Origin of the sequence: Selenobaculum gibii (genome assembly GCF_030273445.1) — a bacterium.
GTDB lineage: Bacteria > Bacillota > Negativicutes > ICN-92133 > ICN-92133 > Selenobaculum > Selenobaculum gibii.
The window spans coordinates 87,501-145,171 of record NZ_CP120678.1; the positions used below are offsets into that span (position 1 = coordinate 87,501).

Annotated in this window: 47 protein-coding genes, 2 rRNA genes and 1 riboswitch (2 of these 50 cut by a window edge); of the genes, 39 read left to right on the top strand and 10 right to left on the bottom strand. The window is 36.5% G+C overall.

Annotated features, from left to right (window positions below):
- Nucleotides 1-1,772: ribosomal RNA gene (locus P3F81_RS00395) — 23S ribosomal RNA — on the top strand (it extends 1,153 nt beyond the left edge of the window).
- A 207-nt stretch (nucleotides 1,773-1,979) separates the two neighbouring features.
- A 5S ribosomal RNA gene (gene rrf, locus P3F81_RS00400) occupies nucleotides 1,980-2,096 on the top strand.
- A gap of 82 nt (nucleotides 2,097-2,178) precedes the next feature.
- On the opposite strand, the gene P3F81_RS00405 is transcribed toward rrf, so the two are convergent.
- Nucleotides 2,179-2,421: a hypothetical protein gene (locus tag P3F81_RS00405; protein WP_147667431.1), complete on the bottom strand. Its 243-nt coding sequence runs from the start codon at nucleotides 2,419-2,421 to the stop codon at nucleotides 2,179-2,181.
- Nucleotides 2,422-2,674: 253 nt separating this feature from the next.
- Between P3F81_RS00405 and mqnE the strand changes: the two genes are divergently transcribed.
- On the top strand, nucleotides 2,675-3,760 hold the full coding sequence (gene mqnE / locus P3F81_RS00410; protein ID WP_147667429.1) for an aminofutalosine synthase MqnE: 1,086 nt from the start codon (nucleotides 2,675-2,677) through the stop codon (nucleotides 3,758-3,760).
- A gap of 227 nt (nucleotides 3,761-3,987) precedes the next feature.
- Nucleotides 3,988-6,090 carry a heavy metal translocating P-type ATPase gene (locus P3F81_RS00415; protein ID WP_147667427.1) on the top strand — a complete coding sequence of 701 codons (2,103 nt, stop codon included), beginning with the start codon at nucleotides 3,988-3,990 and terminating at the stop codon, nucleotides 6,088-6,090.
- Nucleotides 6,091-6,102: 12 nt separating this feature from the next.
- On the opposite strand, the gene P3F81_RS00420 is transcribed toward P3F81_RS00415, so the two are convergent.
- The gene (locus P3F81_RS00420) at nucleotides 6,103-6,858 is read right to left on the bottom strand and encodes a C40 family peptidase (RefSeq protein ID WP_147667425.1); all 756 of its coding nucleotides are present in this window, start codon (nucleotides 6,856-6,858) and stop codon (nucleotides 6,103-6,105) included.
- Between the two features lie 19 nt (nucleotides 6,859-6,877).
- Entirely contained in the window at nucleotides 6,878-7,198 is a 321-nt protein-coding gene (locus P3F81_RS00425) for an ArsR/SmtB family transcription factor (RefSeq protein ID WP_309320768.1), read from the bottom strand.
- A 509-nt stretch (nucleotides 7,199-7,707) separates the two neighbouring features.
- On the opposite strand from P3F81_RS00425, the gene P3F81_RS00430 reads away from it, so the two are divergent.
- Complete coding sequence (locus P3F81_RS00430; protein ID WP_147667421.1) at nucleotides 7,708-8,955, top strand: hypothetical protein; 1,248 nt, start codon at nucleotides 7,708-7,710, stop codon at nucleotides 8,953-8,955.
- Nucleotides 8,956-9,276: 321 nt separating this feature from the next.
- Here P3F81_RS00430 and P3F81_RS00435 read toward each other — a convergent pair whose 3' ends face one another.
- The gene (locus P3F81_RS00435) at nucleotides 9,277-10,119 is read right to left on the bottom strand and encodes a TIGR00266 family protein (protein ID WP_309320518.1); all 843 of its coding nucleotides are present in this window, start codon (nucleotides 10,117-10,119) and stop codon (nucleotides 9,277-9,279) included.
- 122 nt (nucleotides 10,120-10,241) lie between these two features.
- Between P3F81_RS00435 and P3F81_RS00440 the strand changes: the two genes are divergently transcribed.
- Nucleotides 10,242-11,081 carry a Rossmann-like and DUF2520 domain-containing protein gene (locus P3F81_RS00440; RefSeq protein ID WP_147667416.1) on the top strand — a complete coding sequence of 280 codons (840 nt, stop codon included), beginning with the start codon at nucleotides 10,242-10,244 and terminating at the stop codon, nucleotides 11,079-11,081.
- Nucleotides 11,082-11,239: 158 nt separating this feature from the next.
- Entirely contained in the window at nucleotides 11,240-13,213 is a 1,974-nt protein-coding gene (locus tag P3F81_RS00445; protein WP_147667414.1) for a methyl-accepting chemotaxis protein, read from the top strand.
- A gap of 66 nt (nucleotides 13,214-13,279) precedes the next feature.
- Here P3F81_RS00445 and ilvA read toward each other — a convergent pair whose 3' ends face one another.
- A complete protein-coding gene (gene ilvA / locus P3F81_RS00450; RefSeq protein WP_147667412.1) occupies nucleotides 13,280-14,521 on the bottom strand; it encodes a threonine ammonia-lyase in 1,242 nt (413 codons plus the stop codon).
- A gap of 371 nt (nucleotides 14,522-14,892) precedes the next feature.
- Here ilvA and P3F81_RS00455 point away from each other — a divergent pair, with 371 nt between their 5' ends.
- The 3 genes from P3F81_RS00455 to P3F81_RS00465 all read left to right on the top strand — a co-directional run bounded on the left by P3F81_RS00455 (nucleotide 14,893) and on the right by P3F81_RS00465 (nucleotide 16,602).
- Nucleotides 14,893-15,351 carry a universal stress protein gene (locus tag P3F81_RS00455; RefSeq protein WP_309320519.1) on the top strand — a complete coding sequence of 153 codons (459 nt, stop codon included), beginning with the start codon at nucleotides 14,893-14,895 and terminating at the stop codon, nucleotides 15,349-15,351.
- Between the two features lie 21 nt (nucleotides 15,352-15,372).
- Nucleotides 15,373-15,798 carry a universal stress protein gene (locus tag P3F81_RS00460; RefSeq protein ID WP_147667408.1) on the top strand — a complete coding sequence of 142 codons (426 nt, stop codon included), beginning with the start codon at nucleotides 15,373-15,375 and terminating at the stop codon, nucleotides 15,796-15,798.
- Between the two features lie 357 nt (nucleotides 15,799-16,155).
- Complete coding sequence (locus P3F81_RS00465) at nucleotides 16,156-16,602, top strand: desulfoferrodoxin family protein (protein ID WP_147667406.1); 447 nt, start codon at nucleotides 16,156-16,158, stop codon at nucleotides 16,600-16,602.
- 143 nt (nucleotides 16,603-16,745) lie between these two features.
- Here the strand turns inward: P3F81_RS00465 and P3F81_RS00470 are convergent, their stop codons facing one another.
- Nucleotides 16,746-17,801 (bottom strand): mechanosensitive ion channel family protein, encoded by a 1,056-nt coding sequence (locus P3F81_RS00470; protein ID WP_147667404.1) that lies wholly within the window; start codon nucleotides 17,799-17,801, stop codon nucleotides 16,746-16,748.
- A 432-nt stretch (nucleotides 17,802-18,233) separates the two neighbouring features.
- Here P3F81_RS00470 and P3F81_RS00475 point away from each other — a divergent pair, with 432 nt between their 5' ends.
- The 11 genes from P3F81_RS00475 (at nucleotide 18,234) to P3F81_RS00525 (ending at nucleotide 36,034) form a co-directional block, all read left to right on the top strand.
- On the top strand, nucleotides 18,234-18,743 hold the full coding sequence (locus P3F81_RS00475; RefSeq protein WP_147667402.1) for a GNAT family N-acetyltransferase: 510 nt from the start codon (nucleotides 18,234-18,236) through the stop codon (nucleotides 18,741-18,743).
- Entirely contained in the window at nucleotides 18,727-19,356 is a 630-nt protein-coding gene (locus P3F81_RS00480; RefSeq protein ID WP_147667400.1) for a CYTH domain-containing protein, read from the top strand. The genes P3F81_RS00475 and P3F81_RS00480 overlap by 17 nt, the downstream gene beginning before the upstream one ends.
- 150 nt (nucleotides 19,357-19,506) lie before the next feature.
- Nucleotides 19,507-20,538, top strand: coding sequence for a M48 family metallopeptidase (locus tag P3F81_RS00485; protein ID WP_309320521.1), 1,032 nt, complete (start codon nucleotides 19,507-19,509; stop codon nucleotides 20,536-20,538).
- A gap of 383 nt (nucleotides 20,539-20,921) precedes the next feature.
- Nucleotides 20,922-22,076: a glucose-1-phosphate adenylyltransferase gene (locus P3F81_RS00490; RefSeq protein WP_147667396.1), complete on the top strand. Its 1,155-nt coding sequence runs from the start codon at nucleotides 20,922-20,924 to the stop codon at nucleotides 22,074-22,076.
- Between the two features lie 36 nt (nucleotides 22,077-22,112).
- Nucleotides 22,113-23,222, top strand: a complete 1,110-nt coding sequence (glgD, locus tag P3F81_RS00495; RefSeq protein WP_147667394.1) for a glucose-1-phosphate adenylyltransferase subunit GlgD — start codon at nucleotides 22,113-22,115, stop codon at nucleotides 23,220-23,222.
- 164 nt (nucleotides 23,223-23,386) lie between these two features.
- Entirely contained in the window at nucleotides 23,387-25,810 is a 2,424-nt protein-coding gene (locus tag P3F81_RS00500) for a glycogen/starch/alpha-glucan phosphorylase (protein WP_147667392.1), read from the top strand.
- Between the two features lie 197 nt (nucleotides 25,811-26,007).
- Nucleotides 26,008-27,918, top strand: a complete 1,911-nt coding sequence (glgB, locus tag P3F81_RS00505) for a 1,4-alpha-glucan branching protein GlgB (protein WP_147667390.1) — start codon at nucleotides 26,008-26,010, stop codon at nucleotides 27,916-27,918.
- Between the two features lie 6 nt (nucleotides 27,919-27,924).
- Nucleotides 27,925-29,364, top strand: a complete 1,440-nt coding sequence (glgA, locus tag P3F81_RS00510) for a glycogen synthase GlgA (protein ID WP_147667388.1) — start codon at nucleotides 27,925-27,927, stop codon at nucleotides 29,362-29,364.
- Nucleotides 29,365-29,578: 214 nt separating this feature from the next.
- Nucleotides 29,579-33,019: a 4-alpha-glucanotransferase gene (malQ, locus tag P3F81_RS00515; protein WP_147667386.1), complete on the top strand. Its 3,441-nt coding sequence runs from the start codon at nucleotides 29,579-29,581 to the stop codon at nucleotides 33,017-33,019.
- A 510-nt stretch (nucleotides 33,020-33,529) separates the two neighbouring features.
- Nucleotides 33,530-35,164, top strand: a complete 1,635-nt coding sequence (locus tag P3F81_RS00520; protein ID WP_147667384.1) for an ABC transporter ATP-binding protein — start codon at nucleotides 33,530-33,532, stop codon at nucleotides 35,162-35,164.
- Nucleotides 35,165-35,326: 162 nt separating this feature from the next.
- A complete protein-coding gene (locus P3F81_RS00525) occupies nucleotides 35,327-36,034 on the top strand; it encodes a hypothetical protein (protein ID WP_147667382.1) in 708 nt (235 codons plus the stop codon).
- A gap of 115 nt (nucleotides 36,035-36,149) precedes the next feature.
- Here P3F81_RS00525 and P3F81_RS00530 read toward each other — a convergent pair whose 3' ends face one another.
- Nucleotides 36,150-36,656 carry a type II secretion system protein gene (locus tag P3F81_RS00530; RefSeq protein WP_147667380.1) on the bottom strand — a complete coding sequence of 169 codons (507 nt, stop codon included), beginning with the start codon at nucleotides 36,654-36,656 and terminating at the stop codon, nucleotides 36,150-36,152.
- Nucleotides 36,657-36,887: 231 nt separating this feature from the next.
- Here P3F81_RS00530 and ilvB point away from each other — a divergent pair, with 231 nt between their 5' ends.
- The 15 genes from ilvB (at nucleotide 36,888) to P3F81_RS00605 (ending at nucleotide 52,261) form a co-directional block, all read left to right on the top strand.
- Nucleotides 36,888-38,585 carry a biosynthetic-type acetolactate synthase large subunit gene (ilvB, locus tag P3F81_RS00535; protein WP_147667378.1) on the top strand — a complete coding sequence of 566 codons (1,698 nt, stop codon included), beginning with the start codon at nucleotides 36,888-36,890 and terminating at the stop codon, nucleotides 38,583-38,585.
- Nucleotides 38,582-39,079: an acetolactate synthase small subunit gene (gene ilvN, locus P3F81_RS00540; RefSeq protein WP_147667376.1), complete on the top strand. Its 498-nt coding sequence runs from the start codon at nucleotides 38,582-38,584 to the stop codon at nucleotides 39,077-39,079. Before ilvB ends, ilvN begins: the two co-directional genes overlap by 4 nt.
- A gap of 234 nt (nucleotides 39,080-39,313) precedes the next feature.
- The gene (gene rbr, locus P3F81_RS00545; protein WP_309320523.1) at nucleotides 39,314-39,850 is read left to right on the top strand and encodes a rubrerythrin; all 537 of its coding nucleotides are present in this window, start codon (nucleotides 39,314-39,316) and stop codon (nucleotides 39,848-39,850) included.
- 142 nt (nucleotides 39,851-39,992) lie between these two features.
- Entirely contained in the window at nucleotides 39,993-40,613 is a 621-nt protein-coding gene (locus tag P3F81_RS00550; RefSeq protein WP_147667371.1) for a class I SAM-dependent methyltransferase, read from the top strand.
- A gap of 293 nt (nucleotides 40,614-40,906) precedes the next feature.
- On the top strand, nucleotides 40,907-43,249 hold the full coding sequence (locus P3F81_RS00555) for an anaerobic ribonucleoside triphosphate reductase (RefSeq protein ID WP_147667369.1): 2,343 nt from the start codon (nucleotides 40,907-40,909) through the stop codon (nucleotides 43,247-43,249).
- Nucleotides 43,230-43,736, top strand: a complete 507-nt coding sequence (gene nrdG, locus P3F81_RS00560; protein WP_147667367.1) for an anaerobic ribonucleoside-triphosphate reductase activating protein — start codon at nucleotides 43,230-43,232, stop codon at nucleotides 43,734-43,736. The genes P3F81_RS00555 and nrdG overlap by 20 nt, the downstream gene beginning before the upstream one ends.
- 28 nt (nucleotides 43,737-43,764) lie before the next feature.
- Nucleotides 43,765-44,121, top strand: coding sequence for a hypothetical protein (locus tag P3F81_RS00565; protein ID WP_147667365.1), 357 nt, complete (start codon nucleotides 43,765-43,767; stop codon nucleotides 44,119-44,121).
- A 260-nt stretch (nucleotides 44,122-44,381) separates the two neighbouring features.
- Complete coding sequence (locus tag P3F81_RS00570; RefSeq protein ID WP_147667363.1) at nucleotides 44,382-46,412, top strand: proton-conducting transporter transmembrane domain-containing protein; 2,031 nt, start codon at nucleotides 44,382-44,384, stop codon at nucleotides 46,410-46,412.
- A 7-nt stretch (nucleotides 46,413-46,419) separates the two neighbouring features.
- Complete coding sequence (locus tag P3F81_RS00575) at nucleotides 46,420-47,361, top strand: respiratory chain complex I subunit 1 family protein (RefSeq protein ID WP_147667361.1); 942 nt, start codon at nucleotides 46,420-46,422, stop codon at nucleotides 47,359-47,361.
- Nucleotides 47,362-47,373: 12 nt separating this feature from the next.
- Nucleotides 47,374-48,024 (top strand): hydrogenase, encoded by a 651-nt coding sequence (locus P3F81_RS00580; RefSeq protein WP_147667359.1) that lies wholly within the window; start codon nucleotides 47,374-47,376, stop codon nucleotides 48,022-48,024.
- 3 nt (nucleotides 48,025-48,027) lie between these two features.
- Complete coding sequence (locus P3F81_RS00585; protein WP_147667357.1) at nucleotides 48,028-49,500, top strand: hydrogenase 4 subunit F; 1,473 nt, start codon at nucleotides 48,028-48,030, stop codon at nucleotides 49,498-49,500.
- Nucleotides 49,500-51,089, top strand: a complete 1,590-nt coding sequence (locus tag P3F81_RS00590; protein ID WP_147667355.1) for a hydrogenase large subunit — start codon at nucleotides 49,500-49,502, stop codon at nucleotides 51,087-51,089. The genes P3F81_RS00585 and P3F81_RS00590 overlap by 1 nt, the downstream gene beginning before the upstream one ends.
- Before the next feature lie 27 nt (nucleotides 51,090-51,116).
- Nucleotides 51,117-51,434 (top strand): 4Fe-4S dicluster domain-containing protein, encoded by a 318-nt coding sequence (locus P3F81_RS00595; protein WP_309320527.1) that lies wholly within the window; start codon nucleotides 51,117-51,119, stop codon nucleotides 51,432-51,434.
- Nucleotides 51,435-51,462: 28 nt separating this feature from the next.
- A complete protein-coding gene (locus tag P3F81_RS00600) occupies nucleotides 51,463-51,930 on the top strand; it encodes an NADH-quinone oxidoreductase subunit B family protein (protein ID WP_309320528.1) in 468 nt (155 codons plus the stop codon).
- 1 nt (nucleotide 51,931) lies between these two features.
- Nucleotides 51,932-52,261, top strand: a complete 330-nt coding sequence (locus tag P3F81_RS00605) for an ArsR/SmtB family transcription factor (protein WP_147667352.1) — start codon at nucleotides 51,932-51,934, stop codon at nucleotides 52,259-52,261.
- 86 nt (nucleotides 52,262-52,347) lie between these two features.
- Here P3F81_RS00605 and P3F81_RS00610 read toward each other — a convergent pair whose 3' ends face one another.
- The 3 genes from P3F81_RS00610 to P3F81_RS00620 all read right to left on the bottom strand — a co-directional run bounded on the left by P3F81_RS00610 (nucleotide 52,348) and on the right by P3F81_RS00620 (nucleotide 54,301).
- On the bottom strand, nucleotides 52,348-52,893 hold the full coding sequence (locus P3F81_RS00610; RefSeq protein WP_147667350.1) for an NADH peroxidase: 546 nt from the start codon (nucleotides 52,891-52,893) through the stop codon (nucleotides 52,348-52,350).
- A 308-nt stretch (nucleotides 52,894-53,201) separates the two neighbouring features.
- The gene (gene ppnP / locus P3F81_RS00615) at nucleotides 53,202-53,483 is read right to left on the bottom strand and encodes a pyrimidine/purine nucleoside phosphorylase (RefSeq protein ID WP_147667348.1); all 282 of its coding nucleotides are present in this window, start codon (nucleotides 53,481-53,483) and stop codon (nucleotides 53,202-53,204) included.
- Nucleotides 53,484-53,533: 50 nt separating this feature from the next.
- Nucleotides 53,534-54,301: a 4-hydroxy-tetrahydrodipicolinate reductase gene (locus tag P3F81_RS00620; RefSeq protein ID WP_147667346.1), complete on the bottom strand. Its 768-nt coding sequence runs from the start codon at nucleotides 54,299-54,301 to the stop codon at nucleotides 53,534-53,536.
- A 6-nt stretch (nucleotides 54,302-54,307) separates the two neighbouring features.
- Nucleotides 54,308-54,440, bottom strand: a riboswitch (cyclic di-AMP (ydaO/yuaA leader).
- Nucleotides 54,441-54,943: 503 nt separating this feature from the next.
- On the opposite strand from P3F81_RS00620, the gene P3F81_RS00625 reads away from it, so the two are divergent.
- The 3 genes in view from P3F81_RS00625 to cydD are tightly spaced (at most 1 nt apart) and all read left to right on the top strand, a layout consistent with a single transcriptional unit that may run on beyond the window.
- The gene (locus tag P3F81_RS00625; RefSeq protein ID WP_147667344.1) at nucleotides 54,944-56,317 is read left to right on the top strand and encodes a cytochrome ubiquinol oxidase subunit I; all 1,374 of its coding nucleotides are present in this window, start codon (nucleotides 54,944-54,946) and stop codon (nucleotides 56,315-56,317) included.
- On the top strand, nucleotides 56,308-57,312 hold the full coding sequence (gene cydB / locus P3F81_RS00630) for a cytochrome d ubiquinol oxidase subunit II (RefSeq protein WP_147667342.1): 1,005 nt from the start codon (nucleotides 56,308-56,310) through the stop codon (nucleotides 57,310-57,312). The genes P3F81_RS00625 and cydB overlap by 10 nt, the downstream gene beginning before the upstream one ends.
- 1 nt (nucleotide 57,313) lies before the next feature.
- Nucleotides 57,314-57,671 carry the 5' portion of a thiol reductant ABC exporter subunit CydD gene (gene cydD, locus P3F81_RS00635; protein ID WP_147667340.1) on the top strand. It continues 1,367 nt past the right edge of the window, so only the first 358 of its 1,725 coding nucleotides appear in the window; its start codon is at nucleotides 57,314-57,316; its stop codon lies beyond the right edge, outside the window.

Sequence of the window (57,671 nt, forward strand, 5' to 3'; positions counted from 1 at the left end):
AATGTCCGGGGCTAAAGCACAGAACCGAAGTCGCGTCAGCATACTAAGTATGTTGGGTAGGGGAGCGTTCTATACACGACGAAGGTATACCGAAAGGAGTGCTGGAGAGTATAGAAGTGAGAATGCCGGTATGAGTAGCGAAAAGGAAGGTAAGAATCCTTCCCACCGAAAGCCTAAGGTTTCCTGAGCAACGATCGTCGACTCAGGGTAAGTCGGGACCTAAGCCGAGGCAAAGAGCGTAGGCGATGGACAACAGGTAAAGATTCCTGTACCACCGATAATTGTTTGAGCAATGGAGTGACGCAGAAGGAAGGTTAAGCGGGCAGATGGAAACGCCTGTCTAAGCTGGTAGGGTGAGATGTAGGCAAATCCGCATCTTAAAAACCTGAGAAGTGACGGAAAGATGTAAGCAATTACATTGAATTTAACTGGACCACGCTGCCAAGAAAAGCTTCTAGTGAGATTAAAGGTGCCCGTACCGCAAACCGACACAGGTAGGCGGGGAGAGAATCCTAAGGTGCGCGGGAAAACCCTCGTTAAGGAACTCGGCAAAATGTATCCGTAACTTCGGGAAAAGGATAGCCATTTTTGGTGAAGCTACAAGCTAGCAGAGCTGAAGAAGGCGACAGAAGAGAGGCCCAAGCGACTGTTTACCACAAACACAGGTGCATGCGAAAGAGAAATCTGAAGTATATGTGCTGACACCTGCCCGGTGCTGGAAGGTTAAGAGGAGGGTTTAGAAGTAATTCGAAGATCTGAATTGAAGCCCCAGTAAACGGCGGCCGTAACTATAACGGTCCTAAGGTAGCGAAATTCCTTGTCGGGTAAGTTCCGACCCGCACGAAAGGTGTAACGACTTGGGCACTGTCTCAACGAGGGACCCGGTGAAATTGAAATACCTGTGAAGATGCAGGTTACCCGCGACTGGACAGAAAGACCCCATGGAGCTTTACTGCAACCTGACATTGGTTTTTGGTAAATAATGTACAGGATAGGTGGGAGACTGAGAATATGGTACGCTAGTATCATAGGAGTCAATGTTGGGATACCACCCTTTATTTACTGAAAATCTAACTGAATGAATAACAAACATCAAGACAGTGTCAGGCGGGCAGTTTGACTGGGGCGGTCGCCTCCGAAAGAGTAACGGAGGCGCCCAAAGGTTCCCTCAGCGCGGCAAGAAATCGCGCGAAGAGTGTAAAGGCAGAAGGGAGCTTGACTGCGAGACGGACAGGTCGAGCAGGTACGAAAGTAGGGCTTAGTGATCCGGTGGTACCGAGTGGAAGGGCCATCGCTCAACGGATAAAAGCTACCCTGGGGATAACAGGCTAATCTCTCCCAAGAGTCCATATCGACGGGGAGGTTTGGCACCTCGATGTCGGCTCATCACATCCTGGGGCTGAAGTAGGTCCCAAGGGTTGGGCTGTTCGCCCATTAAAGTGGTACGTGAGCTGGGTTCAGAACGTCGTGAGACAGTTCGGTCCCTATCCATCGCGGGCGTAAGAAACTTGAAGGGAGCTGCTCCTAGTACGAGAGGACCGGAGTGGACGAACCAATGGTGTACCAATTATGCCGCCAGGCGTACAGTTGGGTAGCTACGTTCGGAAAGGATAAACGCTGAAAGCATCTAAGCGTGAAACCAGCCTTAAGATGAGGTTTCTCATAGAGTAATCTAGTAAGACCCCTTGAAGAAGACAAGGTAGATAGGCCAGATGTGTAAGTACAGTAATGTATTTAGCTGACTGGTACTAATAGGTCGAGGGCTTGACTTAAAGCAGAGAGCCAATATACCATGAGCGAAAGCGAATGAAGTAGATTGAGCGAATCGCTTTACTCCGAGCGTAAAGAAATGGAGCGAGTGAGTTTCATATCTAAGCGAAGCGGAGTAAAGCAAGAATAAAATGTAGTTAAGATTAATTTCAATTCTTCTGTATAGTTTTGAAGGAACATATCTAAAAAGAAAGTTCACTTCAAAAGAATCTGGTGTCGATAGCTATAGGGTACCACCTGTTCCCATACCGAACACAGTAGTTAAGCCTATACACGCCGAAAGTACTTGGATGGAAACGTCCTGGGAGGTTAGGTAGATGCCAGTTTTGTTTAGCACTCACTTTGGTGAGTGCTTTTTCGTTATTAAGATCGAAACGGCTGAAGTTTTTATTAAAAGGGTATGCAAGTTTATTTTTCAAGGTTAATATCAATTACATCATCGTCTAAAGAATCATTATTATTTCTACCTAGGATGAATACTTCTTTGGTCGAGATTGAATTATCCTCCTCGTTCATTGTATTTGTGTTAATGAAATCCTCTGTGTAATCTTCATCAGAAATATCATTAGAAAAGCTAATTGCAGCAGTAATTATAATTATTATTCCTCCGATAAGCAAACTTACTAAAATAAATTTTAATAGATTTTTCATTTGAATTTTCCTCCTTAAATTAAAATTCTATAATTGCATTATTTATAAAATTTTAGTATTAATTATTAATGTAGCCCCAAAGTATAGTAATTTTAATAAAAAATTATGCTTATTTTCGAAATTTTATTTCTAACTTTATCTTAATGTTAATAAAATTTTTATTCATTTCCGTAAAGGTTGTGTATAAATGTTAAATCATGTAGAATGATATAGTTGAGGAAGATTGTTCATTGTATACAAAGGAGTGCTTTAGGTGACTGAAACTTTACAAGAAATTGAGAAAAAAGTATTACAAGGAATTAGATTATCCCGTGAAGATGGAATTGCTTTATATAAATGTAATGATTTAGCTTGGTTGGGCTATTTGGCAGATATAGTGAGAAAACGCATAAGTGGAGATTATGTTTATTATAATGTGAATCGTCATGTGAATTTAACGAATATATGTGCTGCACGTTGTAAGTTTTGCGCATTTGGACGCGATTCAGATAGCAGCGGGGCATATGCCTTAACGAAAAAAGAGGTTCTTGATATGATTGAAAAATCAGCAAAGGATCCCGACTTGCGAAATCTACATATTGTAAGTGGACTCCATCCGGATTGGCCTTTTGAGTATTATGTAGATATTATTCGTTCTATTAAGGAACGGTTTCCTAAATTACATTTGAAAGGTTTTACAGGTGTTGAAATTACTCATTTTGCAAAAATATCTGGTAAATCAATTCGCCAAGTACTGAAGGAGTTAATTGATGCAGGAATTGAAGCAATGCCAGGCGGTGGTGCTGAAATCTTATCTGATAGGGTACGCGATGCATTATGTCCTAAAAAAGCGACGGCAGAGGAATGGATGGAAGTTGCACAGACTGCTCACGAATTAGGAATTAAAACGAATGCAAGTATGTTGTATGGTCATATAGAGACGATTGAAGAAAGAATTGATCATTTAATTAGATTGCGTGATTTGCAAGATAAAACGAATGGGTTTCAAACGTTTATCTGTTTTCCTTTTCACCCAGAGAATACAGAACTAGAGTCAGAAATTTCTCGCACGAATGTTTGGGATGATTTAAAAACAATGGCAATTTCAAGGCTGATGCTTGATAATTTTAAAAATATTAAAGCGTATTGGGTCATGTTAACTTTGCCAATTGCGCAATTGGCACTTGGATTTGGAGCAAATGATATTGATGGAACAATAAAAGAGGAGCGGATTATGCATGCGGCAGGTGCAAAATCTAGTAAAGCTCTTACACAAGAAAAACTTGTGGAAACAATTAAACAAAGTGGGCGCATTGCAGCCGAGTGTGACTGTAATTTTAATATTATTCGCTTGCTATAAAAGGCTATGGGTTAAGGCCTTTGATTTTGGTTGGATTGTTTTTTATTAGAAGAATAGGCTAGTCATCGAAAAAAAATGATTCTTGCATAAGCAAGAATCATTTTTTTTCATAAGATAAATTAAAAGAGTAATAATATTGAGGTTGACATTTATATATCAATATGATATTAATATATATGAATATATAATCATATGAATGATTATATGAATAATATTGGAGGTGACTTATGACAAGTATATATTTATTAAAAAATTTAGATTGTGCAAATTGCGCTGCTAAAATAGAGGCAAAACTAAATCGTATGCCCGAAATTAAACGTGCCATAATTACATTTGCGACGAAGCAAATGGAGATTGAATTTACGAACGATATAGTAGAGTTAGAAAGAATTCAGAAGATTTGTCAATCGATAGAATCAGATATTCAAGTAACTGATAAAATCACGGGTATAAAAGTAAAGCCAGAAGAAAAGTCGTGGATAAAGCAGCGCGCTTTATGGGAACTTATTTTTGGTGGAAGCATTTTTCTAGTAGCTTTTTTATGGGGAACATTAGAAGAATCTTATAAGATTACTTTATTTGTTTTAGCATATGTAATTTTAGGTGGTAAAATTGTTTTAACTGCGGGTAAAAATTTACTTCGTGGGCATGTGTTTGACGAAAATTTTTTAATGAGTATTGCGACTTTAGGTGCTTTTGCTATCCAAGAGTATCCAGAAGCAGTAGGCGTTATGCTATTTTATCGCATTGGTGAGTTTTTTGAAGAATGTGCAGTAGAGAAAAGCAGACGGCAGATTATGCAAGCGGTTGATTTAAGACCAGATGTAGTAACTAGGTTATCCGGTGGAAAAGAGGAAATAATTGAAGCGAATGCAGCGCAGATAGATGATATTCTTTTAGTAAAAGCTGGTGAGCGCATCCCTTTGGATGGAGTTGTTCAGCAAGGCGAAAGTCGCGTAGATACGGCACCTGTTACAGGAGAGCCGATCCCAGTAAAAGTAGCTATTGGTGATGAAGTTATATCAGGATGTATTAATACGTCGGGATTACTTCAAATTAGAGTAAAAAATACGTTGGCAAATTCAATGGTTACACGTATTTTAGATTCTGTAGAGCATGCAGCTGCAAATAAGCCTAAAGTTGATCGTTTTATTACAAAATTTGCAAGAGTTTATACACCAATCGTGGTGATGATTGCAATTTTTACGGCAATCGTTCCTTCTCTTTTTACGGGAAATTGGGAGCATTGGATTTATACTGCGTTAACGTTTTTAGTTATTAGTTGTCCTTGTGCTTTAGTATTAAGTGTTCCATTGACTTTTTTTGCTGGTATTGGTGCGGGAGCCAAACGTGGGATTTTGTTTAAGGGTGGTTCGGTTTTGGAAAGCCTAAAGCGGTGTAAAGCAATTGTGATGGATAAAACGGGCACAATTACGGAAGGAAAGTTTGCTGTACGCGAGATTGCTGTGTTTGGGACTTTCAAGGAAAACGAGGTCTTAGCATTATGTGCATCTTTAGAAACAGCATCTACGCATCCAATTGGAGTTAGTATTGTCGCTGAAGCAAAGGCAAGAAATTTAACTTTTGAAGAGATTCAAAATGTTGAAGAACTTTCGGGAAAGGGAATCAAAGGGGATACTGTAAAAGGGCAAGTCTTATGTGGAAGCAGAAGCTTTCTAGTGGGAATGCAGATTGATGTGCCTGAATATCAAGGCCAAGGTATTGGTACAGAGGTATTCATTGCTTTAGATAAAAGGGTGATAGGTTGTTTGTTTATCGCAGATAAAATGAAATCGGATGCTATTTACACGATAAAGCAGTTAAAGAAAAAAATGTTACACACCTTTATTTTGACGGGGGATCAGGAAAAGAGTGCCGAAAAGATTGCCAAAGCAGTAGGTGTAGATGGCTATTATGCCAAGTTATTGCCGGAAGAAAAACTTAATCGTTTAATTGAATTAAGAGAAAAATATGATAGAGTGATGTTTGTTGGTGATGGAATCAACGATGCACCTGTACTTGCTGGAGCGGATGTAGGAGCCGCGATGGGAAGCGGTGCTGATGCTGCAATTGAGGCGGCGGATATTGTCTTTATGAATTCTAGATTAAGTGGAATCCATCATGCGATTGAAATTGCTCATAAGACCGGAAAAATTGCAAAACAAAATGTTGTATTTGCTTTAGGTGTTAAAATTTTAATTATGATTTTAGGGTTAGCAGGTTTTGCGTCTATGTGGCTGGCAGTGTTTGCAGATAGTGGTGTAGCGATGCTTTGCGTAGTGAATGCCATTCGTATTTTATATGAAAAAGAAGAAAAGTCCGATTTTTAAAATCGGACTTTTTTATTTTAAAATACATTTTGCACCAATGTAGCGTGGCTGCCAATAGGGATCATTTAGCTTATCAATGCGTACGCCTTTACTGGAAGAAGTATGAATAAACTGTCCATTGCCTATATACAGTCCACAGTGTGAGACTCCAGATTCATAGGTCGTAAAGAAAACTAAATCACCCACTTGGAGACTTTTCTTATTGACTTGTTTGCCTATTTTATATTGATCATCTGCTGTTCTTGGTAGGTTTATTTTATGTTCGGCGAAAACATACTGAAGATAGCCAGAACAATCAAAGCCTTTTGGTGTTGTTCCACCAAATTTATAAGGAACGCCGATGTATTGTTTTGCTGTAGAAATTATTGCATTAGCGTTATTTCTTGATCCCTCAATTACTGGATTGGAATCGGGGAGATTAGGTAATGGCGTGACAACGCTTGGAAGCTTATCTATTTTTCTAGTTTTCAACGCCCACTCAATCGCTTTCCAAGTGGAATCATCGACGACTCCATTTGATTTTAGTTTATGATCGCGCTGAAAATTTTTAACAGCGTAATGTGTATCAGCTGCAAATTTTCCACGGGGGTCTTTAATCGAATAGCTAAGAGCAATTAATTTTTGTTGGAGTATTGTTACATCATTGCCTTTAGCGTTTACACGCAGTGTTGGAGCTGCATAAGCGGGGACTGTTGCTAATAGAAATAAAAAGGCGAGTAATAAGATGCAATATTGTTTTTTCCTAGCAATAAAATGCAATTTATGCATGCGATTTGTTCACATCCTTTTAACGGTGGGATATATGTTCTAACCCTTCATTCATTAAACTAACAACATGATCATCATCGAGAGAGTACCAGGCCTCTTTACCCTCCTTGCGATATTTAACAAGTCTAGCACTTCGAAGAACACGCAATTGGTGAGAAATTGCAGATTGTCCCATTTCTAACGTTGTCGCGATATCACTTACGCGCATTTCTTGTTGGGTCAACAGATTTAGTAATTTGATTCTAGTTGAATCACCGAGAATTTTAAATGTATCAGCAAGTTGGTTACTAATTTCATCAGGTAGCAGATTTAATTTATCTGAACTCGGTTGTTTATTCATATCAATAGTCATGCAATTCCTCCTATAGATAAATCTATATTATAGTATAAAACAAAAAGATATATTTTGGAAACGATTTATAAAAAATTTGCAAAAAGATTACTTTCTTCAAGAAAAGAATAAATTTTATGTCAAAAGGTATTTAAATTTTATTGTCGAAACATAGGAATGAATAGGTAAATTATAGGTGATTAAGATCTGTTTTCAAGGGGTCTAAGATAATTTTTAAAAAGCTCCGAATGATTTAGTCTGATTTTCATGAGATAAATCAGCAGAATTCCTTATTGTCAGTAGATATGGGTATTTTTCTATTGAAATTCAGATTTTTCAAGGGTATGATTATGATGGGATTGCTGTGTATAAGTTAGCAGTAAGTTTTTTGATATGGGAGATATTTTATTGCAAAAATTCCTGATAGGTAAAACTAAGAATATTAAGCGTAGTTGAAAGGTGTCATAGATTTGCAGGCCCAAGGATAAAATCAGCTGACAAGCGGAAAGGAGCTAAGAATGGATGTACGAGAATTGTTGTATCGGCGCTTTATCGCCCCGATGGAAAGTAAGAAGAATCTAATCAATCGGATTGGAATGGAATTTGCTTATCCTTTGGTTTGCTTAGGGAATAAGAGCAATAAAATGATTGTGAAATATCTGTTTGAACAATTAATAAAACGGGGATTTATGCCACTTTATTGTGATAAAAAAGAGCTAATCGGTGTGGAAAAGAAATTTACTGCACGAATTTTTTTAGATGCTTCTTATAACTGTTTGTCTATAGCATTAGCGCCAATTGTTGCAATTCATGAAGCGGATCGCACTTTGCAAGAGGTGTTTAAATTATTTCGCACGATTGTTGAAGAACAGGCGTTGTTAATTGACCAAAGTATTCATCCTTTGCATTATTCTTTACCAGCAAATTTTATTGCGGATGATGAATGGATGGCAAAACGTAAATTTATAGAAAAATATTCGCCACAAGATTTTTCTGGCCGTGCAGATTTTTTCGCTTTTATTACCGCAATAAAAACGCATTTGAATTTCATGCCGCAAGAAATTCCTTATGCGTTTACGGTATTGTCCAAGCTGGATTTCGCTGAACTTTTTTTATTTGCAAATTCTCCAATACGAACGAAACAAGGTTGGTTTCGTTCGGCGAAATATTATTATTATACGCGAAGTGGACTTGCATTAGCCGGGCTTAGTGGTTCGATGGATCAATCCTTTCGCTCAATACAAGATGTACTTTTGGATTATGCACAGAGAGGCTTGTTTCTTCGTCGGCGCGAAAATTGTCAATTTTTCATCCCCGTAAGATTGGGAGAATATTTTAAAAGGTCAGAGTATGGAGCGATAGAAGAAGACCTTGATTGTTTCTTCAGTTATAAAAATACAGAGCTTGAGCAGATAGGTACGGTTAAAAGGCAAGTCTCTTGCGTACAGCCGTTTAGTCAAACGTTTGTACCAGTTGCTTTTGTTCGTGGAATCGTTGCTAAACTGGGGCAGGCAGATGAATTGGTAAAACGATTTTTACGCGATAATCAAATTACATCAAGCAATAATCAACTCTGTGAAATGGCGGCAAGAGGGGTGTTAATTGGGAGTAGAAATTCTCTATATGAATTCTTGGGTGGCTTATGGCAACTGGCGATTGATAGCGCACGAATGCGTGGTGTAGGGGATGAAGCGTATCTTACTTGTTTTGATGAAAAATTTTCCGCCTTGATGAACTGGTATGAAAATAAAATTATGGATAAGTGATGAAAAGATAGACGCGGGATAGAGTATTTTCGGGAAATATTTATCCGATGGCTAACGGAGTTATTTTGTGAAATAAATGACTTACAAAAGTCAAAAATTTTCGGTCTCTGCTTATAATATCTCCGTTCTTTTCGTCGGAAGTAAAGATATCGTAAGTCTATGGATTACTTGCTTTTCTTCATAAAGACTTAAGAGCCCTCTTGAATCATCATCGTTTATTTTTATGCAAAAAGCATACAGAAGAAAGACTGTATGCTATCAAGTAAATTTTTGAAAATATCCTTTTGTCGATGTTTTGGCAAAAGGATATTTTTATGTATGTTAATCATCGTCATTGTTATCAAATAGAGAGCCGATTCCGCCTAAGATTGCGCCGCCGGTTACGACTTTTGCTGCATTACTGCCAAATGAGCCATCACCGGCATTTAAGGGTGTAGGTGGCATTGCTGCTTGAATTCTGCCGACTAAACGAGAAAATGGAAGAGATTGCAGCCATACTTTCCCTGGACCTTTTAGGTGGGCAAGAAAAAAACCTTCGCCGCCTAAGAAGGAGGTTTTGATATTTCCAGCACGGATGATATCAAAATTAACGGTAGGTTCAAAAGCAACTAGGCATCCTGTATCCACATGAAGTTCTTCATCTGTTCTTAGTTCTTTTTCGACAAGCGTACCGCCGGCATGGATGAATGCCATGCCATCCCCTTCGAGTTTTTGCATAATAAAGCCTTCTCCGCCAAATAATCCCGTCATAATTTTTCTTTGAAAATGTATGCCAATGGAGACCCCTTTAGCCGCACAAAGAAAGCTGTCTTTTTGACAAATAAGTGTGCCGCCTAGCTTTTCTAATGATACTGGAATAATATTCCCAGGATAAGGTGCAGAGAAAGAAACTTTGGCTTTTCCCTTACCTCGATGAGTAAACACAGTGATAAACATACTTTCTCCAGTTAAGACTCTTTTTCCAGCACCGAGTAACCTACCCAAAAAGCTATCACTTTCTTTTGCTGAACCATCACCGAAAATCGTATCCATTTGGATACAACTGTCCTTGTACATCATTGCACCTGCTTCAGCGACGATGCTTTCGCCAGGATCAAGTTCTACTTCAACGAATTGCATTTCATGGCCGATAATTTTGTAATCTACTTCATCTGCACGTTTCATCATGAAGCCTCCATTCTTTATACATAGGAAATGAATTATTTGTTGTTATATGGTATTATAGCATCATAAAAATAGTTGTGTAAATTAATTGTGAGTTTTGTATTTGTATAGGAGGGAAGGCTATGAAGATTGCATTTATTGGTGCAGGAAAAGTTGGTTCTGCAATGGCGATTCTTTTAAGTTTAAAGGGGTATAAAATTTCTTATATTATGAGTCGAAATGTTGAGTCAGCTGAAAAATTGGCGCAAAGGGTTAAAAGTACGGCGGCTACGGATTTGAAAAAATTAATACAAGATACCGATGTTATTTTTATTACTACTCCAGATAGAGTAATCAAAGAAATGGCAAAGAAAATTGCTGAAACGGGACTGAAAGCGAGTCAGCAATACGTATTTCATGTATGTGGATCCCAAAGTAGCGAATCATTGATGGTATTAAAGGAAAATGGATGGGTAACTGGTTCTATGCATCCGTTGCAAGCTTTTGCTGATATAGATATGGCGGTAAATATACTACCGCAAACCTACTTTGCGCTGGATGGAGATGAAAAAGCGGTTGCCCTTGCTGAACGAATTGTAGAATCTATAGGTGGGAAATCTTTTTTTGTGCCAAGTCAATATCGCGCATTATATCATGCCGCAGCATGTATTGCCTCAAATTATACGGTGACGTTAATGCATGTTGCAACGCAATTGTTTGAAAAGTTCGGTATTAAAGAAGAGGCTGCAATTGCGGCACTTATGCCAATTATGAAAGGAACTTTAGCGAATATTGAATCGAAGGGGACGATCAATGCCTTAACAGGTCCGATTGTGCGGGGAGATTCGGTAACGATCGAAGCGCATCTTGCTAAGATGCGTCAATATGCACCAAAAGAAGAGCTAGTTTATAAAGTTCTAGGTAGATACACACAAGAATTTGTGCAAAAAAAAGAAATTTTTAGCAAGAAAGATAGAGAATAAAATAGATAATACTCCTAAATAAGAACAAAGGTGCGTTTATAGTGTACTGCATGCTACTTTAATTCCATTAATTAAAATAAATATGTTGTTTTGATGTAAAATATATACTAAAATACATATATGAAGATATTTTAGAAGAGAGTTGGAGTGTGAGCAGTATGAATTTACGTAACAGAATGTTAGTTTTTATTCTTTTACCAGTGATTGTGTTGACATCTTTTTTGAGTTATTACGCGTATCATACGGCAGAAAATTTATTGAGGTCTGAACTTTTGAGAGGAAATAAATTTACGGCGGAGTCTTATAGCAGGAAAATTAATGAAGTTTTAGTAAAGCAGGAAGCTGTTGCTTCATCTCTAGCAGCGATTATTGCTGGTAAACAACCGAGTAAACAAGAGATAGCTATTTTAATTAATGAAGCAAAAAAATCAAATTCTGAAATTTCAAATATTTTAGTTGCATTTGATACAAATGAGTATGTAGATACGGATGGGTGGAATCCACCAGCAGATTATGATGTAAGGACTAGAGATTGGTATAAAAAGATATTCGCTTCTACAGGAATAACCTATACGGATGTTTATGAATCGGCGAGTAACCATAAACTGATGGCTGATGTAGGATGTCCGATTGTAGTAAATGGGAAAAAGATCGGTGTAATCGCAATAGATGTGCAAGTAGAGGGTATTTTAAATGTAACAAGCTCAATGAAAAATGGCGATATTGGTTATGTATTTGTTTTAGATAACAAAGGTAGTTTCATCAGCCATCCTGTTTATACGGCAAAGGAACGGCTACAGACGATAGAAAATGGATCTTTGGCGGGATTTTTTGAACAAATACAAAAAGAAAAAAATGTTGAAAGGATTATCCCTGTAGAAGGTAAGGATAGAATGTGTCAAGCTGTTTCCATTGGGCAAACAGGATGGACGTTGGTGACTTCGACTGATTATGATGCGTTGTTTGGTGGCATTAAAGAGATGGCGGTTATTTTAACGATTGCAAGTATTATTGTTATCATACTTTTAGGCGGTCTAATTTTATATATTGTTCGCTATATTGTTGGTGCATTAGATAAAATGATTGCTGCATGTGAAGCCTTAGCGGATGGGGATTTTAGGGAAAAACCTCGCACAGTAATATTAAAAGATGAGATTGGAAGAGTTGCAGATGCCATTATTTTAACGCGGGATAAATTACGTGAGCTGATGAAAAAAGTAAGTGATTCGGCTGAGCAAGTGGCTGCTGCAAGTGAGGAACTGACTGCAAGTGCATCCCAATCTGCACAAGCATCTAATCAAGTGGCAATTTCAATAACTAACGTGGCACAAGGTGCAGATGAACAAACTAGAGCATTAGGAAGAACAAAAGAAGTTGTTATGGGTATGGGGAACCAGCTTCAATCATTAGGAAAAACTGCACAGCGGGTTGCGGAGACAGCAACATCAACGACACAAAAGGCAAGTCATGGTGCACAAGCTGTAAATGAGGCAATTGGGCAAATGAATAGCATTAATCGAAAAATGGAAGAATCCTCTAAGGTCGTGGCAACTCTTGGTGATAGGTCACAAGAGGTTGGACAGATCGTTGATACGATTTCAGGAATTGCAGGACAGACCAATTTGTTGGCTCTAAATGCAGCAATTGAGGCAGCACGTGCAGGTGAGCAAGGTCGTGGCTTTGCTGTAGTAGCTGAAGAAGTTCGGAAATTAGCCGAACAATCACAAGAAGCAGCAAAACATATTGCCGATTTGATCTCGAATATTCAGGCAGATACGGAAGATGCTGTTCAAGCAATGCAGGAAGGCAATCAAGAAGTACAACTCGGCAGTAGTGTAGTCAATAAGACTGGTGAAATTTTTGCTGAAATTGAAACGATGATTCAAGAAGTAAATACACAGGTTGGATTGGCGCATGCAGCGATGGTTGATATAGATGCAGCAAGCGCAAACATTACACATTCTATAGAAAGTGTAGATGAAATTAGTAAAAATACGAGTTCGGAAGCGCAGAATGTATCTGCAGCAACAGAAGAGCAGGCTGCTTCGATGGAAGAAATGTCAACGGCAAGTATGTCTTTGGCAAATCTCGCACAGGATTTACAAAACGCTGTAAACAAATTTAAGATATAAGATTATTTTGGATAAGAGAAGGCATCCATGCTTAATTTAAGCATGGATGCCTTCTTTATAAATACTTTAATATACTTTTTCTATAGTAAATCCGTTTTTTTCTAAGGCGGATACTACGCGATCGACGTGATCTTGTCCTTGTGTTTCGACGGTTACTTCAAGTTGTACTTTTTTAAAGCTATCAGTAACTTTTGCTTGATTATGATCAAGCTTTATAACGTTGGCATTTGCTTGAGCAAGAATGTCGGCAACTTTTAATAATTGACCTGGTTTATCTGGTAAATTTACAGTAAAGCAGAATACGCGTCCGCGCGCAATTAAGGCTTTATCAATTAAAGCAGAAATTGTTGAGATGTCAATGTTTCCTCCACTTACGATTGGAACGACTTTCTTGTTTTTAAAACTAAGCTTATTCAAAGCAGCTAAAGAGAGGACCCCTGCGCCTTCTGCAATTAATTTATGCTTTTCAATTAAGGAAAGAAGTGCGGACATTATATCAAATTCTGATACGGTAATAACTTCATCTACGTACTTTTGAATGAAAGCAAAAGTCAAGTCGCCAGGAGTTTTAACAGCAGTTCCTTCAGCGACGGTATCTACTTCTTTTAATGAGGATACTTTGCCGCGTGAAAGTGAATATTTCATACAAGCTGCCCCTTCAGGTTCAACTCCGATGATTTTTACATGGGGATTGATTGCCTTACTGGCAAGTGCAACACCACTGGCAAAGCCACCACCGCCAATTGGGACAAGGATCGCATCTACATCTTTTAATTGATGATAAATTTCGATAGCAGTTGTTCCTTGCCCAAGCAATACTTCAACATCGTTGAATGGGTGGATAAAAACATAGCCGTGTTCTTTTTGCAATTCTAGTGATTTTGCATAAGCATCATCATAGCTATCGCCAGATAGTACGACTTCAGCACCGTAGCTGCGTGTTGCTTCCACTTTAATAATTGGTGTTGTTGCAGGCATTGTAATAACTGCCTTTACTCCAAGCTGCTGTGCCGCATAGGCTACGCCTTGCGCATGATTACCAGCGGATGCAGTAATTACTCCTTTTGCTTTTTCTATTTCGGATAATTGACTGATTTTATTGTAAGCACCGCGCAATTTGAAAGAGCCGGTGTTTTGTAAATTCTCGGGTTTAATAAAAACTTCGTTTTTGCAGGCTTTGCTAAAAAAAGGACTATAAATTAGTTCAGTTTTTTTGATTACTCCGTCTAGTTGTTTTGCAGCTCGGTAGACATCGGAAATAGATGTATTGGCAACAATTGATTCAATAGATGTTTGTTCGGTTGACATAATATAAACCTCCCGGATAAAAATAACTCATTCTTGAATAGATTCAAGAACGAGCTTTTAAGCAATGTGCCCAATAAATGTTTTCATCAATTCTAGCACTGATTTATTCTCAGTGTCAAGATTTTTACTTTAATTTTTATTGCTATTCTACTTGTCTGAGGTTAACGATGTTTGATGCTTCGTCAGTCCTTAGAGGATGTGTCTTCTTTTAATGGAAGTTCAGATTCTGCTGAAAACAACCTTGTTTATAGGACCGTACTGATTTTTACAAAAAAAGAGGTTTTTTTTGAAGAAAACAGGAATAAATTAACGAATGACGAAATAGTATCTGTATAAAGGTAGATAAAATATGATATGCGGGGGGAGTAATGATGAAAGAAATGAAACGCATCTTAGTACCAGTAGATGGTTCAAATAGCGCTTGTAAGGCAGTAGATTATGCTTTTTGTCTAGCTGCAAAAAGTGGAGCTGAGATTGACTTTTTATATATTGCAAATGTGAATGCAGCGGTTGGCGGATATCGCTTGGCAAATAATACTTGTTTTCCACAAGAAGTGCTTGACTCCGTGTTTAAAGTAGGGGAAGCTGTACTTGATCGCATTTTTAGCCGTATGCCGGAAGGGATAAAAGCAAAACGTAAGGTTGTTGGTGGTATTCCTACGTCGGCAATTTTAGAGTATGCTGAAGAAAATAAGGCTGATATGATTATCGTAGGTAGCCGTGGGCTTAGCATGGTAAAAGGGGCTTTGCTTGGTAGTGTTAGTCAACATTTAGTTGAATATGCATCTTGTCCTGTAATGGTAGTAAAAGAAAACAATAAAATGGATTGATTGATTAAAAAGGAGGAGCATATGATGGGATTTAAACGTATTTTAGTGCCGATTGATGGTTCGGAAATTTCGGAAAGAACCGTAGAACAGGCAATTTATTTGGCAGAAATTAATCAAGCAAAATTGGATTTTCTTTATGTAGCCAATATCAATCAGTTAGCAATTAACGCCTGCTTATCGGAAGCTATTTTGGAAGCTGTGACGAAGGCTGGAAATGTAATTCTAGATAGAGCAATTGAAAAAGTCCCAAAAGATTTAATCCAAGTTGAAGGATATACGGAAACTGGTTCGCCAGCTGTGGCTATTTTAGAATTTGCAGAAAAAATGGATAGTGATCTTATTGTCATTGGGTCGCGTGGATTAGGCTTAGTCAAAGGTGTACTTTTAGGTAGTGTAAGTCAGCATGTTGTTGAGCGTGCTAAATGTCCAGTAATCGTAGTAAAGTAGAATACATAAATAGTAAATAGGCAGAAATGTTTCTGCCTATTTTTTGTTCTAATAGAATCTTTAATTATTAATTTGAGGCTAATAGGATTAAAAGGAAATAAATTTTTAAAATTTAAAAATAAAAAATTTTTAGGTTAAAGCAGGAGTTTAAAAAATTTTGTCTAATTATTAATAATAATTATTAATTACTATTTAAAATTGATTGATGATTATCTTTTTTGCTAAAGGCTAATTTTTAGTAAAATAAGCCTTCACCAAAGCAATGAAGGAAGTTAGACTGATAAATTTAGTGGGAATATAAAGCACTATATAAATCAGCCAATAAAAATTTAAGTTAAATAATTAGGAGGAAAAGTGATGACAAAAGAATTAAAATTCTATAGATGCTTAGATTGTGGGTATGTATTAGAAGTATTGGATTTTGGTACAAGACAGGTAATTACAAAGGGGGAATCTTTTGCAAAATCAACAACGATTGCTGATGCAAAATTGATTTGCTGCAATAAGGAAATGGAACTTTTAGTACCGAATACAGTGGATGCATCTGCTGAAAAACATTTGCCGGTGGTAGAATTTTTAGAAGGCGGAAAGATTTCCGTAAAAGTTGGTTCCGTTACGCATCCAATGATTGAAAGTCACTATATTAAATGGATTACTATTGCAAGTGGGGATAAAGTACAGCGCGTAATTTTAGATCCAGGTCAAGCGCCAGAAGCGATTTTTGATATTGGTGGAGAAATTGATGTAAATGTATATGCGTATTGTAATTTGCATGGTCTATGGAAAACAAGCGCTAAAAAATAATGGAAGATAAATGAGAGACAAAATACTAATAAAAATAGGCGGGAACTTCCCGCCTATTTTTTATTAGCATTTTGTTGGACGAAAATAAAAAACACGGCTGTTTTATTTTTAAAACAGCCGTATTATATCAGAAAATATGGGGTTTATTCTTTACTTTCCATTTGAATCGTTCGAATTGGGAATGGAATATTTATTCCATCTTGACGATATCTGGCGGTCAGGGCTTTAATGAATTCATGTTTTAGTACATGTTGATTTACAAAGCTTCCAGAATGCAAAATTACATTAAAATTGATGCTGGAATCAGCAAAGGTATGAAATCGAACCAGTGGATGATAGTTCTCAAGTGTTGGCTCAAACTTTTCCATTGTCTTTTTGGCTACATCTAAAGTGATTCTTTCTACTTCATCTAAATTGCTATCATAGCTGACTCCCACAGGAACAACGATGGCAATATCTTGTGCAGGCATACTATAGTTTGTTAAAATTGCGGAGGCAATCTGCTGATTTGGAATGACAATTACATTCTTTGTCGAGGCTTCAATTGTAGTAAACCGCCAAGAGATATCTTGAACTCGACCTTCTTGTCCGTTGCTAAGGCGGATGTAGTCTCCGAGGCGAATTTGTTTTGATAAAATAAGGTGAATCCCAGCAAAGATATTTGCGAGCATATCTTGTAGACCAAGAGCTAATGCCATACCCCCAATACCTAATGCAGTGATAATCGGCGTAATAGAGATTCCATAAGATTGAAGCAGAATCAGTGCACCCATTACGTAAATAGAAATTTCAACGATGTTGGTTAATAATGTTGTTTTGGGCATATTACTATCATTGGCTTGCGTATGCATATCGATAACTCCAACCGCGATTCTTGCCAGTACACGTGTTATCGTAAAGAAAATAATGCCTAATAAAATATTGGAAAGAAAATCTTGTAGCTTTGGTGTCATATTGTCAAGTGAAGTCAAGGTCCAGTACAAGCCTATACCCGAGCATAAGGAAATAGGAACTCCTTTTAATGCATGGGAGAGGACAAGATGTAAATTTTGTGGACTATCATTCAAACGACTATGGATTTTCATATTGACAAAACGATTGATTGCCAGACCGATAATAAGGGCAATAATCTGAATGCAGACGGGAAGCCAAAGGACTTCAATAATATGCTCCCAATTTATATGTAGAAACTCGTTCATATAAAACCTCCTAAAACTATTATCTGCTATTATACTACATATTAATATAAAATCCATGTTAAGTTTTTCAAAATATACATTTGGTATTTACTTCTTAATTGTTATAATATAGAGAAAAGAAAGGATAGTTGATGATGGAACTTTCAGTAGGAAATAGAAAAATAACATTTCGATTATGGTGGAGAGTATAAATTGGGGTGGACATTGGCGAGTAATTATTGGATATGATACGATGAATACAGAGCAGACACATGATGATATATTGATTATGATGGATAGTTACGATGTTGCGGATCATAAGCAGGATGGTTATGTTGTGTAATCAATGGAAAAATTTTATTATACTTGGGTTAATATCAATATGTTACCAACAGAGCAAAAAGTTCAGCAATGGTTAACAGTTAACCCTATTAAAATGATGGAGGATATTTTATGAATAAGATAATAAAACAATCAGAAAAATTAAGATTTCGCCAAGCGGAAGAAGCGGATTTAGATTATATTATGGAAACAGAAAATGATGTAGAGAATGTGACCTATATTATTCCGTATTCACGTGAGGTCCACGCTGCTTCTCTTCATACAAAGGATGAGATTCATATCATCGTTGAAACTGCTGATGGAAGCGAAAAAGTTGGCTTTTTGATGATTGCAGGCCTGGATAATCCATTCAAAGAAATTGAATTTAGGCGAATTATCATGGCGGTGAAGGGAAAAGGTTATGGTAGAGAAACGATGAAATTGTTAAAAGCGTGGGCTTTTGAGGATTTAAGATACCATCGTGCATGGTTAGATTGTAAAGATTACAATGAAAGAGCGTTACATTTATATGAATCTGAGGGGTTTGTTCGTGAAGGGTTGATTCGTGAAACGATTATTTGGAATGGTAAGTATGAATCTTTAGTGATTTTGGGGATTTTAGAAAATGAGTATAAAAAATAGTGAAATTGAGCTAAAGTTAAAAGTTGCGGACCCAAACGAGTGGAATGCAATTGCAAACTATGTAAAACAACTAAAAAATTGTATAAGTATTGAACAACTTGATTTATCAGCGATATATTATGATACTGTTGATAAGTTACTAAGCAAAAATAGGGTGGCCTATCGGGTGCGAAGAGAAAATAATCAATGGATATCTACAATAAAGGGTGGAGGTTCAGTAACGAATGGTATACATAAACGGATAGAATATAATATGCCAGTAGAAAGTGGGCGTCCGGATTTGAATGTTTTTCCTCGACTTCCAGTGGATGAAGTGACCGAGGCAATACTAAGACAGAGTAATTTGTATGCTGTTTTACAGACTGATTTTACTCGTCAGGCGATAACGGTAACATTTAATGAAAGTAAAATTGAAATTGCATTAGATAAAGGGAAAATTTATGCAGATGGCAAAGAGTGCCCTATCTTAGAGGTTGAGATTGAATTGATATCTGGAAGAGAAGAGAGCCTTTTGCAATTGGGTGATATGTTAATCAACAGATTTTCCCTTGAACGAGAAGAATATAGTAAATTTGCTCGTGGACTTATGTTGTCTGGAAAATTAAAGACATAATACATTATATTCCCTGACGGATTTTGAAAATTTTGTTATTTTTAAAAATCCGGCAGGGAATATCTTTTTTATACAGAATTATTATGTATATTACAGCAAGAAAATATATATTTAAATATGTATGGTTAGCAATGCGAGAGGATGAGTAATTTGTTGAATGCCAAGCGTATTTTCAGCGCTTTTGTCAACTTGTTTGTTATACAGTTATTTATTTTGTCACAAGCTAGCGCTGGACTTATTGGAACGCAGCAGGAAATCGAAATGGGTAAAGAGGTTGCTAGGCAGATTGAGGAAAAATACCCATTGCTAGATGATGCTGAGGTGCAAGCACGTATTGACCGCATAGGAAAAAATATAGTCGCTGTCTGTGACAGACCAGATTTACCATATACTTTTAAGGTGCTTGATGTTGATGAAGTCAATGCGATGGCAGCGCCAGGCGGTTTTATTTACGTATATAGTGGGCTAATAAAACTAATGCCGACAGATGATGAACTTGCAGGCATTATTGGGCATGAGATAGGACATGTCGTCAAACGACATTCGATGGGGCAACTGGAGAAAAATTTAGGCATTTCGCTTATCTTTGGCGGTATTTTTGGCGATAAAGGTAAGCCATTGCAGTCTATTGCGCTGTCGGCTATCTCTGCTGGCTACAGCCGGAGTGATGAGCGTCAAGCTGATTTACTTGGTTATCAGCAATCGGTAAAAGCTGGTTATAATCAATATGGAATGTTGATGGGGCTCACGAAATTATATGAGTTAAATCCAAAACAACGAAATGATTTATTTTCTGACCATCCGGAAGCTTCCGCGCGGATTGAATTAATGAAGCAGTATTTAGCCGAGGCGCATGTAACGCCAACAGTAAAACAAATTGATGCAAATGCGGCGCAAGTTGTGGATGGAGATTGGTCGCTACCGGCGATTCATACAGGCGTTGGTGCTACAGGTCCATTGTATAGGGCTTATTTAGTTGCGGGGCGATTATACGATATAAAAAATTTAGAAAACTATTCAAAAGATAAATATGAAATTCGCGAAATGGGAAGAGATCTCGCGATTTATTATGATGATCGGAATGTTGTAACGGTTACATCAGAAGATGCCGCCTTTTATGAGGTATCGGTACGGACATTGGCAGATCGTTATATGGAATCACTAAGAAATTGGAGTATTTAAAACAAGGCGGCATAGGGTCGCCTTGTTTTTTTATCTATTCATCCGAATGGAAAAAATTTTGGAAAATGCTAGGTAAAAAGTCAGAGATATGCTATAATTAAAATATAAAAATCTCTTAGCTATGGGCGATATTAACAGTAAGTTTTATCATTTTATTGTTTTTCTGTTTTCAATATAAACTTTTTGCTTATTCAGGGCTTTTTTGATAAAAAATAAATCTATGGCCTTGAGAATTTGTAGTAATGTTTTTGGAATTTGTGCATATATATTTGACTATGTGGATTTAACGAATTTTGGCCACAGGATTGTTTGTGGTTTTTTAATTACAAACAGCTTTTGATAAATTATTTAGTAGAATTTCATTAGCCGGGGGGAGTAGGTTTATGCAAAAGACAGAATGTTTAGCGATGATATTGGCAGGCGGACAAGGCAGTAGATTAGGGTCTTTAACAAAAAAGATAGCAAAACCAGCAGTACCATTTGGTGGGAAATATCGTATTATTGATTTCCCGTTAAGCAATTGTCGTAACTCAGATATTAATACGGTAGGGATTTTGACGCAGTATCAACCGCTAGCTTTACATAGTTATTTAGGGACGGGTGAAGCATGGGATTTAGATAGAAAAAATGGTGGTGTATACATATTGCCTCCGTATGCGCGTGAAAAAGGAGCGGAATGGTATAAAGGAACTGCTGATGCGATTTATCAAAACCTTAACTTCATCGAAATGATCGATCCAGAATATGTGCTGATACTATCTGGAGATCATATTTATAAGATGGATTATTCTTGGATGCTTGAATATCATAAACTGAAAAAGGCAGAAGCTACGATTGGTGTTATTGAAGTACCTTGGGAAGAAGCTTCAAGGTTTGGCATTATGAATACGGATGAAGAAAATAAAATTATTGAATTCCAGGAAAAACCAGAAAAACCAGAGAGTAATCTTGCGTCAATGGGAATTTACATATTTAATTGGAAGTTTCTGAAACGTTATTTAGAAGAAGATGCAAGGGATAATGTTTCTAGTCATGATTTTGGTAAAAATATTATTCCGAAGATGTTGTCTGCTGGAGCGAGAATGTATTCTTATGCGTTTAATGGATATTGGAAGGACGTCGGAACGATTTCTAGTCTATGGGAAGCAAATATGGATTTATTAGAGGACGAACCAGAATTAAACTTACATGATTCCTCTTGGAAGGTTTATTCCGTAAATCCAGCAATGCCTCCACATTATGTTTCTCCAGAAGCGAAGGTGAAAAAATCGCTGATTAGTGAGGGTGCAGTTGTCTATGGCGAGGTAGAAAACTCTGTTATTTTCTCTGGGGTGAAAATTGCAAAGGGAGCTAAAGTAATCAATTCGGTAGTTTTACCATTTACTCATATTAAAGAGGGTGCTTGTGTAGATAAAGCTGTTGTCGGTCAAAATTGTGAAATTGGCAAGGGTGCTGTAGTGAAAGCTACAGATGGTTCTATTACCGTTGTACCAGAGGGGGAAGTCGTGCAAAGTGATGCAGCAAAACAAGTCGGCTAATTCATATTTTGTAATGCGATTAAGGAGGCAAATACTTTGAAAACGGTAATGGGAATTATAAATTTACAAGAAAATGAAAATTCAATTCAAGAAATAACCAATAATCGTCCTTTAGCTGCTGTTCCATTTGCGGGAAGATATCGGTTAATTGATTTTACTTTATCTAATATGGTAAATTCAAAAATCAATAATGTTGGAATATTGCTTCCGAGTAAATCTCGTTCGGTAATGGATCATTTACGTTCGGGGAAGAATTGGGATTTAGCGCGTAAGCAAGAGGGTTTATATTATTTACCTCCAGTAGAAAATTCAAATGGGTTTAGATGTGGGGATATTCAATGTTTGCACGCGCATTTGGATTATATTATAAATAGTTCACAGAAGTATGTACTAATTGCCGGTACAGAAGTAGTTTGCAATATGGATTACTCCAAAACATTGCAATTTCATCAAAATACAAATGCTGATATTACAATGGTATATAATCTTCGCAAAGAAGATAGTCAAGTTACTGCGACCGTAATTGAAACCGCAGAAAATGGTGCGGTTGTGGATATGGCCGTGTTTCCAATGACAAAAAGCGGTGCTAAAGTGGCTATGGGCGTTTTTTTAATGGAAAAGAAAATTTTTATTGATATTATCACGAATGTTTATGCGCGTGGTGGTACAAATTTTATTGTTGATGGAATTATGAAGAATCTTGAAAAATATAATGTATTTGCCTATGAACATAAAGGATATGCGACAAGGGTAAATTCCATTGCAAGTTATTATGCAGCTAGTATGGAGTTATTAAAATATGAAAATTGGGAAGCGTTGTTTTTAAAAGAGGGATTCTTAGTTCATACAAAAGTAAAAGATGAAGCTCCAGCAAAATATAAGGAAGATGCAGTAGTAACAAATTCTATGGTTGCAAATGGGTGTGTGATTGAAGGAACGGTAGAAAATAGCATTTTATTTCGCGGCGTAAAAGTGGGCAAAGGCGTACATATCAAAAATAGTATTGTTATGCAAAAATGTCAGCTTGAAGACAATGCTTTAATTGAAAATGTGATTTGTGATAAAAATGTTGTAATTACAGAAGGAAAATGGCTTAAAGGTGCGCCGAATTACCCTTTAATTGTTGAAAAGGGTGTAGTGATTTAAAATGCAGCCGTCTCAATACTATGGGGCGGCTTTCAGTTTCTTATTTTGATTAGGTAGAGATTTCTAAAAATAAACACTGTTTAATAGGATTTTGTGTATAATAGAGTTGTGCTAAGGATTGCTTTAAAAGGTAAAAACACCCATGATTGAAGAGGAGGTTTTTTATGTTTAGAAATAAACAGACAATTAAAACTCGTTTTATCCATAAAGCCCATGCGATGTGGGGCAAGCCCGTAGAAGAGTTAACAAAAAATGAAGTCTATCAGACTTTTGCTGGTGTAGTAAGAGAAGTTATTAGTGAAAACTGGATAAAGACTAACAAAGCATACTTAGACCGTCAAGAAAAGCAAGTATATTATTTTTCGATTGAATTTTTACTTGGAAAATTACTAGATTGTAATCTCATTAATGCTGATATAAAGAAGGTCTGTGCTGAAGCTATGCAAGAGCTTGGCCTTGACTTAGAGGGAATTTTACACGAAGAGCCCGATGCAGGACTTGGAAATGGTGGGCTTGGTAGGCTTGCCGCATGTTTTATTGATTCGATTGCATCCTTGGGACTCCCAGGGCATGGTTGTGGGATTCGTTATAAAAATGGCTTGTTTACGCAAAAAATTGTGGAAAATAACCAAGTTGAATTGCCAGATGGATGGCTTCAAAATGGCTTTGTTTGGGAGTTTAGAAAAGCGGATAAAGCTGTTGAGGTACGGTTCAAAGGCAATGCCTATATGAAGGACGTAGACGGGAAATTAGAATGTGTGCATGAGAACTATTATAAAGTCAGTGCAGTTCCGTATGATGTTCCAATTGTCGGGTATAAAAATAATACGGTAAATACACTTCGATTATGGAATGCCGAAGTTGTGCTAAATAGTGATTTTGAAGAAATAAGTTATGATGCGTATAAAGAAAAATTGCGATATAAGCATATGGTGCAGAGAATTACAAAAATTCTTTATCCGGATGATAGCTCCTATGAGGGTAAAGAACTTCGTCTTGTACAAGAATATTTCTTCGTTTCAGCAGGGATACAAAGTATCGTTCGCCATTATAAGCGAAGTGGGGCGGATTTAAATGATTTTCACAAGAAAATCGTTATTCATATTAATGATACACATCCAGCTTTGGCGATTCCTGAACTTATGAGGATATTGATGGATGAAGAAGGGATGACGTGGGAAAAGGCGTGGTATATCACGCGAAGAACTGTTGCTTATACAAACCATACGATTTTACCGGAGGCCCTAGAAAAATGGTCAATTGATATGTTTAAAAGCCTATTGCCGCGCATTTATATGATTGTAGAGGAAATTAACCGCCGCTTCACGAAGGAAGCATGGGAAAGATATCATAGTGATGATAAGATGCGCGAGCTTTCAATTTTGTGGGATGCCCAAGTACATATGGCACGTCTTGCTGTTGTGGGCAGCTTTAGTGTAAATGGGGTAGCTCAAATTCATTCAGATATATTAAAAAGCCATACAATGCGCGATTTCCATGATTATTACCCTGGAAAATTCAATAATAAGACGAACGGAATTACGCATAGACGTTGGTTAATTAAAGCAAATCCAAAACTTGCCGAGCTGATTAATCAGTCCATAGGCCCTGAATGGGAAAAAGATCCGGGACGGCTCATTAATTTGTTAAGGTTCAAAGACGATAAAGGGTTTAAAGCAGAAATCGATAAAATTAAACGAGGTCGTAAAGAAGTTCTTGCAAAATATATAAAAAACAGATACAAAGTCGCTGTAGATACAAGTTCGATTTTTGATGTGCAAATTAAGAGAATTCACTCATATAAACGTCAAATTATGAATATATTGAACGTGATGGCGGTTTATAACAGAATGCTTGAAGATCCAAATACGCTGACGATTCCACGTACAGTTATTTTCGCGGGTAAAGCAGCGCCTAGCTATCATATTGCTAAACTAACGATAAAGTTAATTAGCAAACTTAGTGATATGATTAACAATGATAAGCGTGTGAATGATAAGTTAAAGGTACTTTTTCTTGAAAATTATAGCGTGTCTCTTGGAGAATTGCTATTTCCAGCAACCGATATAAGCGAGCAAATTTCAACGGCAAGCAAGGAAGCATCAGGCACAGGCAATATGAAATTTATGATGAATGGTGCGATTACTTTAGGTACACTCGATGGTGCGAACGTAGAGATTCGCAATGCGGTTGGCGATGATCACTGCATAATTTTTGGCTTAAAAGCAGAAGAAGTCTTGGCTTATTATGAAAATGGACAGTATTCAGCTTGGGATATTTACAATAGTAATATTCAGGTAAAGACAGTCTTAGAACAATTAATTAATGGATTTTTCCCGAATTCCGGTGAATCTTTTAGAGCTTTATATGACTTCTTGCTATATAATAATGATGAATTTTTTGTATTAAAGGATTTTGATGCGTATAGTAAAGCGCGTCGCTATAGTGGAGAAAAATATCGTGATAGAGAGGCCTGGCTAACTTCTAGTATTGTTAATATTGCCCATTCAGGAATTTTCTCTAGCGATCGAACAATAAAAGAATATGCAGAGGAAATATGGGACATTAAGCCGGTTAAAATAAAATAATCGTAATTTAGTAGAATAAAGGAGCGTTACAGCGCCTTTATTCTACTAAAATTATTTAATATTTTATATAAAAGGAATTTTATAGCTCAAAATAAAATAGCCTTATTTGTAGATTGTGAAAAATGGTTCATAATCATAAATTTGTTGAGCAACATGATTGAGAGCCGACGGGCATATATTTTGCAGGGAGGTTTATTATGGAAATATCAACATTTAGCGAATATGATTTATATTTATATCATCAAGGCACGAATTATCATAGTTATCAAATTTTTGGCGCACATTTTACGGAGATTCTAGGCAAAAAAGGAGTTAAGTTTACTGTATGGGCGCCTCACGCGCAATTCGTAAGTGTTGTTGGTAATTTTAATGATTGGCAGTGTAATCAGCATCCTATGCATAGGCAAGAGGATGGAAGTGTATGGTCGATCTTTATTGAAGGTTTTCCTGCGAATGGAACTTATAAATATGCAATTCAGACATCAAGTGGAGAGCTTTTACTAAAAGCCGATCCCTATGGATATTTTTGCGAAGTACGCCCCAATACAGCATCAGTCGTTTATGATATCAATAAATATCAATGGAATGATGCGAAGTGGATGGAGGAAAAGAAAAAAGGTTCTGTTTATGAAAAACCGATACTTATTTATGAAGTGCATCTTGGTTCATGGAAGCGTGATGCAGAAGGAAAATTCCTTAATTACCGTGAAATTGCTAAATGCTTAGTAGAATATGTAAAGGAAATGAATTATACACATATTGAAATTATGCCGTTGAATGAGTATCCTTTTGATGGGTCATGGGGATATCAGGCAACGGGATATTATGCTGTTACTAGTCGTTACGGTGAACCTTGTGATTTTATGTATCTTGTAGATTTATGTCATCAAAATAATATCGGTGTTATTTTAGATTGGGTGCCAGGTCATTTTTGTCGAGATGCGCACGGTCTTAGGCATTTTGATGGGGAGACACTCTATGAGTCCGGAAATGAGCAATTAGCAGAAAATCATGAATGGGGAACGACGAATTTTGATTATGGGCGTACGGAAGTTCAAAGTTTTCTGATTTCTAATGCGATGTTTTGGTTTGATTTATACCATATTGATGGTCTTAGAATTGATGCTGTGGCCAATATGCTCTATTTAAATTATGGGCGAAAGTATGGTGAATGGCAGCCTAATAAATATGGTGGAACGGGAAATATTGAAGCAATGGAATTTTTGCGCAAGTTGAATCAAGCAATCTTCGAATTTCATCCAGAAGCACTGATGATTGCTGAGGAATCAACCTCATGGCCATTGATTTCAAAACCAGTATATATGGGCGGTATGGGATTTAATTTTAAATGGAACATGGGCTGGATGAATGATATGCTAAAGTATATGGAGATGGATCCTATACATAGAAAATGGCATCATAGTTTAGTAACCTTTTCGTTTATGTATGCGTTTTCAGAAAATTTTGTTTTACCATTATCGCATGATGAAGTTGTGCATGGAAAAAAATCATTGCTTGATAAAATGCCGGGAGACTATTGGCAAAAGTTTGCGAACTTACGTGCGTTTTATGGATACTGGATGGCGCATCCAGGGAAAAAACTTTTATTTATGGGCTGTGATTTTGGACAATTTATTGAATGGAAGTATGATGATAGTTTAGATTGGCATTTACTTGATTATCCAATGCACAATAAAGTACATGGCTATATGAAAGAGTTAAACAGATTCTATCAAGACAATCCTGAATTTTGGCAAATTGATTGTGATTGGCAAGGCTTTGAATGGATTGATTGTAATGATTATACGCAAAGTATTATTTCCTTTATACGTAAAGGAAAGGATAACGACGATTTTACCATTGTTGTTTGTAATTTTACTCCAGTAGTACACGAAGGATACCGATTAGGAGTTCCTAAAGAGGCTGTGTATGTCGAAGTATTTAATAGCGATTGTGAAGCCTATGGTGGATCTAATGTAATCAATGAGGGGGATTTTGCAAGCCAGTCAATTGCTTGGCATGGAAAAGACCATTCCATATTGTTGACGATTCCACCTTTGGCAACGATATATCTAAAGGTGAAACAAAATAATAAAGAGGTAGGGTGATAGGATATGGTGAAAGTTCTTTTTGTGGCTTCAGAGGCAGTTCCTTTTGTAAAAACAGGTGGGTTAGCTGATGTTGCGGGGTCTTTACCAAAAGAATTACGAGCACAAGGTGTTGATGTAAGAGTTGTAATTCCGAAATATCAATCCATTCCGCAAAAATATAAGGATAAAATGAGGCTCTTAAAGACAGGTACAGTATTTATCGGTTGGCGAGAACAGTATTGCGGAGTTGAATATTTAGAATATGAAGGCGTTCCTACATACTTTATTGATAATGAGAAGTATTTTAAACGCGATGGATTATACGGTTATGAGGATGATGCGGAAAGGTTTGCATTTTTTTGCAGAGGAATTTTAGATATGTTACCGCAGCTTGATTTTGTTCCAGATATCATTCATTGTAATGATTGGCATACTGGTATGCTCAATGTCATACTCAAAACACAGCATGCACAAAATGATATATTTAAAGATATTCGCACCGTTTATACGATTCATAATTTACGCTACCAAGGTGTATTTGGAAAAGATATTATTAGTGAGGTATTGAACCTAAATTGGGATGTATATAATAATGGCAGTATAGAATTTTATGAAGCAGTCAATTTTATGAAAGGTGGTATCGTATATGCTGATTATGTTACTACTGTAAGTAATACATATGCCAAAGAAATTCAATATGAATACTATGGAGAAAATTTAGATGGACTATTACGCAGTCGAGCTGAATGTTTATCGGGAATTGTAAACGGTATTGACTACGACATATACAATCCAGCTACAGATGACAAGATTTTTATTCCGTATAATATAGATAATGCAGTGACGGGAAAAATTGAAAACAAATTAAAATTGCAAGAAGAATTAGGGCTCCCAGTACGTCGCGATGTACCGATGCTCGCAATTATCAGTCGATTGGTAGGCCCTAAGGGCATTGATTTAGTAAATCATATTATGGAAGAGGTGTTGATGCAGGAAGATATTCAACTTGTTGTCTTAGGTACAGGGGAAAAGCAGTATGAAGACTTTTTTAAGGCAATGGCTTGGAAGTATCCTAAAAAAGTATCTGCTAATATTACCTTTAGTGATGAGCTTGCACACAAGATTTATGCAGGTGCAGATATCTTTATCATGCCATCGCAATATGAACCTTGTGGAATTGGGCAGTTGATTGCATTGCATTATGGCACTATCCCTGTTGTGCGTGAAACTGGTGGACTGAAAGATACAGTAGAACCATATAATAAATATACAGGGACAGGAAATGGATTTAGTTTTACGAATTATAATGCGCATGAGTTGTTATTTACGATTAAACGTGCATTAGGATCTTATGAAGCAGCGAATATTTGGGAAGGTATTGTAAAAAATGCAATGGAAACCGATTTCAGCTGGAGACAATCAGCAAAACAATATAAAGATCTTTATGATCGTTTAAAAAAATAATCATACAAATTTTTATTGTTTTAGTAATTAACCCAATGGTTAATAAGGAAGCAAGGATAGTGTAATTCAGTGAATTACGAGCTGTTCAGTAGATGAAATTATCCCACTGAGATAGCCTTGTTTATAATGCTTTTAGAAGCTTAGCATGTTATGCTTAGAGTAATATGCTAAGCTTTTCTTTTAAAAGTTTAATTTAAATCGTGAAGGTGATTGTATGCAGGAACATGCTAAGATTATTCATAATTCCCAGATGTCTGGTTTTCGTAATATTTTTGGTGCGGTTAAGGCCAATAGTGAATTAAAGATAAGCATTCATATCCCTGAAATTTACAAACCGACCAACGTCATTTTGCGGTTATGGCAAGATAATATCGGAGAAACTTTAGTTAAGATGCAGAAGGTCGATATTCTTGGCGATGATTTAAAATTCCAATGTACGATTGCTATGCCATCAAAAGGATGCTTACTTTGGTATTATTTCGTCATTGTAAACGCAGAGAAAACAATTTTCTATGGAAATAATGCACAAAATTTAGGTGGTGAAGGTGCTGTTTATGAGCAGCAACCACCGTCTTTCCAAATTACGGTATATAATGAGGACGCAAAAACCCCAGATTGGCTTAAATCTTCTGTGATGTATCAAATTTTCCCAGATAGATTTTATAATGGACATAAAGATGGATTCGTACATACGCATAAGAAAACCGCGGTTGTTCATGCAAGTTGGGAGAATTCACCGTGTTATTTTAAAGATCCAGATACGAAGGAAATTCTTGCTTATGATTTTTTTGGTGGAAATATTGCAGGAATTAAAGCAAAGTTACCATATTTAAAAAATTTGGGTATTAATGTAATTTATTTAAACCCAATTTTTAAGGCTGAGAGTAACCATCGCTATGATACGGGGGATTATCATCAAATAGATCCAATGCTTGGGACGAATGAAGAATTTGAGGATTTTTGTAGTTATGCGCGCAGTGAAGGGTTTCGTATTATCTTAGACGGTGTGTTTAGTCATACGGGAAGCAATAGTAAATATTTCAATCGCTATGGAGAATATGACAGTTTAGGTGCATATCAATCTTTGGATTCTCCTTATTATGGGTGGTACAATTTTCATAAGCATCCGAATGAATATGAAAGCTGGTGGGGCTTTGAAACGTTACCAAATGTAAAGGAAACAACGCCATCATATATGGATTTTATTATTAGTAATAAAGAGAGTGTATTGCATTTTTGGCTGAATAAAGGGATAAGTGGGTGGCGGCTTGATGTCGTAGATGAACTGCCACCGGATTTTGTTCAAACGTTTTATCGTGAGTTAAAGAAAAGCGATGCAGAGGCGGTTTTGATTGGTGAGGTATGGGAAGATGCTTCGAATAAAGTAAGCTATAGTGTAAGTCGCGAATATCTTTGCGGACAAGAAATTGATTCGGCGATGAATTATCCATTTCGTAAAATTTTATTGGACTTTTTCCTAGGATATGTAGATGCTGAGCAAACAAATCGATTGCTCATGAGCTTATATGAAAATTATCCAAAACATAATTTTTATGCCATGATGAATTTGGTTGGTAGTCATGATGTACAGCGTGTACTGACGCTTTTAGGGGAAGCGCCGTATTATGATGGAATGCCCGCTGTTAAACAGGCCAGATATCGTTTAGATAAATCGCAATATCAATTAGCTGTAAAGCGGTTAAAAATGATATCGTTGTGGCAGATGACATTCCCAGGCGTTCCGACGATCTATTATGGAGATGAAGTGGGGATGCAAGGCTTTAAAGATCCCCATAATCGAGCACCTTATCCTTGGGGAAGAGAGGATAAAGATATTCAGAGTTGGTATAAAAAAATTATTTCTGTAAGAAATAAAAATCAAGTGTTAAAGACAGGGGAATGGATTCCGGTAATCAGTCAAGAACATGTTTATGGTTACGTACGCCGCGTGCTTGGAGGGAAAGATGTTTTCGGGACTCCATGCGAGGATGCTACGTTTGTTGTTTTATTTAACAGAAGTGAAGAAAAGCAAATCGTAAAGGTGAATGTAAGAGGTCTTTGCCAAGGAAAGTTAGCGGATGTTTTAGAAAACAAAGATATAGCTCGTGTTCGGGATGGAAAGATTGAAGTAGAACTTGCCCCGCTTTCTGGCGCTATCTATAAGCAAATATCCGAACCTAAATTAGGTCGGGGCTGTGGTGTTTTGATGCATCCGACATCTTTACCATCTAAATATGGAATTGGCGATTTAGGAAAGGGAGCCTATGAATTCATCAATTTTCTTGTAAAGGCTAAACAACATTTGTGGCAGATACTGCCGCTCAATCCAGTTGGGTATGGTGCTTCGCCATATCAATCTTCATCGGCCTTTGCCGGAAATCCGATGCTTATCTCGCTGGGAAAATTAGTTGGGGAGGGGCTTTTAATGGTAAATGAAGTAAAGCCGCCAACCTATTTAAACAAAGATAAAGTTGATTTTGAAGCAGTTTGGGAATTTAAAGAAAGTCGCTTAAAAATTGCTTTTAATAGAGTAAAAAGCGACATTGACTTTGAAAATTTTTGCAAAAAACATGTGTGTTGGTTAGAGGATTATGCTTTATTTAGTGCCTTAAAGGAACATTTTTCAGGAGAAGAATGGAATGCCTGGCCTCTGCCTGTAAGAAAAAGATTGCCTAAGGAATTAGAGAAATATAAAAAATTATTAGGGCGGGAAATAAGTTATCATAAATTTTTGCAATTTGTATTTTTTAAGCAATGGGCATCAATAAAGTTTTATGCGAAACAACATGGTGTACAAATTATTGGTGATATGCCGATTTTTATTGCGCATGATAGTGCGGACGTATGGGCAAATCAACATTTATTTGCATTAGATGAAGAGGGAAAGCCAGAGAAAGTTGCTGGTGTTCCTCCGGATTATTTTAGTGAAACGGGTCAGCTTTGGGGTAATCCACATTATCGCTGGGAGGAAATGGCGAAAGATGATTATACATGGTGGCGCAATCGATTTAAAATAATTTTAGAATTAGTAGACATTATTCGTGTTGATCATTTTCGCGGATTTGAAGCGTATTGGCAGGTAGATGGTAATGCTAAGACTGCGATTAATGGGGAATGGGTAAAAGGACCCGGAAGAAAGTTTTTTATTACTTTGGAAAAATATTTTGGAAAATTGCCGATTATCGCTGAGGATTTAGGAATCATCACGGATGACGTCATTGATTTAAAAGATGAATTTGCTTTGCCAGGAATGAAGGTTTTACATTTTGAGCTACTGCCAGATGAAGAGGGAAAAATAGGGTTTACTTGTGAGCAAAACTGTATAGTTTATACGGGAACACATGATAATAATACAACGGTAGGCTGGTACAAAGAAAATTTAGCAAAAAAAGTACAAATTGCAATTGGGGAATATCTTAATACGGATACAAATGATCCAATTGAATTATGTTGGGCCTTGATACGATATGCATATGGGACAAATGCCTGCGTAGCGATGATTCCAATGCAAGATTTATTAAGTCTTGACAGTGATGCGCGAATGAATATGCCAGGAACTTGCGGTCAAAACTGGCAATGGCGAGCAAAGAAAAAGGATTTTAGCGATGCGTTAGCAGCTACAGTAGCAGAATTAGTAGAAAAATATCATAGATAAAGTAAGCTTTGATGCTGGTAGAACTTCGGCTTTCAATGATTAAGGATAAGGGCTTGAAAGCTATGTGCTAAAATTTTGTTTTTTTATGAAGGGATTATTTTCTTAGATGAACGAATTATTCATTGGATAAACAAATAACCTTAGTAAAGTGAAATGTTTTTACTAAGGTTATTTGTGTTTTAATGTAAGCATATAGTAGCGAAGATGCTATTAAATAAAAATAATTTTGTTTGAATACAGTGTACAGTTATTGAAAAAAGTGTACACTTTGTATTATAATAAAATGAAATATCCTTATAGTATAAATGGAAAAATCTTAAATGAGGAAAAATTTGGAACGAATTTTTTTTCTAAGGACATCAATTTTTCAGCTATGGATTTAGTTTATTTGTTCAAATTTTTAGAAACTGATTACCATATAAAATTCCGGGAAGAGGAGATTATGGAGGGGAATTTTGTTACCGTTGATTCAATTGCTAAAATGGTATTGACAGAAATAGGTGGTTGATCTTGTTTGAAATAATAAATAAAAAAGCTATATGGGAAAGAGTTCGCTCGGTTCTAAAAACGTATAGGTTAAAATTTATTTGTATTTTTCTTTTGATTGTATTATCTAGTGTATTCTCTTTTATTCTTCCGCAGTTAACAAAAAGAATAATGGATGATGGATTTATCGCACGTAATTTTGACGCAATTCTTGTTTTATCTTTTAGCTTATTTTGTGTCTTAGTTATGAGACAAGCGGTAGAATATATGAAAGAATCTTTTCGAATCGATTTTAAAAAAAAGTTGATTTATAATTTATATAAAATTGCATTTCTTCATATTTGCAAAAGTGAAATAAAAAGCTTGGATAAAAATAGGGCAGAAATTATAAATAAATTACAGATGGATATAAATTCCATATCTACACTTATAGATAATACTACATTGTTTACAATCGGACAAATATTTAACGTCATTGGTGGCGTTATAGGGCTTTTTATGATTCATACGAAGCTTGCACTTGTTGTTCTTTTTATGATACCTGTTAAATATATTTTGATTGTCTACTTGTCTAAGAAGAGGGAATCATTGACCAGTGAATATATAAATGCCAATACTAGTTTTTTTAAATGGTTTGAAAATACACTTGCAGGCATACAGGAAATAAAATTATTTGATCTTCATAATTACAAAATAGAGGAATTTTCTCCCCTGATGAATAAAAATGTAAATGTGGATAAAAAAATAATGCTTTTATCTGTTTATAATAGTATTTTAGATAATTTTATAATAGAAATTTTAACAATTATAATTTATCTAGTGAGCGCGGTCCATTTGTTGAAAGATGAATTAACCGTGGGAAGTATTTTTGCATTTATTACTTATTTGATATATGTTTCTGCGCCAATCTCAACGATTATCAATTTTCGTTATATGTTAGCGGGAGTTATTCCGTCTCTTTATAGATATGTAGATTTCTTAAATAAGGAAGAAGAGCCGATGGGTGGAGAAAAAATCCAACGTATGGATGGGTATCCTATTATCGAATTTAAGAATGTTGGGTTTCAATACACAGATAACAAAGTTGTGCTAGATAAATTAAGTTTTAAAGTTTATCTGGGTGAAAAGGTAGCTATTATAGGAAAAAATGGAACGGGAAAAAGTACATTAATTCAACTGCTCTTGCGCTTTTATCTCCCCGCTTGCGGCGCGATAGAGATGTATGGGAAAAATATTAATATTTATGATCTGGAGGAATTAAGGGGAGGTTTTTCAGTTGTTAGCCAAAATGTATACCTGTTTGAAGGAAGTATAAAAAGTAACATTATCTTAAATAAAGAATTTGTTCCCGCGCTATTTACAGAAGTACTACAACAGGCAAATTTATTTGATTTAGTAGAAGAATATACGGTAGACTATAACGTGGGATATGGTGGTGCGAACCTATCGGGGGGACAAAAGCAGAAAATAGCGATTGCTAGAGCCTTATATAGCGATCATGAAATATACATATTTGATGAGATAACATCAAATGCAGATATTCAAACGAGAAGTATTTATAAGAAAACAATAATTAAATATCTAAGGGATAAAACAGTTTTAATAATTACGCATGATGATGATTTACTTCCCTTTGTAGATAAAATTATTAAGCTGTAATTATTAGTAGTTTCCTTAAAAATTTTCATTATTTTACGATAATTATTATATAGAGCGTTTGAGTGCATTGTTTTTTGTGAGAACGATTATAAGAAGGTGATATTTAGATTTATATAAGTTGTAGATTTGTATATCGAAAAATTATCATGGAGGATGATGAAAATGATGATCACAGGTGTAAATGCAGGGAATGCGATGCAAGTAGCCCACCATACGGTAAGAAAAGGAGCTCAGTCCGTTCAAACTGATTCAAAAGCAGCAATATTTCAACATCAAGGAATTTCTGACTATAAGGACAAGCAACTAAACTCGTTGCAAGTGGGGATCGTTAAGTTACAAGATCAGATTGCAAAGTTGCAAGATAATGAAAAATTAGATAAAGAGACAAAAGATGAAATGTTGAAAAATTTGAATAAGCAGCTAGATGATATGATGAAGTTGCTAAGCGATCCTCAACAGGAAGAGGAGGAAAGCCCATTATCTGTTGAGAATAATAAGAAAAATGATCAAAATGCTTCATCAGGCGGAATAGCTTCTATGTATGGTATGGGCGCGCAATTAGATCAAGTGAAATCAATGGGAAATATGAAAGTCAAAATGGAAAATCAGGTACAGCTAGAAAAAAATGAATTAGATCATGCGATGAATCATCCATCAGAAGCATTGCGATTAAAAGATGAAAGTATAATTGAAAGACGGAGGGGAAAAATTGAAAATATGGAAAATGCCTCTCAGGCTTTGGAGGGTATGATGGAGCAACAGGTTAATAAAGTTTCACAGCCTGCTGTAGCGAAATCTTCTGAAAATGAAGAATTAAAAGGAAAGGAATCTGCACAGAAGGATGAAAAAGCAGAAAAAACATTAGAATAAAAATATATTTGGAATTTTCAAGGTAAGCGCCGAAGGAGGTTCTTGCGCAAGTTAGTGTATAGCATGAAAAGGGGATGTGACAAAATGATTTCTCATTTTGTCACATCCCCTTTCTTTATTTGATATCGTAAGTTTCGTCGGGTTTTTGTTTCCCTTCGCCAGTTAAATATTGTTGTGCTGTATTTTGCAGGAAGGTAACTTGTTGATCCATGGGAGCTTTTTGGCTATTCCATGCATAGTAATTACGTTTTCCGGAATTATTTAACTTTTCGACGTTATATACACGAACTTTTCCATCGGGACATTTAAATCGAAGATTGCCAATCGGAGCTTCTGACCATTGCACAATGTAATTTGGAACTAAGTCGTTTTTGTCTAAATTGGGAGAAAAACCGTCTGTAGTCATTCCAACGATTGTTTTGGGAATATTTCCATTGTCTAGATAATAAAGAGCTACTGCATTTTCAATTATTTTCATATCAGCAACAATTTTTGCACCTCGGGCATATTCTACTTGTTCGTTTGTTTTGATGATTACGATTCCACTTAGTATGCTAACAATAGCAATGACAATCATAATCTCAATAAGTGTAAAACCGTAGTTGTCTTTAAAATACTTCATATAGGAAGGCTCCTTTGTATGTAATTAAAAATGTTAATGAAAATAAAACTAAATATTTATTTTATACATTAATAAAATTTTAGCATGTTTTTCTAAATCTCTCTATATAAATAATAAAATGAATTATTTTAAAATAATTTTGTATGAATACAGTGTACAGTTATTGATAAAAGTGTACACTTTGTATTATAATAAAATGAAATATCCTTATAGTGTAAAGGGGTTTGTCATATGCGAATGAATGGTGCTGAAGCTGTAATCACAAGCTTAAAGAATGAGAATATAGAAGTAGTATTTGGATATCCCGGAGGAGCTGTACTGACGTTATATGATGCGTTGTATAAAATGCAGTTTCCTCATGTATTGACAAAGCATGAACAGGGGGCAGTTCATGCTGCCGATGGATATGCGAGAGCTACAGGAAAAGTTGGAGTATGTTTTGCTACGTCCGGCCCAGGGGGAACAAATTTAATCACGGGGATTGCTACTGCTTATATGGATTCAATTCCGTTAGTGTGTATTACCGGACAGGTAAATGTTTCTTTAATCGGAAAAGATTCTTTTCAAGAAGCAGATATTTGCGGAATTACTACGCCGATTACAAAACATAATTATCTGATAAAAAAGGTGGAAGATTTACCGCGAGTGTTAAAGGAAGCTTTTTATATTGCGCGGACTGGAAGGCCGGGCCCAGTAGTCATTGATATTGCAAAAGATGTTTTTGCAAAGGAATTAGATTATATATATCCAGTTTCTGTTCAATTAAAAGGTTATACAGGAAATTTTATTGGAACTGAAAATGAAATTGATGAAGTAGTAGAAGTTTTGAAAACAGCGGAGAGACCTGTGGTATTCTTAGGCGGTGGAGTGACTTTATCCGATACATCTCCATTATTAAATGAATTTATAGAAAAAACACAAATTCCAGTTGTGTCTAGCCTAATGGGGCTTGGCTGTGTACCAGATAGCTATGATGGAAACTTAGGTATGCTTGGCATGCACGGTACATATGCTGCAAATATGGCAACGATGGAATCGGACGTATTAATCGGAATTGGTGTTAGGTTTGATGATCGGGTTACTGGCGTTGTAAAAGAATTTGCGCCTGAAGCAAAGATTATACATTTTGATATTGATGCCGCTGAAATTAATAAAAACGTATTAGTAGATTATCGTGTAGTTGGTGATTTGCGTTGGTCAATACTTTTATTTAAAGAAAAGGTGATGGCGCTTGAAAATGATTGGCAAGTGCAATTTTCGCTTTGGCGGGATAAAGTTTTAACTTGGAAGAAAGAGCAACCGCTTGATTATGATCGTACGGCAAAATGTATTATGCCCCAGCAAGTGATTGAGACAGTAAGTCAGATTGCTAATGAAGATACGATTATTGTTACTGATGTTGGTCAACATCAGATGTGGGCAGCACAATTTTACGATTTTTTAAAACCGAGAAGATTCCTAACTTCTGGAGGCCTTGGAACGATGGGGTATGGACTTCCGGCTGCAATTGGAGCAAAGATAGGCAAGCCGAAAAAAAAGGTAGTATTAATTACTGGTGATGGAAGCATTATGATGAACTGCCAAGAGTTTGCAACGGCTGCCGATTATGGAATTGATGTAAAAGTTGTCGTTATGGATAATCATGTGCTTGGAATGGTAACGCAATGGCAAAGGATGTTTTATGGCGAACGTTATTCGCAGTCAAAGCTTAATGGGAAAACTGATTTTGTAAAGCTGGCAGAAGCAATGGGTGTGGCTGGTTATAGGGTAACAGAAGCAAAAGCGTTGAAAACAACTTTGCAAATGGCCTTTGATGCAGAAGGACCAGCCTTAATTGATGTTTTGCTGCCAGAGGTGGAAGATGTATTACCGATGGTTCCAGCTGGGGGCAGATTGGATCAAATGGTATTGGGGGCGCAGATAAAATGAAATATACATTAGCAGTTTTAGTTGAAGACCGTCCGGGGGTGTTGACGCATGTATCAGGATTAATTAGCCGTAGGGCGTTTAATATAGAAAGTATTGCTGCCGGTTATACGGAAGAGGAAGGTATAACGAGAATTAACTTAGTTGTGGAAGCTGACAATGAAATAGAATTAGAACAAGTTGTTAATCAGCTAAATAAATTAATTGATGTAATCAAAATTGTTAATTTGACTACGGTCGATTCTATTCACCGTGAATTAGTAATGATTAAGGTTAAAGCCAATCCGGTAACTCGTGCCGATATTATTAACATTGTTGATATTTTTCGAGCAAAAATTGTTGATGTAAATCGTGAAACAATGGTAATTGAACTTACGGGAGAACAAAGCAAAATTGATGCACTTTGTGAAGTGCTTAGTGATTATGAAATCATTGAAATTGCTCGTACAGGGAAAATTGCCTTATCTCGTGGTCCTTTGTCGGCAAAAGAAATTTAAAATTGTCTTTATATAAGAAGGGTTTGGAAACATTCTGTAGAAATCTGTTTATAAGTGATGATTGAGGACTCTTATACATAATTCTCCAAAGAACCAAAACCCTAAAATTTTTCTATGCTTTCCTAAAATATTCCTTGACGGATGAAGAAGAAATCGCTATAATAAATATCAACGGATAATAATTATTAATTAGCTTATTTGAAAATAATTTATATATGAGGAGAGGGTATAATTATGGATTTAAAAGGATCAAAAACTGAAGCAAACTTATGGGCAGCATTTGCCGGAGAATCACAAGCAAGAAACAAATATACTTACTTTGCATCGAAAGCTAAAAAAGAAGGCTTTGTTCAGATTGCAAATCTTTTTGAAGAAACTGCAGGAAATGAAAAAGAACATGCAAAAATTTGGTTTAAATTAGCTACAGGTGGCATTGGATCCACACTGGAAAATTTAAAGATTGCTGCAGAAGGCGAAAACGAGGAATGGACAGATATGTATCCTGAGTTTGCTAAAGTTGCAAAAGAAGAAGGCTTTACAAAAATTGCTTATCTTTTTGAAGCTGTAGCAAAAATTGAAAAAGAACATGAAGAAAGATATCGTGCATTACTTGCTAATGTTGAAGGTGAAACAGTATTCACAAAAGAAGGCGAAGTAGTATGGCAATGTGCAAACTGTGGACATATTCATGTAGGAAAAGAAGCTCCTAGCATGTGCCCAGTATGTGATCACCCACAGGCATATTTCCAATTGCTGGCTAAAAACTATTAATTTAAAATTAATATGGGTATAGTTACAATAGCGTAACTATACCTTTTTTGTCTAATTAAGGTTATTTGATGACGAGAATTTTGATACAAGTAAAACTTCACTTGAGGCGATTCTTACTTTATTGAGTATTGGAGAAGAAGCGATGAATTTTAATCAATTGGCTAATGAATGGGATGATGCGCGTCGAATTAAGCGGGCAGCTACATTATCCGGGGTAATTATGGACGAATTACCAGAAAAAAAGTTTCAATGCGGATTGGAATTTGGTTGTGGAACTGGGCTGATTTCATGTAATCTCCAGCATCGGTTTGAAAAATTACATTGTATTGACAATGCAGATGCAATGATTGATATTGTTAAGCAAAAGATTGAGCAACTATGCTTATCTCATTGTTTTGCTCATTGTGCGGACTTATCGCAAGAAAATATATTTTTTGATAAAAAAATAAAATTTGATTGCATTTTTACGTCTATGGCACTACATCATGTTGTAGATACAGACGGGATTATCTCGCGTTTTTATTCCTTGTTAGATGACGATGGATTGCTTGTAATTATTGATTTAGATAGTGAAGATGGAACTTTTCATCAAAGTGAAGTTGGTTTTGAAGGACATAATGGATTTGATCGCTTGGCACTAGAACAAATTCTGTATAAAAATAATTTTAAACAAATTTGCTTCAAAACTGCATACACAGGAGGAAAGATGATAGAGGGACGAGAAGTATCGTATTCTTTATTTATTTGTATTGCGAAAAAATAAATAAGAACGAGAAAATCTAAAAATATGCATATGTGCGTCAGAGGAAAAGAAGCTGATATAATGTTATTTTACGAGAAATTCCTACTACAAAATGCGTCTTTTTTCGCGTTGTTTTTTATAAATAATATGTTATAATTTATTTCGACATAAGCGGGGAATTGGTATAAATAGAATGCCTGTTCCTCGTTCTTTTTTACTATATATAGTGCTTTGTATTGACCTTGGTTACGATATATAGTAAAATCTTATTAACGCTCTATACGGGTGAATCTAAAGAGAAGAGAAGATGTGCTGTGATTGAGAAGATAAAAAAACGTAATGGTGATATTGTATTTTTTAATGCAGAAAAGATTTCTGATGCAATTCGTAAGGCGAATATGGAATCTACCGATGAAACGATGACACCAGAGGTATTGGCGGGATTAACGAATAAAGTTATTCAATCTTTAGATAAAGCGGAAATTCCTTGTGTTGAACAAATCCAAGACGTTGTAGAACGTACGTTAATTATGGATAAATTTGCGAGTACGGCAAAAGCTTACATACTATATAGAGCAGAGCATGCGAAAATTCGTCAATCGGAAGCTGATTTGATGGATATATATAACGAATTGACGTTTAAAACCTCTAAGGACGCGGACATTAAACGCGAAAATGCAAATATTGATGCAGATACAGCGATGGGAACGATGCTAAAATATGGGTCGGAAGGATCAAAATATTTTATTGATCATTATATTCTTCCCAAAGATATTGCGGCTGCTCATATTAATGGAGATATTCATATTCACGATAAAGATTTCTATATGTTGACGGAAACTTGCTGTCAGATCGATTTAATTAAGCTATTTAAAGGCGGTTTTTCGACTGGGCATGGATACTTAAGAGAACCAAACAGCATACAAAGTTATTCTGCCTTGGCTTGTATTGCGATTCAGGCCAATCAAAATGAGATGCATGGCGGACAAGCGGTTCCTAACTTTGATTACTCAATGGCGCCGGGAGTTGCTAAGACTTTTCGTAAAGAATACTTTAAAGCCATGGTACATTATTTGACGATTAAATTTGATATGGAGAAAGCGGAGGCAATCGCGCTTACTAAAGTGATTAGTAAATCAATTGAGTTGCCAATCACGATGGGACAAGCAGAGCTATATAAAGCTGCATTAGTTGAGTTTTTACCGGCTTATCAGCCAAAAGATGGTGGAATAGTGATTTCTGCACAACAAGCAGCAAAGATGCATGACTATGTATTAAGTGCAGGTCTTTGTACAACAGATCGTGCTACATTCCAAGCCATGGAAGCTTTTATTCACAATTTGAATACGATGAATTCACGTGCAGGTGCGCAGGTTCCTTTTAGCTCAATTAATTATGGAACAGATACGTCTCCGGAAGCTCGTATGGTGATAAGAAATCTTTTACTTGCAACTGAAGCAGGATTAGGCGGAGGAGAAACTCCGATTTTCCCAGTGCAGATCTTTAAAGTAAAAGAAGGCGTAAATTACAACGAAGGTGATCCAAACTACGATTTATTTAAGTTGGCAATGCGGACCTCGGCAAAACGGTTATTCCCGAACTTTAGTTTTATTGATGCACCATTTAATTTTCAATATTATAAAGAAGGCGATTATAATACAGAGATTGCTTATATGGGATGCAGAACTCGTGTAATGGGAAATGTGCATGATAAATCCCGTGAAGTAACTTGTGGACGTGGAAACTTAAGCTTTACAACAATTAATTTACCTCGCTTGGCAATTGAAGCAAAAGGAAATATTAAAGATTTTTATACAGGGCTCGATAATTGTATTGAGTTAGTAATTCGTCAATTATTGCATCGTTTTAGAATTCAGTGTAGTAAAAAAGGAAGAAACTATCCATTCTTAATGGGACAGGGGATTTGGATTGATTCGGATTCTATAGGCCCAGATGACAGTATTGCCGAAGTGCTAAAACATGGTACGTTGAGTGTTGGTTTTATCGGCTTGGCTGAAACGTTAAAAGCTTTAGTCGGAAAACATCACGGCGAAAGCGCCGAAAGCCAAAAACTAGGGCTTGAGATTGTTTCTTATATGAGAAAACGTATGGACGATATATCAAATGAAACAGGACTAAACTTTACTTTACTTGCAACGCCGGCGGAAGGTCTTAGCGGGCGCTTCGTAAAAATTGATCGACAGATTTATGGCGAAATTTCAGGTGTAACTGATCGTGAATATTATACAAATTCTTTCCATGTGCCAGTATATTACCAATTAAGGGCTTATGAAAAAATTGAAATTGAGGCACCGTATCATGCTTATACGAATGCGGGGCATATCAGTTATGTGGAATTAGATGGAGATACTTGTAAAAATATTGATGCTTTTGAGACAGTAATTCGTTGCATGAAGGAACATGGAATTGGGTATGGATCGGTTAATCACCCTGTTGATCGCGATCCAGTCTGCGGATATAATGGAATTATTGATGATGAATGTCCGAAATGCGGTCGGAGAGAAGATGTAGGAACTGAAAAGTTTGAACGGATTCGTCGTATTACAGGATATTTAGTAGGTACGATTGACCGTTGGAATAATGCAAAACGGGCAGAAGAAAAGGATAGAGTAAAGCATGGATTTAAACGAGCTTAAAATAGCGGGAGTTGTTGAAGAGTCTATTGTTGATGGAAAAGGTTTACGGTTTACAATATTTACCCAAGGTTGTCCACATCGGTGTGAGGGATGTCATAACCCACATACACACGATTTTTCTGGTGGTGAAACTGTAGCTATCCACAGCTTATTAACAAAAATTGTGGATAACCCGTTGCTTAGGGGAGTAACATTCAGTGGTGGTGAACCATTTTGCCAAGCAAAACCATTGGCTTTATTAGCTAAATTGGTTCATGCGCGAAAATTGGATGTTACGGTATATACTGGATATACATTAGAGGAATTAGATTCAATGCATGATGAAGCGGTGGATGAACTCTTAGCGGCTACTGATGTGTTGATTGATGGAAAATTTATTCTAGCAGAGCGTGATTTGAGATTACCCTTTCGCGGTAGTCGCAATCAGCGGATGATTGATATGCAAAAGACACGGGAAGCGGGAAAAGTGATATTAATGAAAGAGTAAACAAAAAAATCTTTCTAAATGCAAAAACTTGTATTATAATAAGTCTACATTATCAGATTTTAAGAAAAGAGGGATTATCATCGAGGAATTAAAAGAGCTTAAGCAAATTATGCTTGAAGGATTTAAGCAATTAAATGGTGAGATTTCAGGAATAAAATCAGATATAGCAGATTTAAAAGAAGATGTCACAGGATTAAAGGAAGACGCATTACGGATTGAAGATACGATGCACAATAAATTCGGTACTTTGTTTGACGCTCGGCAAGCTCAACTAGAATGTAATTTTAGAGTGGAAAACACGTTGACACGTATCGAAAATAAACTTGATAAGGCAGAATTAAAAGCGCTTGGGGCGTTTGATTTGGCAAGCCGTCGGGTTAGATAAAATAAGAATTAAATTTTGGCTATCAAATTTAGAAATGAGAATTTTCTGGTTTGATAGCTTTTTTTAAAACAATCAAAGATGAATCTTTGATTGTTTTTGAAATATGAAGAAAAAGCGAGCATGGGGATAATAGTTTAATCCAATGCAATGTTTTAATGCTTTTCATTGATTTAATCAAAAATATGCTCTTTGTGTATTTTTATCTTATCTAGTATATTTGAATAATCAGATATTCAATAGTATTAATATTCGGAGGATGTATGGCGTTGCAGGATTTTTATTTGACAATTTTTCAAATGAGTGTAGTTTGTTTTGTGATGGGCGGGATTTTTCCTTTTGTATTTAATCGTTATCAACAATTAGCGAATACGATTGCGAATGCCTGCACTTTTTTTGGCGGTGTTTTAACCACTGCGTTATCAATGAAGGTTTTGCGTAGCGGAGTGCCGATTGATATTGATGGATGGCGTATTGTTGGTTCCATAGGGATGAATTTTCATTTTGATGCGTTATCAGCCTTTTTTTTATTGGTCATTGGTGTTATGTCGACGATTGTACCATTTTACGCATTTGGCTATGCCCAAAAGTATTTTAAAAGCAAGCGCGCTGGCTGGCTTGGCGGTTTGGTGAATATTTTTATTTTATCGTTAGTTGGTGTAGTCGGTGTAGATAATTCATTGACTTTCATGATTTTTTGGGAATTCATGGCACTGACTTCTTTTCTTTTAGTAATGTTTGATCATGAACAAGCAAAGGTTCGATCAGGTGGCTATATGTATGTCGTGATGACGCATATTGGCAGTGTTTTCTTAACGTTTTCATTTTTAACTTTATATTATTATACGGGCAGTGTAAATTTTGCTGATTATCATCAAATTGGAGAAAGTTTACCTTCCTTTACGAAAAATGCAATTTTTGTGATGTGTTTATTGGGCTTTGGTACAAAAATGGGCGTATTTCCATTGCAGGTGTGGTTGCCAAGGGCATATCCGGTAACGCCGAGCAGTGCAGTTGCACTGATGTCTTCGGCAATGATCAAAACAGCGGTATATGCATTAATTAGAGTAACTTTTGATTTTTTAGGTACTGGTCCGTCTTGGTGGGGAATACTCATGATGATGATTGGTGCAATCACAGCTATTTTTTGTATTTTATTAGCGGTTATCCAAAATGATATGAAGCGTTTTTTGGCTTATAGTAGTGCCGAAAATTTAGGGATTATTTTTGTTGGTGTTGGTGCGACATTGTTTTTTCAAAGTCAAGAACAAATGCTTCTTGCGGCACTTGCGATGCTTGCATCACTTTACCATGTGTTAAATCATTCGGTATTTAAAGCCCTGATGTTTATGGGAGCAGGTGCAGTAGCAGAAAAGGCTGGAACTTGCAATGTAAATCAATTGGGCGGGTTAATTCATCGTATGCCTTGGACAAGTGCTTTTGTTTTGATTGGTGGCATGTCACTTGCGTCGTTACCTCCATTTTGCGGATTTATTAGCGAGTGGGGATTGCTACAATCGCTCTTGCATATGGTTTTTGACAGCACAGGTGCTTGGGTAAAATTATTTGCTTCTATAGTTATTGCAATTTTAGGTCTAAGTGGTGCATTTTGCGTAGTGGCTGTAGTAAAAAACTTTGGTATGGGATTCTTGGCGAAACCTCGGAGTAAAAGTGCAGCTGAGGCAAAAGAAGTAGGGGTAGGAATGCGAGTTGGTATGGGGGTATTAGCAGGGATTTCATTATTCTTGGGCATGTTCCCTGGCACTGTTTTGCCAATAATCAATGCTGTAGTACATACGTATTTTAATGAGCTTGTATTAGGTTGGGAAATGGTGTTATTTATTCCATTTAAGGATAATCATTTTCAAGCATTATCTATAGGGCTCCTTGGAATAGCTGTTATCACAATTATTGCACTGATTATGTTGGCTCTAGTAATAAAATATGGAAAAAGCGAATATGAAATCGAAGATACATGGAACTGTGGAACGATTCATCAAGTGCAAATGCAATATACGGGGACTTCATTTTCTCATCCGATTTTATTGATTTATAAAAGAATCATGGGGCTTACACGGCAGGTGGAAATTGATCAAGTGTATGAATATTATCCAAAAAAAATCGGACATCAATTGGATATTAGTGCAAGATTGGCAGATAATGTTTACAAACCAAGTGTAGGGATTTTAGTCAAGGTATTTAAGAAAATTAAGATGATTCAAAACGGCAATTTACAAGCTTATTTATCTTATATGGTAGCCGCTTTAATCATCACGTTGCTGTGGATTGGGTAGGTGTAATATGATAGAAAAGATTTGTGTGATAATTTTACAGATGCTTTTAGTATTGTTTTTAGCTCCGTTAGTGCAGGGGATTATTAAGAAGACAAAAGCTAGGCTGCAAAATCGAGTAGGTGCAGATATTGTGCAGCCGTATCGCGATATTTTTAAATACCTTCGTAAAGATGCTGTGATTGCAAAAGATTCTTCTTGGCTTACGCGTGGCACGCCATATATTTGTTTAGGTGTATTACTTATTGTGAGCTTAATCATTCCAACTGTGTTTATCAAAGCACCGTTAGGTATGATTGGAGACGTTATTGTCATTGTGTATTTATTTGCCGTTGTTCGGTTTTTTATTGCCCTTACAGGGCTTGATTCTGGGAGTGCGTTTGGCGGCATGGGGGCAAGCCGTGAAATGGTAATGTCTGCGATTACCGAACCGGCATTATTGTTGTCTGTAATTGCAGTATTGATCAATGTTGGGACAACGAATGTTAGTGAAATTGTTGCTTGCTTAAATGATCAATCTTTAGATTTTTTTGATTATGGTCATTGGCTATCTTGTGTTGCTTTTTTGATTGTTGTGATAGCGGAAACGGGACGAATTCCTTATGACAATCCAGATACGCATTTGGAGCTTACGATGCTACATGAAGCGATGATGCTTGAATATTCAGGCCGTTATCTGGGCTTAATGCATTGGGCGGTTATGGTCAAACAGACGTTATTGTTTACTATGTTTATTAATTTGTTTGTTCCATGGGGGATTTCTATTGAATATACTCTGTCAAGTATTTTGATAGGATTGTTTTTTTATATTGTAAAAGTAATTGTTGTTGGCATTTTGCTGGCAGCGATTGAGACGGCTTATGCGAAAGTACGGCTGTTTATGATACCTAAGTTATTGGTATCATCGATGGCTTTATCTATTTTGGCAATTGTCGTACAAATTGCGAGATAGGGGGATAGAGAGATGGGGAATCTCGTTTTAGATAGTATTGTGAATTCAGTGTTATTACTGAGTACGTTATTTTTATTTCGGACAAAAAAGTCGATGGGAGCTGTTGTAATTATTGCGATTCAATCGGCTGGACTAGCAGCAATTGCTCTTTTAATGTGGCATAAGACGGGTATGGTGCATTTATTGATTGCGGCATTACTCACTCTAATCGTTAAGACTTTAATTATTCCATATATTTTGTACTATACTGTCCAAAAGACGAAAGCACAGCGAAATGTTGAGCGAACGATGAATAAATTAACATCTATTTTTATTGCGCTTGTCTTAATTGTAACGGGTGAATATATTGCATCACAGTTAAGTCTCCCTGGCGCAGAACATGGTGTTCATTTTTTAGGAACTGCAATTATTCTTGTATTTTTAGGAACTTTTACGATTATTAATAACAAACAGGTTTTAATGCAGGGAATAGGTGTTATCGTTATTGAAAATGGACTGTTTTTACTTACACAGGCAATTAGTTACGGGATGCCGCTCGCAGTAGAATTAGGAATTTTCTTTGACTTATTTGTTGCTGTGGTGATTATTGCAAGTTTATCATTTAGAATTCATTCTGTATTCCACAGTTTAAATACAGAAAAAATGCAGGATTTAAGGGGATAATATATGTTAGCAATCGCTTTATTTATCGTGCCATTTATTACTGGAATTATATCGGGATTGGTCAGAAGTACGAAAGTTGCTGATATATTTCAGGTGATTGGGTCTATTGCTACACTCGTGATTGCATTATGCATTGGCAATCATGTTTTTAATGGTGAAGTTATTAGCATTTATGCAAGTCTTATTTATATTGATGCTTTGGGTGCATTCAATATCATTTTGATTTCTTTAGTCGGCTGCGCGGCAGCCATATATTCCGTGGGATATATGCGTTATGAGTTAAAGGAAAAAGTGATTACAGAAAGCCAATTAGGGAAATATTATTTTTTCTTTCACTTCTTTATTTTAACAATGCTAATTGTCAGCGCAGTTGATAATTTAGGGTTGCTTTGGGTAGGAATTGAGCTTACAACACTTGTCTCAGCAATGCTTGTTGCTTTTTATGGCACGCAGCATTCATTAGAGGCGGCTTGGAAATATTTGATTATGGGTGTTGTTGGTATCGGTTTTGCTTTGCTTGGCATTGTATTTATTTATTTGTCAGGGCTTCACAGTATTGGTGAGGAGCAATCTGCGGCTTTGCAATGGACAGAGTTGATGAGAGTTGCTCATACGTTAAATCCTAAATGGGTGGAAATTGGTTTTATTTTTATTCTCATTGGTTTTGGAACGAAAGCGGGGCTGGCGCCAATGCATTTTTGGCTTCCAGATGCGCATAGTCAGGCGCCTGCGCCAGTCAGCGCTGTTTTATCGGGCGTTTTATTAAATACGGCGTTATATGGATTATTTCGTGTTTTTTCAATTGCTAATATTGCGCTTCAAGGGAATGCAGGGGAGTATTTAATCGTTTTTGGGTTGTTGTCGATTAGTGTTACCGTGCCGTTTATTATGGTACAGCATGATTTAAAGCGTATGTTGGCTTTTTCTAGCGTAGAACATATGGGGATTATTACCTTAGCGGTAGGAATTGGTGGTTCACTTGGTTTGTACGGTGCATTCTTACACATGTTTAATCATTCAATGGGGAAATCACTACTTTTTATGTCAGCCGGAAATATTGCGCAAAAATATCACTCTAAATATATTGAACGGATTTCTGGTGTCATTCGAGCAATGCCTTGGACAGGTGGAATTTTCTTATTCGCAGCATTGGCAGTAGCAGGCGCACCGCCGTTTAGTATTTTTATTAGTGAATTTACGATTATGATGGCAGGTGTTGAAGCAGAAAAGCTTTGGGCATCTTGTGCTTTGGCGGGATTGGTAGTGCTTATTTTTGCAGGAATGACATATTATGTAGTTCGTATGGCTTTTGGTGAAATTCCAACGCGAATAGGAAGTAAGACAACCGATGTATGGATGAAATGTGCGATGTTAATTCCATTTATTTTTATTGTATTATGTGGAATTTATGTACCTGAATTTATTCAAGATTCTATCTGTATCGCAGCAAGTGTACTTGAAGGAGGGGGAAAATAATGCTTGCAGATTATAAAAGAAGATTTGTTAAAAAGTTAATGCAGCAGCTACAGTCTCAGCTTATTTCTACCCAAGAAAATGAGCTGGATACGATTTTAAATATTAAAAAACAGGATTTAGTAGAAGTTTGCCGGTTTATATATGAAGAAAAAAATGCGCGTCTATTTACGATGGTAGGAAATGATGAGCGTGGAATCAATGGCGTTTTTGCTCTATACTATGTATTTGCTATTGATGAAATTAAGCATTTTATTACAATAAAAATTTTTATTGATGAAAGTGATCCAACATTTCCTTCCATGGCATCACATATGCCGGCACTTAACTGGTATGAACGTGAAGTGAATGATTTATTAGGGCTTAGAGCGCTAGGACATCCTGATCGTAGTCCGTTAATTTTGCATGGGGATTGGCCAGAAGACTTTTATCCATTGCGCAAAGATTATAAATATGATTTGATGGTGCCTAGAACACAGGATCGCAATACCTTTGTCGAATATACGAGTGAAGATATTACCGAAATTCCTGTGGGTCCGATTCACGCGGGCATTATTGAACCGGGACATTTTCGTTTTGGAGCCGTTGGCGATACGATTCTTCATTTGGATGCAAGATTGTTTTATACACATCGCGGGATAGAAAAAACTTTAGAGGGTAAGACGATTGATCAGGCGATGTTTCTAGTAGAACGAATTTGTTGCGTTTGTAATGTTTCGCATTGTGTAGCATTTGCTCAGGCGATAGAAAAAGCAGCTAAGGTAAAAATACCTAAACGCGCTGCATATTTGAGAACTTTGTTTCTAGAATTAGAGAGGTTGTACAATCATGTGGGGGATGTCGGTAATATTTGTGCAGGTTATGGTTTCGCTGTTGGAAATAGCCAAGGCGCTAGAATGCGCGAGCAACTATTACAATTAAATGAACGATTGTCCGGGCATCGCTATTTACGTGGTACGATTGCGTTGGGTGGGATGAAGCAAGACATTACAGCAGATGAAATTGCAATGATAACGAAAGAGCTTATGGAATTAAAAGAAGATTTTCATGAACTTGTGAATATCTTGCTTAGTCATGAAATTGCAGTAAATCGTATGGAAAAAACTGGGTGCTTGAATTTAAAACAAGTTACAGATTTGGAAGTAGTGGGGGTTGCAGCGAGAGCTTCGGGCAGAGATATTGACTGCCGCCGTGATTTGCCATATGCGGCATATAGCAAAGTTCAGTTTGACGTTCCGGTGAAGACAAAAGGTGATGTACTAAGAAGAATAAAAATTAGAATTAGAGAAGTTGATGCATCGCTATCTATTATCCATCAAGTGCTTACCGATTTACCGACAGGTGATATTTGTACAGGTATTCCGACAATAAAACCCTATACAACAACGTTTGGTTGGACAGAATCGTCACGTGGTGAGAATTGCCACTGGATTATGCTCGGATCAGAAAATGAAATTTATCGTTATCGAATTCGTTCGGCTTCGTATAGTAACTGGCCTGCAGTTGCTTTGTCTGTTCAAAATAACATCATACCGGATTTTCCATTGATTAATAAGAGCTTTGAACTTTGTTATTCCTGTTGCGACAGATAGTAAGGTGAGAGAGAAGGGGAAAAGTTTATGATAGATATAATAATGAAAATATGGAAGACCGGAACAGTAACGAAAAAACAACCATTAGATACACCGCCGAAAAAGTATCGTGGCCGTATAAAAATTAATGATTCATCAAGCCCCGTATTAAAATCCTGCGTTGAATTTTGCCCATCTGGTGCATTATCAATTCAAGCAGATGGGAAAGTTCAACTCTTTCATGGAAAATGTGTTTTTTGTGGAAACTGTGTAAGGCATTGTTCAGATGGATCAATTGAGCAGACGACAGATTGTTATCTCGCAGTAAGAAATAAAGAAGATTTATATGATTTGGCAATAAAGTAAGACTTCATAAAGGAGGGATATTGCTTAAATGAATGAAGAAGAATTGGGATTTAAATTAAAAAAGCGGATTAGACAGGTATTGGGAGGTTCGCTTCATATTCGTCACGTAGATACAGGGTCATGCAATGGATGTGATTTTGAAATGTCGACACTTAGTAATCCGATTTACGATATTGCACGGTTCGGTGTGAGTTTTGTACCGTCACCGCGTCATGCGGATATGCTGATGGTAACGGGTGGTGTCACTCGTAATCTTGAAGATGCATTGAAGATTACCTATGATGCAACACCGAAGCCGAAGGTTGTTTTAGCAATTGGTGCTTGTGCATGTGGTGGTGGTGTTTTTGGAGAAACATACGCGAATGGAGCAGGCGTAGATAAATTTGTTCCTGTCTATGTATATGTTCCAGGTTGCCCGCCACGCCCGCAAGCTTTAATACAAGGAATTTTATTGGCATTAGATAAATATGAACAAGTTTTGAATCGGGGGGAATAATTTGAATTTAGAAGTGCAGCGATTTAAAGCTGATTTTTTTAAAGCATTGGCACATCCGCTGAGAATTCGTATTCTTGAACTTTTAGCAGAAGGGGATAAGAATGTTAATGAATTGCAAACACTTATCGGTTCAGAGGGTTCAGCGGTTTCACAACAACTAGCGATTCTCAGAAATAAATCCATTGTTCATGGGACAAAAGAGGGAAATAAGGTTACATATACTTTAAGGGATCCGATGATTTTGGAACTATTAAAAGTAGCAAAACAAATTTTTAATAATCATTTAATTGATACAATCTCCATGTTTGATCGAATCAAAGACGAGGAATAAAAATGGCATCATTACATTCGTAATGATGCCATTTTTTATCACATTCTTAAAAGTATATCTGGAATTAGATAATATATATGTAATTTTTATTTATTAAAATAGCGGCTTAATAATCCAGCGAATCCACAGCCATGACGCGCTTCGTCTTTTGCCATTTCATGAACTGTATCATGGATTGCATCAAGATTTTGTGCTTTTGCCATTTTAGCGATATCCATTTTACCAGCGCAGGCACCATGCTCTGCTGCAACGCGTAATTCAAGGTTTTTCTTTGTGCTGGAAGTTACTACTTCGCCTAAAAGTTCAGCAAATTTTGCCGCATGTTCAGCCTCTTCAAAAGCATAGCGTTTGAAAGCTTCTGCGATTTCAGGATATCCTTCACGATCCGCAACGCGGCTCATCGCTAAGTACATTCCAACTTCGGCACATTCGCCATTAAAGTTTTGGCGTAGCCCTTCAAGAATTTTTTCATCAACGCCTTGTGCAACACCGATGCGATGTTCATCAGCAAATACTAATTCACCAGATTGTTCAACGAATTTAGAAGCAGGAGCTTTGCATAAAGGACATTGTGCTGGTGGTTCAGTTCCTTCATGAACATATCCGCAGATTGAGCATACAAATTTTTTCATAATATAAATCCTCCGTTTGTATTAAGTATTTTAATTTCATTAATTTTTAGTAATATTCAAGTTTTGCTTGCTTGACGTGCTTCATTATAACAAATTAACTGAAAGTTTAAAATTCTATTAAAGGAGGATATAAGATGATTTTTAACATATTTACTCTCATTTACTTTAATTTTCATAAATAACCATAGTTTTTCATAAAAACTATTAACTGATAATTATTATCGTTTTTAAACGTGAGTTTATTATAGTGAAAACATTAAAATAAACGTCGTCCACAAAATTATTATAGACGACGTTTACTAATTGAATTACTTATAAAAGCATAAATAGGCTGTTTGCTCAGCGATTTTTACTTGGAATTTTTTGTTTGATTCAACGATGAAAGTTTGGTTAGGCAGATATTCTTTAAATTCTGTTTCTCCAGGAAGTTTTGCCAAGATGCTACCGCTGATTACAGTCATATATTCTGTGGAAGAAGTGCCGAATTCATATTCGCCGATTTCCATAACGCCTACAGTTGCAGACCCTTCCTGATTTTTAAATGCAATAGAGACTACATTCCCATCGAAATATTCATTTGTTTTAAACATAATATAACCACTCCTATTTTTATTCATCATTAAATAAATTCATTATTTTCTTAATAAGTGGGGCAGTGTTTGCGAACCATATCAGCAATAATACTTTCCATTGAATATAATCCTGGCATTTTGCCGATTAGGTGCTTTGCTGCAAAGATGGCTCCTTGTCCAAAAGCGGCACGACTTATACTTGAGTGTGATAATCGAATTGTTTGATTTGGCATGCCGAAAATAACTTCGTGCCGGCCGACGATACCACCAACTCGAATCGAGTTTATATGTTTAGATTCATCTAATTCTAAAGTTTGGGCAATTTTTTTTGCAGTTCCGGAGACTTCAGTCTTTCCTTTAAAATGTTCTTCAATAATTTCAATATCTGCATTAGGAATAATTTTTTTTAGCACATGTGAAGCTACCATTAAAAAGGTAACGCCAAGTGTAATATTGGGAGAATAAAGTACGGGTGTAATTTCTGAAAGTGATTTTAATAAGGATAACTCTTCTGGCTGATAATTAGAGACACCAGAAATTATAGCTATTCCTGATTTTGCAGCATTTTTGTAAGAATGGACGCCGTAATTGTGAGAAAAATCAACCAAGATGTCTACAGGGTTTTTTAAGAAAAAATTATCGGATACATCTGAAATAGGGATTATTTTTCCTATATTAGTTTCATAACCTAAATCGCTGCTGGCAAATTTTGAGTGTTTTATTTTGTTTTTTCTCACTACCCATGAGAGTACAAAACGTGAATCTTTTAAAAATTCATCTGCTATTAATTTACCTGTTTTCCCAAAGCCCCAAATACCTACCTTGATTTTTTTCAATAGAACTCCTCCTTTTTTTGCGCCGACGAGGTTAGCTGACGGATTCGGAAAGAAAGATAACTTCCCTAGCTGTATTATTACAGACATTCACCCCAATAGTGGTTCCCCCGCTTTTTAATAAAGTAGACTTGATTCAGATGAAGTTTTACTCCCTCTGAAGCCTAGCCGACCTTATCCAGAGACTAATCTGCTCGCTTGTGTTCTGTGGGGTATAACTCCAACATATAGAAGTTGGGAGTCTGTAAAGGTGCGAACCAAAAGCTTTGATTTTGTGTGAATCACTGATTTCGCTAGATGAGCAGATTAGTCATCGGATAAAATTAGGCGATATGATTTACTTTCACAGATTACAAGAATAATTATTTTGCCCTTTAGAAGAATATCCTTATAAAATATGAAAATAAAATAAATAGGAGAAATTATTTATAATTTCTCCTAAATTTATTGAAAGAATAAGAATCAAAATGTAAGTATATAAAATATAACAAAAGGCTATAATATAATATTTTAAGTATATAATAAAAATATCTTTTATGTCAAATAATTCAAATATTTGAAAGTGTATTAAATAATAACCTTTATTGACTAACTTAAATGGAAAGATTATACTTAAATAAATATAAGGAATTTGAGGTGAGAGATATGGAGGCAATTTTGCTATCCAGATGGCAGTTTGCAATTACGACAGTATATCATTTTTTGTTTGTACCGCTTACATTGGGGCTATCGCTTTTTATCGCTTTGTTAGAAACTTTTTATGTAGCGACAGGTAAAGATGTATATCGGCGCATGACGAAGTTTTGGGGCAAGTTATTTTTGGTTAATTTCGCGATGGGCGTTGTGACAGGGATTGTACAAGAGTTTCACTTTGGTATGAATTGGGCAGAGTATTCAAGGTTTATGGGGGATATTTTTGGTGCGCCGCTGGCACTAGAAGCATTGACTGCATTTTTTCTTGAATCTACATTTTTAGGCTTGTGGATCTTTGGTTGGGACAGACTATCTAAGAAAGTGCATCTAGCTTGTATTTGGCTCGTTGCAATCGGCAGTAATTTATCTTCATTTTGGATTTTAGTTGCAAATTCATTCATGCAAAATCCTGTAGGATATGCATTGCAAAACGGACGGGCAGAAATGACGGATTTCGTAGCACTTTTGACAAATCCGTATTTAGCAGGACAGTTTTTACATACCGTATTATCAGGGATTGCAACGGCAGGTGTTTTTGTTGCATCCATTAGTGCATATCATTTATTAAGAAGAACATATTTAGATGTATTTAAGACTTCTTTTAAATTCAGCGTAGTATGGTCAATTGTTGGTTTATTAGCTGTGATGGGCAGTGGACATTTGCAGGCACAATATTTAGGGCATTATCATCCAATGAAATTGGCATCGGTGGAAGCACTTTGGGAGACGGAAAATCCGGCACCATTTACGATATATACAACAATAGATGAAGTGAATCAGGAGAACAGGCAGCAACTTGCCATTCCAGGGATGCTGACTTTCATGGTTTATAATTCTTTTGATGGAGAGGTGCAGGGGTTAAAAGCGTTGCAGGCCAAAGCTGAACAAACTTATGGTGCTGGGAACTATATTCCTGATGTAGCCGGAATGTTTTGGAGTTTTAGAATCATGATTGCAGCGGGAATGATTTTGTTGGGAATTCTCTTTTTAAGTGGGTTCTTGTTTTTCTCTGGAAGATTAGAGCGGTATCCGATTGTATTAAGAACGCTGTTATGTATGCTTCCATTGCCGTATATTGCAAACTCGACAGGTTGGTATATTACGGAGGGCGGCAGGCAGCCATGGATGGTTGTCGGCTTACAGAAAGTAGATCAAGCAATTTCGCAAAATATTACAGGAACTGAAGTTGCTATTTCCTTAATTGGGTTTACGTTAATTTATTCCGTTTTATTTGTTGCGGCAGCGTATTTAACGATGAAATTTATAAAAAAAGGACCTGAAAAAATTTCTGAAAATCAGAAAGGGGGCGGCTCCTTATGGATTTAACCGTTGTATGGTTTATTTTAATTACGGTTTTATTTGCTGGATTTTTTCTCCTTGAAGGGTTTGATTATGGTGTGGGGATGTTGTTGCCGTTCCTAGGGAAAGATGATATTGAGCGTCGGATGATTATCAATACGATTGGTCCGGTTTGGGATGGAAATGAAGTTTGGATGATTACGGCTGGTGGTGCATTGTTTGCGGCATTCCCCCATGTATATGCAACGATGTTTAGCAGCTTTTACTTGGCATTGTTCCTAATGCTATTGGCATTGATTGGTCGTGGTGTAGCATTTGAATTCCGCAGTAAAGATGAAAGCCCTGTATGGCGCAACACTTGGGATTGGTTGATTTTTTTCGGCAGTGTAGTTCCGGCATTTTTATGGGGTGTGGCAGTAACAAATCTTTTGCAAGGCATTATGATAAACGAAAAGATGATTTATGTAGGTAGTTTTTTTGATTTATTATCGCCTTATACAATTTTAGGCGGACTTACCTTTGTCTTCGTTTTCTTATTCCACGGGGCGATGTTCCTTACGCTTAAGACGGAAGAATATCTTGTTTTACGCTCGCGTAATGTTGCTTTAAAGTGTGGTGCATTGGCAATTCTTTTATTTGTAGCGTGTATGATGATGACGTATACAAATACAGATTTATTTTCCAGTATAGCAGCAGGAAGCATCTTGACGATTGCGGCAGTAGTCTTTGTGATTGGCTACGGCTTGGCGTGGATGAAAAAGTACGGACTTGGATTTACTTGTGGTGCGTTGGCGATTATTTGTACGACGGTAGCTTTTTTCGTAGGGTTATTCCCACGCTTAATGGTGTCTAGTTTAAATCCTGATTGGAGTCTAACGATTTACAATGCAGCATCTACGCAGTATACTCTATCTATTATGACGATTGCTGCGATAGTTTTCGTACCAATTGTTCTTGTATATCAGGCTTGGACATATTGGGTATTTCGGAAACGTGTGACGGCGAAAAATTTGGAGTATTGATATGTTAGATGTACGATTGACAAAAGAAGTGAGAGATCAATACCAAAGAGGATTTTTTCTTGCTTTACTACAATTTTTACAGTCTATCTGTATTGTTGGCGGAGCGTATTTTACCGCGTGGATTGTAGATGGGGTGTTTTTGAAGAGTCGGTCGGTAGAAGAAGCAGTGCCGCAGTTTATGGTGCTGCTTCTCTTTCTATGTTTAAGGCCACTATGTATTTGGGGTATTGATGTGCTGGCAAAAAAAATTGCAGTGAGGGTAAAAAGTCGCTTGCGTAAAGAACTTTCGCAAAGAATTTTTATGGCGGGTACAGTTACCTTAAATGGTGAAGAAAATGGTGCATTACTTCATCTACTGA

Excerpts from the sequence above, each read along its gene's own strand:
- P3F81_RS00460 (WP_147667408.1), top strand. The coding sequence starts at position 15,373 with ATGATGGGATTTAAACGTATTTTAGTGCCGATTGATGGTTCGGAAATT.
- ppnP (WP_147667348.1), bottom strand. The coding sequence starts at position 53,483 with ATGTTTAAAACAAATGAATATTTCGATGGGAATGTAGTCTCTATTGCA.
- P3F81_RS00600 (WP_309320528.1), top strand. The coding sequence starts at position 51,463 with ATGAATGAAGAAGAATTGGGATTTAAATTAAAAAAGCGGATTAGACAG.
- P3F81_RS00480 (WP_147667400.1), top strand. The coding sequence starts at position 18,727 with ATGAGTATAAAAAATAGTGAAATTGAGCTAAAGTTAAAAGTTGCGGAC.
- P3F81_RS00415 (WP_147667427.1), top strand. The coding sequence starts at position 3,988 with ATGACAAGTATATATTTATTAAAAAATTTAGATTGTGCAAATTGCGCT.
- P3F81_RS00570 (WP_147667363.1), top strand. The coding sequence starts at position 44,382 with ATGGCGTTGCAGGATTTTTATTTGACAATTTTTCAAATGAGTGTAGTT.
- cydB (WP_147667342.1), top strand. The coding sequence starts at position 56,308 with ATGGATTTAACCGTTGTATGGTTTATTTTAATTACGGTTTTATTTGCT.
- malQ (WP_147667386.1), top strand. The coding sequence starts at position 29,579 with ATGCAGGAACATGCTAAGATTATTCATAATTCCCAGATGTCTGGTTTT.
- P3F81_RS00530 (WP_147667380.1), bottom strand. The coding sequence starts at position 36,656 with ATGAAGTATTTTAAAGACAACTACGGTTTTACACTTATTGAGATTATG.
- P3F81_RS00625 (WP_147667344.1), top strand. The coding sequence starts at position 54,944 with ATGGAGGCAATTTTGCTATCCAGATGGCAGTTTGCAATTACGACAGTA.
- P3F81_RS00580 (WP_147667359.1), top strand. The coding sequence starts at position 47,374 with ATGGGGAATCTCGTTTTAGATAGTATTGTGAATTCAGTGTTATTACTG.
- P3F81_RS00470 (WP_147667404.1), bottom strand. The coding sequence starts at position 17,801 with ATGAACGAGTTTCTACATATAAATTGGGAGCATATTATTGAAGTCCTT.
- ilvA (WP_147667412.1), bottom strand. The coding sequence starts at position 14,521 with ATGTCAACCGAACAAACATCTATTGAATCAATTGTTGCCAATACATCT.
- glgA (WP_147667388.1), top strand. The coding sequence starts at position 27,925 with ATGGTGAAAGTTCTTTTTGTGGCTTCAGAGGCAGTTCCTTTTGTAAAA.
- P3F81_RS00425 (WP_309320768.1), bottom strand. The coding sequence starts at position 7,198 with ATGAATAAACAACCGAGTTCAGATAAATTAAATCTGCTACCTGATGAA.
- rbr (WP_309320523.1), top strand. The coding sequence starts at position 39,314 with ATGGATTTAAAAGGATCAAAAACTGAAGCAAACTTATGGGCAGCATTT.
- P3F81_RS00575 (WP_147667361.1), top strand. The coding sequence starts at position 46,420 with ATGATAGAAAAGATTTGTGTGATAATTTTACAGATGCTTTTAGTATTG.
- P3F81_RS00455 (WP_309320519.1), top strand. The coding sequence starts at position 14,893 with ATGAAAGAAATGAAACGCATCTTAGTACCAGTAGATGGTTCAAATAGC.
- P3F81_RS00595 (WP_309320527.1), top strand. The coding sequence starts at position 51,117 with ATGATAGATATAATAATGAAAATATGGAAGACCGGAACAGTAACGAAA.
- P3F81_RS00490 (WP_147667396.1), top strand. The coding sequence starts at position 20,922 with ATGCAAAAGACAGAATGTTTAGCGATGATATTGGCAGGCGGACAAGGC.
- P3F81_RS00405 (WP_147667431.1), bottom strand. The coding sequence starts at position 2,421 with ATGAAAAATCTATTAAAATTTATTTTAGTAAGTTTGCTTATCGGAGGA.
- P3F81_RS00550 (WP_147667371.1), top strand. The coding sequence starts at position 39,993 with ATGAATTTTAATCAATTGGCTAATGAATGGGATGATGCGCGTCGAATT.
- P3F81_RS00585 (WP_147667357.1), top strand. The coding sequence starts at position 48,028 with ATGTTAGCAATCGCTTTATTTATCGTGCCATTTATTACTGGAATTATA.
- P3F81_RS00590 (WP_147667355.1), top strand. The coding sequence starts at position 49,500 with ATGCTTGCAGATTATAAAAGAAGATTTGTTAAAAAGTTAATGCAGCAG.
- P3F81_RS00500 (WP_147667392.1), top strand. The coding sequence starts at position 23,387 with ATGTTTAGAAATAAACAGACAATTAAAACTCGTTTTATCCATAAAGCC.
- P3F81_RS00445 (WP_147667414.1), top strand. The coding sequence starts at position 11,240 with ATGAATTTACGTAACAGAATGTTAGTTTTTATTCTTTTACCAGTGATT.
- P3F81_RS00440 (WP_147667416.1), top strand. The coding sequence starts at position 10,242 with ATGAAGATTGCATTTATTGGTGCAGGAAAAGTTGGTTCTGCAATGGCG.
- P3F81_RS00435 (WP_309320518.1), bottom strand. The coding sequence starts at position 10,119 with ATGAAACGTGCAGATGAAGTAGATTACAAAATTATCGGCCATGAAATG.
- P3F81_RS00525 (WP_147667382.1), top strand. The coding sequence starts at position 35,327 with ATGATGATCACAGGTGTAAATGCAGGGAATGCGATGCAAGTAGCCCAC.
- P3F81_RS00430 (WP_147667421.1), top strand. The coding sequence starts at position 7,708 with ATGGATGTACGAGAATTGTTGTATCGGCGCTTTATCGCCCCGATGGAA.
- P3F81_RS00420 (WP_147667425.1), bottom strand. The coding sequence starts at position 6,858 with ATGCATAAATTGCATTTTATTGCTAGGAAAAAACAATATTGCATCTTA.
- P3F81_RS00475 (WP_147667402.1), top strand. The coding sequence starts at position 18,234 with ATGAATAAGATAATAAAACAATCAGAAAAATTAAGATTTCGCCAAGCG.
- ilvN (WP_147667376.1), top strand. The coding sequence starts at position 38,582 with ATGAAATATACATTAGCAGTTTTAGTTGAAGACCGTCCGGGGGTGTTG.
- P3F81_RS00465 (WP_147667406.1), top strand. The coding sequence starts at position 16,156 with ATGACAAAAGAATTAAAATTCTATAGATGCTTAGATTGTGGGTATGTA.
- glgB (WP_147667390.1), top strand. The coding sequence starts at position 26,008 with ATGGAAATATCAACATTTAGCGAATATGATTTATATTTATATCATCAA.
- nrdG (WP_147667367.1), top strand. The coding sequence starts at position 43,230 with ATGGATTTAAACGAGCTTAAAATAGCGGGAGTTGTTGAAGAGTCTATT.
- P3F81_RS00610 (WP_147667350.1), bottom strand. The coding sequence starts at position 52,893 with ATGAAAAAATTTGTATGCTCAATCTGCGGATATGTTCATGAAGGAACT.
- ilvB (WP_147667378.1), top strand. The coding sequence starts at position 36,888 with ATGCGAATGAATGGTGCTGAAGCTGTAATCACAAGCTTAAAGAATGAG.